The organism is Paraburkholderia sp. BR13444 (assembly GCF_040948755.1).
In the GTDB taxonomy this organism is placed as follows: Bacteria; Pseudomonadota; Gammaproteobacteria; order Burkholderiales; family Burkholderiaceae; genus Paraburkholderia; species Paraburkholderia youngii.
The window spans coordinates 56,894-113,675 of record NZ_JBFPKM010000018.1 but is presented as its reverse complement, the minus strand read 5'-3'; the positions used below and the strand labels follow the sequence as shown (position 1 = coordinate 113,675).

General features: G+C 64.6%; 56 protein-coding genes and 1 tRNA gene (1 of these 57 only partly in view). 23 read left to right on the top strand and 34 right to left on the bottom strand.

The genetic code is table 11. The features are described 5' to 3' along the window. Positions 1-21: 21 nt before the first annotated feature. The 13 genes from nuoF to AB3X95_RS33330 all read right to left on the bottom strand — a co-directional run bounded on the left by nuoF (position 22) and on the right by AB3X95_RS33330 (position 11,879). Positions 22-1,350, bottom strand: coding sequence for an NADH-quinone oxidoreductase subunit NuoF (gene nuoF, locus AB3X95_RS33390; RefSeq protein ID WP_184227625.1), 1,329 nt, complete (start codon positions 1,348-1,350; stop codon positions 22-24). Then, positions 1,347-1,832: an NADH-quinone oxidoreductase subunit NuoE gene (nuoE, locus tag AB3X95_RS33385; protein ID WP_368623510.1), complete on the bottom strand. Its 486-nt coding sequence runs from the start codon at positions 1,830-1,832 to the stop codon at positions 1,347-1,349. The genes nuoF and nuoE overlap by 4 nt, the downstream gene beginning before the upstream one ends. Positions 1,833-1,965: 133 nt before the next feature. Next, the gene (locus AB3X95_RS33380) at positions 1,966-3,219 is read right to left on the bottom strand and encodes an NADH-quinone oxidoreductase subunit D (RefSeq protein WP_176121309.1); all 1,254 of its coding nucleotides are present in this window, start codon (positions 3,217-3,219) and stop codon (positions 1,966-1,968) included. A 9-nt stretch (positions 3,220-3,228) separates the two neighbouring features. Then, the gene (locus AB3X95_RS33375) at positions 3,229-3,831 is read right to left on the bottom strand and encodes an NADH-quinone oxidoreductase subunit C (protein WP_176109125.1); all 603 of its coding nucleotides are present in this window, start codon (positions 3,829-3,831) and stop codon (positions 3,229-3,231) included. Between the two features lie 20 nt (positions 3,832-3,851). Further along, entirely contained in the window at positions 3,852-4,331 is a 480-nt protein-coding gene (locus AB3X95_RS33370) for an NADH-quinone oxidoreductase subunit B family protein (RefSeq protein WP_006052903.1), read from the bottom strand. 62 nt (positions 4,332-4,393) lie between these two features. Continuing rightward, positions 4,394-4,753, bottom strand: coding sequence for an NADH-quinone oxidoreductase subunit A (locus AB3X95_RS33365; protein WP_018420012.1), 360 nt, complete (start codon positions 4,751-4,753; stop codon positions 4,394-4,396). Between the two features lie 158 nt (positions 4,754-4,911). Then, a tRNA-Leu gene (locus tag AB3X95_RS33360) sits at positions 4,912-4,996 on the bottom strand. 112 nt (positions 4,997-5,108) lie between these two features. Beyond that, a complete protein-coding gene (secG, locus tag AB3X95_RS33355; RefSeq protein WP_176109126.1) occupies positions 5,109-5,504 on the bottom strand; it encodes a preprotein translocase subunit SecG in 396 nt (131 codons plus the stop codon). Positions 5,505-5,586: 82 nt separating this feature from the next. Next, a complete protein-coding gene (tpiA, locus tag AB3X95_RS33350; RefSeq protein ID WP_176121308.1) occupies positions 5,587-6,363 on the bottom strand; it encodes a triose-phosphate isomerase in 777 nt (258 codons plus the stop codon). A 97-nt stretch (positions 6,364-6,460) separates the two neighbouring features. Next, positions 6,461-7,477, bottom strand: a complete 1,017-nt coding sequence (locus tag AB3X95_RS33345) for an NAD(P)H-quinone oxidoreductase (RefSeq protein WP_176121307.1) — start codon at positions 7,475-7,477, stop codon at positions 6,461-6,463. 145 nt (positions 7,478-7,622) lie between these two features. Continuing rightward, positions 7,623-9,758 carry a polyribonucleotide nucleotidyltransferase gene (pnp, locus tag AB3X95_RS33340; RefSeq protein ID WP_176109129.1) on the bottom strand — a complete coding sequence of 712 codons (2,136 nt, stop codon included), beginning with the start codon at positions 9,756-9,758 and terminating at the stop codon, positions 7,623-7,625. Positions 9,759-10,104: 346 nt separating this feature from the next. Further along, complete coding sequence (rpsO, locus tag AB3X95_RS33335; RefSeq protein ID WP_008920609.1) at positions 10,105-10,377, bottom strand: 30S ribosomal protein S15; 273 nt, start codon at positions 10,375-10,377, stop codon at positions 10,105-10,107. 194 nt (positions 10,378-10,571) lie between these two features. After that, positions 10,572-11,879, bottom strand: coding sequence for a branched-chain amino acid ABC transporter substrate-binding protein (locus AB3X95_RS33330; protein ID WP_176121354.1), 1,308 nt, complete (start codon positions 11,877-11,879; stop codon positions 10,572-10,574). Between the two features lie 187 nt (positions 11,880-12,066). Between AB3X95_RS33330 and AB3X95_RS33325 the strand changes: the two genes are divergently transcribed. From AB3X95_RS33325 to AB3X95_RS33315, 3 genes are all read left to right on the top strand, one after another. Further along, complete coding sequence (locus AB3X95_RS33325) at positions 12,067-12,618, top strand: hypothetical protein (protein ID WP_176121306.1); 552 nt, start codon at positions 12,067-12,069, stop codon at positions 12,616-12,618. A 229-nt stretch (positions 12,619-12,847) separates the two neighbouring features. Beyond that, a complete protein-coding gene (locus AB3X95_RS33320) occupies positions 12,848-13,483 on the top strand; it encodes a carbonic anhydrase (RefSeq protein WP_176121305.1) in 636 nt (211 codons plus the stop codon). Between the two features lie 109 nt (positions 13,484-13,592). Beyond that, on the top strand, positions 13,593-15,155 hold the full coding sequence (locus tag AB3X95_RS33315) for a SulP family inorganic anion transporter (RefSeq protein ID WP_368623509.1): 1,563 nt from the start codon (positions 13,593-13,595) through the stop codon (positions 15,153-15,155). A gap of 126 nt (positions 15,156-15,281) precedes the next feature. Here AB3X95_RS33315 and AB3X95_RS33310 read toward each other — a convergent pair whose 3' ends face one another. The 6 genes from AB3X95_RS33310 to AB3X95_RS33285 all read right to left on the bottom strand — a co-directional run bounded on the left by AB3X95_RS33310 (position 15,282) and on the right by AB3X95_RS33285 (position 22,364). Further along, positions 15,282-16,829 carry a 2-isopropylmalate synthase gene (locus AB3X95_RS33310; RefSeq protein WP_176121303.1) on the bottom strand — a complete coding sequence of 516 codons (1,548 nt, stop codon included), beginning with the start codon at positions 16,827-16,829 and terminating at the stop codon, positions 15,282-15,284. Between the two features lie 368 nt (positions 16,830-17,197). Further along, positions 17,198-18,067 carry a CDP-diacylglycerol--serine O-phosphatidyltransferase gene (pssA, locus tag AB3X95_RS33305; RefSeq protein ID WP_176109134.1) on the bottom strand — a complete coding sequence of 290 codons (870 nt, stop codon included), beginning with the start codon at positions 18,065-18,067 and terminating at the stop codon, positions 17,198-17,200. Positions 18,068-18,091: 24 nt separating this feature from the next. Beyond that, positions 18,092-18,730 (bottom strand): phosphatidylserine decarboxylase, encoded by a 639-nt coding sequence (locus AB3X95_RS33300; protein ID WP_115102455.1) that lies wholly within the window; start codon positions 18,728-18,730, stop codon positions 18,092-18,094. A 133-nt stretch (positions 18,731-18,863) separates the two neighbouring features. Beyond that, positions 18,864-19,880 (bottom strand): ketol-acid reductoisomerase, encoded by a 1,017-nt coding sequence (gene ilvC / locus AB3X95_RS33295; RefSeq protein WP_008920617.1) that lies wholly within the window; start codon positions 19,878-19,880, stop codon positions 18,864-18,866. Between the two features lie 104 nt (positions 19,881-19,984). Further along, positions 19,985-20,476 carry an acetolactate synthase small subunit gene (ilvN, locus tag AB3X95_RS33290; protein ID WP_008920618.1) on the bottom strand — a complete coding sequence of 164 codons (492 nt, stop codon included), beginning with the start codon at positions 20,474-20,476 and terminating at the stop codon, positions 19,985-19,987. A gap of 124 nt (positions 20,477-20,600) precedes the next feature. Beyond that, positions 20,601-22,364: an acetolactate synthase 3 catalytic subunit gene (locus AB3X95_RS33285; protein ID WP_368623508.1), complete on the bottom strand. Its 1,764-nt coding sequence runs from the start codon at positions 22,362-22,364 to the stop codon at positions 20,601-20,603. A 355-nt stretch (positions 22,365-22,719) separates the two neighbouring features. Between AB3X95_RS33285 and AB3X95_RS33280 the strand changes: the two genes are divergently transcribed. From AB3X95_RS33280 to AB3X95_RS33230, 11 genes are all read left to right on the top strand, one after another. Further along, positions 22,720-23,283 carry an RNA polymerase sigma factor gene (locus tag AB3X95_RS33280; protein WP_008920621.1) on the top strand — a complete coding sequence of 188 codons (564 nt, stop codon included), beginning with the start codon at positions 22,720-22,722 and terminating at the stop codon, positions 23,281-23,283. Further along, positions 23,280-23,702 (top strand): DUF3619 family protein, encoded by a 423-nt coding sequence (locus tag AB3X95_RS33275; RefSeq protein ID WP_368623507.1) that lies wholly within the window; start codon positions 23,280-23,282, stop codon positions 23,700-23,702. Before AB3X95_RS33280 ends, AB3X95_RS33275 begins: the two co-directional genes overlap by 4 nt. A 16-nt stretch (positions 23,703-23,718) precedes the next feature. Beyond that, a complete protein-coding gene (locus tag AB3X95_RS33270; RefSeq protein ID WP_368623506.1) occupies positions 23,719-24,492 on the top strand; it encodes a DUF3106 domain-containing protein in 774 nt (257 codons plus the stop codon). A 21-nt stretch (positions 24,493-24,513) separates the two neighbouring features. After that, positions 24,514-25,038, top strand: a complete 525-nt coding sequence (locus tag AB3X95_RS33265; protein ID WP_176366895.1) for an RDD family protein — start codon at positions 24,514-24,516, stop codon at positions 25,036-25,038. Between the two features lie 729 nt (positions 25,039-25,767). Next, positions 25,768-26,709, top strand: coding sequence for a UDP-2,3-diacylglucosamine diphosphatase (locus AB3X95_RS33260; protein ID WP_176121299.1), 942 nt, complete (start codon positions 25,768-25,770; stop codon positions 26,707-26,709). A 48-nt stretch (positions 26,710-26,757) separates the two neighbouring features. Further along, entirely contained in the window at positions 26,758-27,789 is a 1,032-nt protein-coding gene (locus AB3X95_RS33255) for a glycosyltransferase family 1 protein (RefSeq protein ID WP_176121353.1), read from the top strand. A gap of 20 nt (positions 27,790-27,809) precedes the next feature. After that, positions 27,810-28,493 (top strand): diacylglycerol kinase, encoded by a 684-nt coding sequence (locus AB3X95_RS33250; RefSeq protein ID WP_176121298.1) that lies wholly within the window; start codon positions 27,810-27,812, stop codon positions 28,491-28,493. Between the two features lie 282 nt (positions 28,494-28,775). Further along, on the top strand, positions 28,776-29,501 hold the full coding sequence (locus AB3X95_RS33245; protein WP_013088915.1) for a TetR/AcrR family transcriptional regulator: 726 nt from the start codon (positions 28,776-28,778) through the stop codon (positions 29,499-29,501). Positions 29,502-29,503: 2 nt separating this feature from the next. Next, positions 29,504-30,091 carry a TIGR00730 family Rossman fold protein gene (locus AB3X95_RS33240; RefSeq protein ID WP_176121297.1) on the top strand — a complete coding sequence of 196 codons (588 nt, stop codon included), beginning with the start codon at positions 29,504-29,506 and terminating at the stop codon, positions 30,089-30,091. A 70-nt stretch (positions 30,092-30,161) separates the two neighbouring features. After that, positions 30,162-30,908 (top strand): SDR family oxidoreductase, encoded by a 747-nt coding sequence (locus AB3X95_RS33235; protein ID WP_176366897.1) that lies wholly within the window; start codon positions 30,162-30,164, stop codon positions 30,906-30,908. Between the two features lie 283 nt (positions 30,909-31,191). Further along, positions 31,192-33,243 (top strand): ArnT family glycosyltransferase, encoded by a 2,052-nt coding sequence (locus AB3X95_RS33230; RefSeq protein ID WP_368623505.1) that lies wholly within the window; start codon positions 31,192-31,194, stop codon positions 33,241-33,243. Positions 33,244-33,295: 52 nt separating this feature from the next. Here the strand turns inward: AB3X95_RS33230 and AB3X95_RS33225 are convergent, their stop codons facing one another. The 15 genes from AB3X95_RS33225 to AB3X95_RS33155 all read right to left on the bottom strand — a co-directional run bounded on the left by AB3X95_RS33225 (position 33,296) and on the right by AB3X95_RS33155 (position 49,207). Then, on the bottom strand, positions 33,296-33,940 hold the full coding sequence (locus AB3X95_RS33225; protein ID WP_368623504.1) for a DUF924 family protein: 645 nt from the start codon (positions 33,938-33,940) through the stop codon (positions 33,296-33,298). After that, positions 33,933-34,346, bottom strand: a complete 414-nt coding sequence (locus tag AB3X95_RS33220; protein WP_176109145.1) for a group II truncated hemoglobin — start codon at positions 34,344-34,346, stop codon at positions 33,933-33,935. The genes AB3X95_RS33225 and AB3X95_RS33220 overlap by 8 nt, the downstream gene beginning before the upstream one ends. A 37-nt stretch (positions 34,347-34,383) precedes the next feature. Beyond that, entirely contained in the window at positions 34,384-36,873 is a 2,490-nt protein-coding gene (locus tag AB3X95_RS33215; RefSeq protein WP_368623525.1) for an ABC transporter permease, read from the bottom strand. Positions 36,874-36,974: 101 nt separating this feature from the next. Then, positions 36,975-37,586 carry a DUF4126 domain-containing protein gene (locus AB3X95_RS33210; protein ID WP_176121291.1) on the bottom strand — a complete coding sequence of 204 codons (612 nt, stop codon included), beginning with the start codon at positions 37,584-37,586 and terminating at the stop codon, positions 36,975-36,977. A 230-nt stretch (positions 37,587-37,816) separates the two neighbouring features. After that, complete coding sequence (gene sugE, locus AB3X95_RS33205; RefSeq protein ID WP_176109148.1) at positions 37,817-38,137, bottom strand: quaternary ammonium compound efflux SMR transporter SugE; 321 nt, start codon at positions 38,135-38,137, stop codon at positions 37,817-37,819. Between the two features lie 102 nt (positions 38,138-38,239). Beyond that, complete coding sequence (gene kdpE, locus AB3X95_RS33200) at positions 38,240-38,938, bottom strand: two-component system response regulator KdpE (protein ID WP_176109149.1); 699 nt, start codon at positions 38,936-38,938, stop codon at positions 38,240-38,242. Further along, complete coding sequence (locus tag AB3X95_RS33195) at positions 38,931-41,783, bottom strand: DUF4118 domain-containing protein (RefSeq protein ID WP_368623503.1); 2,853 nt, start codon at positions 41,781-41,783, stop codon at positions 38,931-38,933. The genes kdpE and AB3X95_RS33195 overlap by 8 nt, the downstream gene beginning before the upstream one ends. Positions 41,784-41,934: 151 nt before the next feature. Continuing rightward, complete coding sequence (gene kdpC, locus AB3X95_RS33190; protein ID WP_368598251.1) at positions 41,935-42,513, bottom strand: potassium-transporting ATPase subunit KdpC; 579 nt, start codon at positions 42,511-42,513, stop codon at positions 41,935-41,937. 28 nt (positions 42,514-42,541) lie between these two features. Further along, a complete protein-coding gene (gene kdpB, locus AB3X95_RS33185; RefSeq protein ID WP_176121287.1) occupies positions 42,542-44,653 on the bottom strand; it encodes a potassium-transporting ATPase subunit KdpB in 2,112 nt (703 codons plus the stop codon). A 95-nt stretch (positions 44,654-44,748) separates the two neighbouring features. Then, a complete protein-coding gene (gene kdpA, locus AB3X95_RS33180) occupies positions 44,749-46,554 on the bottom strand; it encodes a potassium-transporting ATPase subunit KdpA (protein WP_368623502.1) in 1,806 nt (601 codons plus the stop codon). Further along, positions 46,551-46,643, bottom strand: coding sequence for a K(+)-transporting ATPase subunit F (kdpF, locus tag AB3X95_RS33175; protein WP_013088901.1), 93 nt, complete (start codon positions 46,641-46,643; stop codon positions 46,551-46,553). Before kdpF ends, kdpA begins: the two co-directional genes overlap by 4 nt. Continuing rightward, positions 46,643-46,753, bottom strand: coding sequence for a potassium ABC transporter ATPase (locus tag AB3X95_RS33170; protein WP_176121285.1), 111 nt, complete (start codon positions 46,751-46,753; stop codon positions 46,643-46,645). Before AB3X95_RS33170 ends, kdpF begins: the two co-directional genes overlap by 1 nt. A 177-nt stretch (positions 46,754-46,930) precedes the next feature. Next, positions 46,931-47,905: a quinone oxidoreductase gene (locus AB3X95_RS33165; RefSeq protein ID WP_368623524.1), complete on the bottom strand. Its 975-nt coding sequence runs from the start codon at positions 47,903-47,905 to the stop codon at positions 46,931-46,933. 46 nt (positions 47,906-47,951) lie between these two features. Then, complete coding sequence (locus AB3X95_RS33160) at positions 47,952-48,341, bottom strand: methylglyoxal synthase (RefSeq protein ID WP_013088898.1); 390 nt, start codon at positions 48,339-48,341, stop codon at positions 47,952-47,954. A gap of 86 nt (positions 48,342-48,427) precedes the next feature. Then, positions 48,428-49,207, bottom strand: coding sequence for an SDR family oxidoreductase (locus AB3X95_RS33155; protein ID WP_368623501.1), 780 nt, complete (start codon positions 49,205-49,207; stop codon positions 48,428-48,430). A gap of 216 nt (positions 49,208-49,423) precedes the next feature. On the opposite strand from AB3X95_RS33155, the gene upp reads away from it, so the two are divergent. The 9 genes from upp to rng form a co-directional block, all read left to right on the top strand. Further along, positions 49,424-50,074, top strand: a complete 651-nt coding sequence (gene upp / locus AB3X95_RS33150; RefSeq protein ID WP_013088896.1) for a uracil phosphoribosyltransferase — start codon at positions 49,424-49,426, stop codon at positions 50,072-50,074. 621 nt (positions 50,075-50,695) lie between these two features. Next, positions 50,696-51,424 carry a YebC/PmpR family DNA-binding transcriptional regulator gene (locus AB3X95_RS33145; RefSeq protein ID WP_176121283.1) on the top strand — a complete coding sequence of 243 codons (729 nt, stop codon included), beginning with the start codon at positions 50,696-50,698 and terminating at the stop codon, positions 51,422-51,424. A gap of 104 nt (positions 51,425-51,528) precedes the next feature. Further along, complete coding sequence (gene purD / locus AB3X95_RS33140; protein WP_176121282.1) at positions 51,529-52,812, top strand: phosphoribosylamine--glycine ligase; 1,284 nt, start codon at positions 51,529-51,531, stop codon at positions 52,810-52,812. 256 nt (positions 52,813-53,068) lie between these two features. Beyond that, on the top strand, positions 53,069-53,992 hold the full coding sequence (gene hemF, locus AB3X95_RS33135; protein ID WP_368623500.1) for an oxygen-dependent coproporphyrinogen oxidase: 924 nt from the start codon (positions 53,069-53,071) through the stop codon (positions 53,990-53,992). Positions 53,993-54,002: 10 nt separating this feature from the next. Continuing rightward, positions 54,003-54,758 (top strand): nicotinate-nucleotide adenylyltransferase, encoded by a 756-nt coding sequence (locus AB3X95_RS33130; protein ID WP_184227646.1) that lies wholly within the window; start codon positions 54,003-54,005, stop codon positions 54,756-54,758. A 4-nt stretch (positions 54,759-54,762) separates the two neighbouring features. Further along, positions 54,763-55,212, top strand: a complete 450-nt coding sequence (gene rsfS, locus AB3X95_RS33125) for a ribosome silencing factor (protein ID WP_176121279.1) — start codon at positions 54,763-54,765, stop codon at positions 55,210-55,212. A 36-nt stretch (positions 55,213-55,248) separates the two neighbouring features. Beyond that, positions 55,249-55,719, top strand: a complete 471-nt coding sequence (gene rlmH / locus AB3X95_RS33120) for a 23S rRNA (pseudouridine(1915)-N(3))-methyltransferase RlmH (protein ID WP_008919684.1) — start codon at positions 55,249-55,251, stop codon at positions 55,717-55,719. Positions 55,720-55,977: 258 nt separating this feature from the next. Next, on the top strand, positions 55,978-56,607 hold the full coding sequence (locus AB3X95_RS33115) for a nucleoside triphosphate pyrophosphatase (RefSeq protein ID WP_368623499.1): 630 nt from the start codon (positions 55,978-55,980) through the stop codon (positions 56,605-56,607). Positions 56,608-56,616: 9 nt separating this feature from the next. Beyond that, on the top strand, positions 56,617-56,782 hold the 5' portion of the coding sequence (gene rng, locus AB3X95_RS33110; RefSeq protein WP_013088887.1) for a ribonuclease G. Its footprint extends 1,304 nt past the window's final position; 166 of the gene's 1,470 nt are visible here — the first part of the coding sequence; the start codon lies at positions 56,617-56,619; the stop codon falls past the right edge of the window.

Here is a 56,782-nt window from a genome sequence, read left to right as displayed (position 1 = left end):
AGCCAAATCTGTCGGCGCGACTCAGGCTGCCACTGTTTCGGGCGCCGCCGCCGTGCCGGCATGGCCGCCGACGAGGCAATGCTTGTGGGCGACGTGATATTCGAATTCGTCCCAGTAGTGCTTGAGCATGCCCCGAACCGGCATGGCTGCCGCGTCGCCGAGCGCGCAGATCGTGCGGCCCATGATGTTTTCCGCGACAGAGTTCAGCAGATCCAGATCTTCCTGGCGGCCGAGACCATGCTCGATACGATGTACGACGCGATACAGCCAGCCTGTGCCTTCACGGCAAGGCGTGCATTGACCGCACGACTCTTCGTAGTAGAAGTACGACAGGCGCAGCAACGAGCGCACCATGCAGCGCGTCTCGTCCATCACGATCACCGCGCCCGAGCCGAGCATCGAGCCAGCCTTCGCGATCGAGTCGTAATCCATGTCGGTCTGCATCATGATGTCGCCCGGAATCACCGGCGCCGACGAACCGCCAGGAATCACGGCCTTGATCTTCTTGCCGCCGCGCATGCCGCCGGCGAGTTCCATCAGCGTCGCGAACGGCGTGCCGAGCGGAATTTCGTAATTACCCGGACGCTCGACGTCGCCCGACACCGAGAAAATCTTCGTGCCGCCGTTGTTCGGCTTGCCGATTTCAAGGTAATTCTGCGGTCCGATGGCGAGCAGGAACGGCACCGCCGCGAAGGTCTCGGTGTTGTTGATCGTGGTGGGCTTGCCGTACACGCCAAAGCTCGCCGGGAACGGCGGTTTGAAGCGCGGTTGCCCCTTCTTGCCCTCGATCGATTCGAGCAGCGCCGTTTCCTCGCCGCAGATATACGCGCCGTAACCATGGTGCGCATGCAGCTGGAACGAGAAGCCCGAGCCCATGATGTTGTCGCCGAGGAACCCGGCGCGGCGAGCTTCTTCCAACGCTTCTTCGAAGCGCTTATAGACTTCCCAGATTTCGCCGTGAATATAGTTGTAGCCGACCGTGATGCCCATCGCGTACGCGCCGATCGCCATACCTTCGATCAACGAATGCGGATTGAAGCGCAGAATGTCGCGGTCCTTGAACGTACCCGGCTCGCCCTCGTCCGAATTACAGACGAGGTACTTCTGGCCCGGGAACTGGCGCGGCATGAAGCTCCACTTCAGACCGGTCGGGAAGCCCGCGCCGCCGCGGCCGCGCAGACCCGACGCCTTGACGTCGGCGATCACCTGCTCGGGCGCGATCTTTTCTTCCAGGATGCGACGCAGCTGGGCATAACCGCCGCGCGCCACGTAGTCTTCGAGATGCCAGTTGTCGCCGTTCAGTCCGGCGAGAATCAGCGGTTTGATGTGACGATCGTGTAAAGCCGTCATTTCGAAAGTTCCTCGAGCAGCTGGTCGATCTTCTCGCGGCTCATGAAGCTGCACATGCGTTGGTTGTTCACCAGCATCACCGGCGCGTCGCCGCACGAACCCATGCACTCACCTTCTTTCAGCGTGAATTTGCCATCGGGCGTGGTTTCGCCGAAGTCGATGCCGAGCTTCTGCTTCAGGTATTCAGCGGCGCTTTCGGAACCGCCGTCAGGGCCGAGCTGGCACGGCAGGTTCGTGCAGAGCGTGATCTTGAACTTACCGACCGGCGCGGTCTCATACATCGTGTAGAAGGTCGCTACCTCCTGCACGGCGATTGCCGGCATGCCGAGATAATCCGCGACGAACTGCATGAGTTCGGGCGACAGCCAACCATGCTCGGTTTGAGCAGTGGCCAACGCCGACATCACGGCGGACTGTTTCTGATCGGCGGGGTACTTTGCGACCGCACGATCGATTTCTTTCAGGCCTTCAGCTGAGATCATTTTCAGACACGACTCTTTCAATTCCTACCGAACGAAAACCTGTCGCTCACGTGATACTGCGACAGACCCGGCGTTCCTTTGCTTGACGCGGGTGGCGGTGCAACGACCGCGGACGCGCGTCGATGAATACGTCCTAGCGATCCACTTCGCCGAACACGATGTCCTGCGTGCCGATGATCGTCACGGCATCGGCGATCATGTGGCCGCGGGCCATTTCGTCAAGCGAGGACAGGTGTGCATAGCCCGGCGCGCGGATCTTCAGACGGTATGGCTTGTTGGCGCCGTCCGAGATCAGATAGATGCCGAACTCGCCCTTCGGATGTTCGACTGCGGCGTACGCCTCGCCTTCGGGCACGTGGAAGCCTTCGGTGAACAGCTTGAAGTGATGGATCAGATCTTCCATGTTCGACTTCATGCCGACGCGCGACGGCGGCGCCACCTTGTGATTGTCCGTCATCACAGGGCCGGGATTTTTACGCAGCCACTCAATGCACTGTTTCGCGATCCGGCACGATTGACGCATTTCTTCGACGCGTACCAGATAGCGGTCGTAGCAATCGCCATTCACGCCGACCGGAATGTCGAAGTCGAGCTTGTCATAAACTTCATACGGTTGCTTCTTGCGCAGGTCCCACTCGACGCCCGAGCCACGCAGCATCGCGCCGGTCATGCCGAGTTGTAGCGCGCGCTCCGGGCTGACCACACCGATGCCGACCAGACGCTGCTTCCAGATCCGGTTGTCGGTGAGCAGCGTTTCGTATTCGTCCACGCACTTCGGGAAACGGGTGAAGAAGTCGTCGATGAAGTCGAGCAGCGAACCCTGACGGTTCTCGTTCATCTTCGACAACGCCTTCGCATTGCGAATCTTCGACGCCTTGTATTGCGGCATTGCGTCAGGCAGATCGCGGTAGACGCCACCCGGACGGTAGTAGGCCGCGTGCATCCGTGCGCCGGACACCGCTTCGTACACGTCCATCAGGTCTTCGCGCTCGCGGAACGCATACAGGAACACCGCCATCGCACCGACGTCGAGCGCGTGCGCGCCGATCCACATCAGGTGATTCAACACGCGCGTGATTTCGTCGAACAGTACGCGAATGTATTGCGCGCGCAGTGGCACGTCGATGCCGAGCAACTTCTCGATGGCAAGCACGTAGCCGTGCTCGTTGGCCATCATCGACACGTAGTCGAGACGGTCCATGTACGGCACCGACTGGATAAACGTCTTGCTTTCGGCGAGCTTTTCAGTTGCGCGATGCAGCAGACCGATGTGCGGATCGGCGCGCTGAATCACTTCGCCGTCGAGTTCGAGCACGAGGCGCAACACACCGTGCGCTGCCGGGTGCTGCGGACCGAAGTTGAGCGTGTAGTTCTTGATCTCTGCCATGACGTTCTCTTAGTGTTTCAGACCGCCATAGCGATCCTCGCGGATCACGCGCGGCGTGATTTCCCGCGGCTCGATCGTCACCGGCTGATAGACGACGCGCTTCTCTTCCGGGTCGTAGCGCATCTCGACGTAGCCGGAGACAGGGAAATCCTTGCGGAACGGATGACCGATAAAACCGTAGTCGGTCAAAATGCGGCGCAGGTCTGGGTGACCTTCGAAGACGATGCCGTACAGGTCGAACGCTTCGCGCTCGTACCAGTTGACCGAATTCCAGATATCGACGACGGACGGCAAGATCGGCATGTCGTCGTCCGGCGCGAATACGCGCAGACGCAGACGCCAGTTGTTCTGCACCGACAGCAGATGCAGCACTGCTGCAAAACGCGGGCCGTCGTAAGCGCCTTCAGCATAGGTCTGGTAATCGACGCCGCACAGGTCGACACACTGCTCGAAACCGAGCGAGCGGTCGTCGCGCAGGCGCTTTGCCACGTTGAGGTAGTCGCCAGCCTTGACGACGATCGTCAATTCACCGACCGACTCGGTCACGCTCGTCAGGAGGCCGCCAAAGGCCGCCTCGAGGTTCGCTTTCAGGGTCTCGAGTTTGCTTGCCATATTGTGGGGAGGCTTTGGCCTTATTGACGGGCGATGGTGTTGGTGCGGCGAATCTTGGCTTGCAGCTGGATCACGCCGTACACCAGCGCTTCCGCGGTGGGCGGACAACCCGGCACGTACACATCGACCGGGACAATCCGGTCGCAGCCGCGCACCACCGAGTACGAGTAGTGGTAATAGCCGCCACCGTTCGCGCACGAGCCCATCGAGATTACCCAGCGCGGCTCCGCCATCTGGTCGTAGACCTTGCGCAGAGCGGGCGCCATCTTGTTGCACAGCGTACCGGCGACGATCATCACGTCCGACTGACGCGGACTCGGACGGAACACGACACCGAAACGGTCGAGGTCATAACGGGCGGCGCCCGCATGCATCATCTCGACCGCGCAGCATGCGAGACCGAACGTCATCGGCCACAGCGAGCCGGTGCGCGTCCAGTTGATCAGTTTGTCTGCCGTAGTGGTGACAAACCCTTCTTTCAAGACCCCTTCGATACTCATTTGCTTTCCACTCCAGACGGGGCGGCAAGCCTGGCCACCCACGCAAACCGGCGATTAATCCATCATTCCCAGTCGAGGCCGCCCTTCTTCCAGATGTAGGCAAAACCAAGCAGGAACTCGAGCAGGAAAATCATCATTGCTGTGAACCCGGCCCAGCCGATGTCGCGCAATGCCACGCCCCACGGGAACAGGAACGCGGTTTCAAGATCGAAAATGATGAAGAGAATGGCGACGAGGTAGTAACGCACATCGAACTTCATGCGCGCATCTTCGAATGCTTCGAAGCCGCACTCGTACGGTGCGTTTTTTTCGGTGTCGGGTTTGTTGGGACCGAGGAGCTTGCCGATACTGACCAGTGCTACGCCTAAACCGGTGCCCACAATAAGGAACAACAAAACGGGGAAATAGGCTGCGAGGTTCAAGACAATCCTCAATCGGTTGGTTCTGAGTGCCGTCAGGAGCATAGCACCCCTGACGCGAAATCACTTCCTCAACACGCATGACGTAAGCCCTACAGCCATACGCCAGAAGTGAAAATGCCAGCCGAAGCGAAGCAAGCGGCTGGCATTTAGATAACATTTGGTGCCGACGGCGAGACTCGAACTCGCACAGCTTTCGCCACTACCCCCTCAAGATAGCGTGTCTACCAATTTCACCACGTCGGCACTATATGCAATCCGGGAAAACAACTTGTAAAACCCGCGAATCGCTTCAAGACTTGAATTGTAACTTGTTTAAACAGATTGTTCAACGCACAAGAGCACGCCTACAGAAAATTTATTTCGGCACACCCGTTGCCGGAACCGACGCGGGCGATGCCGGCACTGCGGGCGATGCCGCCACCGGAGCCGAGCCTGCAGCCGGTGCGGAAGCAGGCGAAGCCGCGATCGGTGCAGTAGCCGCCGCGCCCAGCACGCCTGCCGACGGCTTCACGTGATACGCACCAAGGTAAGTGAGCGCCAAGGTCGTGGCAAAGAACAGCGCTGCGAGCACCGCCGTGGTACGCGACAGGAAGTTCGCCGAGCCCGTCGCACCGAACAAGCTACCCGATGCGCCGCTGCCGAAAGCTGCGCCCATGTCGGCACCCTTGCCGTGCTGCAGCAACACGAGGCCGATGACCCCGAGCGCCGACAACAACTGAACGACGATAATCAATGTTTTCAAATACAGCATCACACTCACCTGAGTCTTTATTTAACCGCGCCGCACATTGTGTGTGGCGCGAAAAGGAGTCATCCTCGTCGAGACGCCCTGCTTAACCCGCCACGCTGGTCGCAGCGGCCGCCTTGCAGATCGCCAGGAAATCCTGATCTTTCAACGACGCCCCGCCGATCAGACCGCCGTCGATATCGTTCTGACGGAACAGTTCTTCCGCGTTGTCCGGTTTCACGCTGCCCCCGTACAGCAAGGGTACGTCCGCCGCACCCTTTGCCGCGAGACGAGCACGCAGGAACGCATGCACGGCCTGCGCCTGTGCCGCCGATGCGCTCTTGCCGGTGCCAATTGCCCACACTGGCTCATACGCGACGACGAGGCGAGCCGCGTCCTGAGACGACAGCTTCGCGAGCACTTCGTCGAGCTGACCGCCGACGACCTGCTCGGTCGAACCAGCCTCGCGTTCTTCGAGCGTTTCGCCGACGCACACGATCGGCGTCAAACCCGCCTCGAGCACACGCTGCGCTTTCACCGCGACCAGCTCGGCGCTTTCGCGGTGATACGCACGACGCTCCGAATGCCCGACGATCGCAAACGTGGCACCGAAGTCCGTCACCATCGGCGCAGCCACTTCGCCGGTATAGGCGCCATGCGTGAACGCGGACACGTCCTGCACGCCCCACACGACCGGGCTGCCTTCGAGCAGCGACTGCGCCTGCGCGACATAGAGGCTCGGCACGCAGACACCGACGCGCACGTCGGCCGGCAATTCATTGGCGCCTTGCACCACTGCCTGCAACAACGCGGCGTTCGCGGCGAGCCGCCCATGCATCTTCCAGTTACCGACTACCAGTTTGGCTCGTTGTTGATTCGACATCGTCTCGTATTGTCCTGTCTTGCCAGTCCGACCTGCTCCGGCGCGCGCAAAACGCGCAATTTTACTGCGTGGGGTGGATCGGGTCAAACCGATGGTGTCAAGCCTCCTGACCCCACGTCAACACGATCTTGCCGACGTGGGTGCTGCTTTCCATCAGCGTATGCGCGTCGGCAGCCTGGGTGGCCGGAAACACGCGATGCACGACCGGCTTGATGCGCCCGGCTTCGAGATGCGGCCATACGCGCTCTTTCAATTGCGCGGCGATCTGTGCCTTGAACTCGATCGGCCGTGGCCGCAGCGTCGAACCGGTAACGGTCAGACGGCGACGCAGCACTTCGTTCAGGTTCAGCTCCGCCTTCGCGCCGCCGAGCAGCGCAATCAGCACGATGCGGCCACCGTCGGCGAGCGCCGACAGTTCGCGCGGCACGTAGCTGCCCGCGACCATGTCGAGGATCACGTCGACGCCACGATCGTTGGTCAGCGACTTGATGACTTCGACGAAATCTTCAGTCCTGTAGTTGATCGCCCGTTCGGCGCCGAGCGCTTCGCACGCGCGGCACTTGTCGTCCGAGCCTGCGGTGGCGAACACACGGAAGCCGAGCGCGTGCGCAATCTGGATCGCCGTCACGCCGATGCCGCTCGATCCGCCCTGCACGAGCAGCGTTTCGTTCGCGCCGCCCTCACCCTGGCCGAGCTGCGCGCGATTGAACACGTTGCTCCACACCGTGAAGAAAGTCTCGGGCAGCGAAGCCGCTTCGACGTCCGACAATCCCGCCGGCACGGGCAGGCATTGCAGAAGCGGCGCCGCCGCATACTCGGCATAGCCGCCGCCCGCGAGCAGCGCGCAAACGCGGTCGCCAATCTTCAGACCGAACGGATTGTTCTTCGCTTCGATCGTGCCGCCGACTATCTCGCCCGCCACCTCCAGCCCCGGCAGATCCGACGCTCCCGGCGGCGGCGCATAGCCGCCCTTGCGCTGAAACACGTCCGGACGATTGATGCCGGATGCCGCCACCTTGATCAGCACCTCGCCAGCCTTGAGCTGCGGCGTCGGACGCTCTGCCAGCTTGAGGACTTCCGGGGCACCGAATTCAGTGATTTCGATCGCTTTCATCTGCGTCAACTCCAAGATTGGATTGCGTTGCCTACCCGTTGCTGCCGTCCGCCGTAGCGCTGCGATTCGAATATGCAACGCAATCCATCCTGCATGAAAAACGGCCGGCGTGCATGACACGGCCGGCCGTTTGTCCGCTAACGCCTTACTGCGGCGTCGGTTCGCCTTGCGGCGCGTCGTTCAGCAATGCCTTCGCCGACAGACGCACACGACCCTTCTCGTCCGTCTGGATGACCTTGACCTTCACCTGCTGGCCATCCTTCAGATAGTCGTTGATGTCCTTGATGCGCTCGTTCGCGATCTCGGAAATATGCAGCAGACCGTCCTTACCCGGCAGGATGTTCACGATCGCGCCGAAGTCGAGCAGCTTGAGCACGGTACCTTCGTACACCTGGCCCACTTCGACTTCCATCGTGATCGCTTCGATACGACGCTTCGCTTCGGCCATGCCTTCGCTGTTCGTGCTCGCGATCGTGACGACGCCGTCGTCTGAAATGTCGATCGTCGTGCCGGTTTCTTCGGTCAGCGCACGGATCACCGAGCCGCCCTTGCCGATCACGTCGCGGATCTTTTCCGGGTTGATCTTGATCGTGATCATGCGCGGTGCGAACTCCGACAGCTGCGTGTTCGCGCCTGCCACGGCCGAGGTCATCTTGCCGAGAATGTGCATGCGGCCTTCCTTAGCCTGCGCGAGCGCGACCTGCATGATTTCCTTCGTGATGCCCTGGATCTTGATGTCCATCTGCAGCGCGGTCACGCCTTGTTCCGTACCCGCGACCTTGAAGTCCATGTCGCCGAGGTGATCTTCGTCGCCGAGGATGTCGGTCAACACCGCGAAGCGGTTGCCTTCGAGAATCAGGCCCATCGCGATACCGGCGACGTGAGCCTTCATCGGCACGCCGGCGTCCATCAGCGCGAGGCAGCCGCCGCACACCGAAGCCATCGACGACGAACCGTTCGACTCGGTGATTTCCGAGACGACACGGATCGAGTAGCCGAATTCGTCGGCGCTCGGCAGGCACGCGACGAGCGCGCGCTTGGCGAGACGGCCGTGACCGATTTCACGGCGCTTCGGCGAACCGACGCGGCCCGTTTCGCCGGTCGCGAACGGAGGCATGTTGTAGTGGAGCATGAAGCGTTCGCGGTACTCGCCTTCCAGCGCGTCGATGCTCTGCTCGTCGCCCTTCGTGCCGAGCGTCGCAACCACCAGCGCCTGCGTCTCGCCGCGCGTGAACAGCGCCGAGCCGTGGGTACGCGGCAGCACGCCGGTGCGGATTTCGATCGGGCGCACGGTGCGCGTGTCACGGCCGTCGATACGCGGCTCGCCGTTCAGGATCTGGGTACGGACGATCTTCGCTTCGATGTCGAACAGCACGTTGCCGACCGACGCTTTGTCGGCCGCCACGGTACCGGCTGCCGCCGCTTCTTCTTCGAGCTTCGCCGAGGTCGCCGCGTAGACTTCCTTCAGCTTGGTCGAGCGAGCCTGCTTGTCGCGGATCTGGTAAGCGGCGAGCAGATCGGCTTGCGCGAGTTCCGTGACGCGCGCGATCAGCGCTTCGTTCTTCGCGGCCGGCTGCCAGTCCCACTCGGGCTTGCCGCCTTCGCGGACCAGTTCGTGGATCGCGTCGATCGCGGTCTGCATCTGCTCATGACCGAACACGACGGCGCCGAGCATCACCTCTTCGCTCAGCTGCTGCGCTTCCGATTCGACCATCAGCACCGCGCGTTCCGTACCGGCGACGACGAGGTCGAGCGCCGATTCCTTCATCTGCGGACGCGTCGGATTCAGCACGTATTCGTTGTTGATGTAGGCCACGCGTGCCGCGCCGACCGGTCCGTTGAACGGCAGGCCGGACACCGCTAGCGCCGCCGATGCGCCGATCAGCGCCGGGATGTCGGCGGGGATTTCCGGATTCAGCGACAGCACGTGAATCACGACCTGCACTTCGTTGTAGAAGCCTTCCGGAAAGAGCGGGCGCAGCGGACGGTCGATCAGTCGCGAGATCAGCGTCTCGCCCTCCGACGGACGGCCTTCGCGGCGGAAGAAGCCACCCGGGATCTTGCCGGCGGCGTAGGTCTTTTCGATGTAATCGACGGTGAGAGGGAAGAAGTCCTGACCCGGCTTCGCGGTCTTCGCGCCGACCACGGTGGCGAGCACCACGGTGTCTTCGACGTCGACGATCACCGCGCCGCTCGCCTGGCGAGCGATTTCACCGGTTTCGAGGCGAACGTTGTGCTGCCCCCACTTAAACTCTTTGACGATCTTATTGAACATAGTCATTGCTTTTCCTCATCGTAATGCCGCGCGGACCGGAAGCGGCGCGGCAACGCCGGGGCCGGCGCCGCATGGGAAGAGTCGTGCTATGCCATTCCAGAGAGTCACGTGCTGCACGCGCGCGCGAACCGCTGGAATGACACAAAACTCTGCCCTGAAGCCCGGCCTTGTTTCCTGTTACTGCTTTTCTACTGCTGCTCTGCTACTGCTACTACGCTTGCCCGTGGACGCCGCGCGAACCGGCATACGCCGCGGATCACGGGCGGTGCGCGTTACACGAAGCGCGCCTTGCAAAAACAAAATGCCTGTATCAGCGAAACTGACACAGGCATCTTGCTGAACGACTGGCCGATTACTTACGCAGACCCAGCTTCTCGATCAGGCTGCGGTAACGATCCGCGTCCTTACCCTTCAGGTAGTCGAGCAGCTTGCGACGGCGGCTCACCATGCGCAGCAGACCGCGGCGGCTGTGGTGATCCTTCGTGTGCTCCTTGAAGTGGGAGGTCAGTTCGTTGATACGCGTCGTGAGCAGCGCGACCTGAACTTCGGGGGAGCCGGTGTCGTTAGCTGCGCGTGCGAATTGCGCGACGACTTCGGACTTCTTGCTTGCTTCAACTGCGGACATGTCAATTTCCTTGATAACTGGACAGGCGGTCACGGAAGAAAGGCCGTGCCGTGGGATACCCGTTTCACAATTTACTGAGCCCCGTTCGTGGCTGAATTAGCTGAATGAGAACCCAGCCGAACAACGGGACGCGTATTGTAGCACAGCCGACTTCTGCCGCGAAGCCCGCGCTAGCAAGGGGAATCGCGCATCGCTCAGGGGCGCCGCATCCGACAGACCGTCGGCAATACCGTACGCTCGGCTGATAGCGCCAGCACCGTGCGAAAGCCGTAGCCGGAACCTTCGTTATCGAAATGCACGCCGGGTGTGCCGGCTTTGTCCATCTGCATCACGTAAAGGGGCTGGATCAGCTGATGGTCGTCGGCGCGCATCCAGGATGCGTGAAAACCGTTGTCGAAGCGGATTGCCTCGAGCGCTTTCGCGACCGCCGTCGGATCGGCGCTGCCGGCGCGGTTCATCGCGGCAGCAAGTGTGTCGAGCAGCAGTGGCATACGCAGCACCGGATAGTCGTCCTGCGCGGCCGGATAGCGCGCGCGGAACGCTGCGTACCATGCATCGGAGGCCGCGCCGCCGACGTTCGGATGCCACTCGGCCACGGCGATCACGTGACCCACGCCCGCGTCGCCGAGGGCGGCCGGCGCGCCGAGGCTGTTGCCGTAGAACGTGTAGAACTTCGTGTCGAGGCCCTGCTCGCGCGCCGCCTTCACCAGCAACGTCAGGTCGTTGCCCCAGTTGCCGGTGATCACGGCGTCCGCGCCGCTCGCGCGGATCTTCGCGATGTACGGCGCAAAGTCCTTCACTCGGCCGATCGGGTGAAATTCGTCGCCGACCACCGCGATGTCGGGGCGCTTCGCCGTGAGCGTCGAGCGCGCGAGGCTGCTCACGTCGTGGCCGAAGCTGTAGTCCTGGTTCAGCAGGTAGACCTTTTTCACCGTCTTGTCGCGCTCGATCACCTCGGCGAGCGCGGCCATCCGCATGCCCGCGTGCGCGTCGAAGCGGAAGTGCCAGAAGCTGCAGTTCGCGTTGGTGAGCGCGGGGTCGTCGGCCGAGTAGTTCAGGAACAGTTCGCGGTTGTCCGGCTCGCGGCTGTTCTGCTTGTCGATCGCGCCGATGAGCGCCGCGGCGACCGCCGAGCTATTGCCCTGCAGGATGTAGCCGATATGGCGATCCGCGGCTGCGCGCATTTGCGTGAGCGCTTCTTCCGCGCTGCCCTTGCTGTCGAGCACGACGAGTTCGAACGGATGCGCGCCGTCCACGAGCTTCACGCCGCCGCGCGCGTTGACCTGCTCGACGCCGAAGCGCAGATTGCGCTCGACCGCCGCGCCCGCGTTCGCGAACGGGCCGGACATGCCTTCGATCAGCGCGAGCCGGATCGGGGCGCCCGTGGGTTTGCCGGTCGGATTCACCCCCGAACTCGTCGCCTGAGCCACGCCAACGCCCACCGCCGAAATTGAGATCGCCGTCAGCGCAATCGCCGCCGCCCGTTGCCACACCGCCGTCATGGTCGTCCTGCCTGAATCTTCGAAGCGCGGATCATAGAACCACGCGCACGGAATAGGCAAGCCGGCGCATCCGGTCTCCTTTGGAGGCGACCCACGTTCGGGCAGCGCCATTCTTTCGCCACGGCGCGTGTCAAAATGGTGGGTCTCGATGATAAGAACCGCTATTCAAACGCCATCGGAGGAATACATGTCGAACCGCCATCACCGCACGGCGGCCTCTATCACAACCCCGGCCGGCGCGAGTCTGCGGCGCGCCGCGTTCGTTTGCCTGAGCGTGCTCGCGCTCGCCGGCTGCGCCCAGCCGTGGCAGCAGTATCAACAGGGAGCGGATGCATCGACGGTGATCGCGCGGCTCGGACCGCCGCGCGAAATCTACGACCTGCCCGACGGCGGCAAGCGCCTGATGTGGCCCACTCAACCGATGGGCGAAACCACCACCGCCGCCGACATCGACGCGGCCGGCAAGATCGTCAACATGCGCCAGGTGTTGCAACCCACCGAGTTCTACCGTGCCGAGATCGGCAAATGGACGCGCAGCGACGTACTGGTGAACTTCGGCCGTCCGGTCGAAACGTCGTACTTCCCGATGATGAGGCGCGAAGTCTGGACCTATCGCTATCTCGAGGACAACGTCTGGTACATGCTGTACAGCTTCTACTTCGATGACCAGGGCATCTTGCGCCTCACGCAGAAGACCCCCGACCCGCTGCACGAGCCCGACCGCCGCAGCCTGTTCTGAGTCCTGAGCGCGATCTTCGAACGAAGAGCGTTATCTCAAAAAAGCTGCCTTCCGTAGGCAGCTTTTTTATTCTCTAAGCATAAAGAAGAATTTTATCCTGTTCACGTCAAACAACTTCGCAAAAGAAAGGTTATTGTAAACACCGTTCGTGCACCGGCTGACGATCGACCGCGCAACTGCGGTTCCGGTCCGGTGCCAGGTCAATTGCCTCTGTTACGGAGCTGCTACGATGAACCGCCCCAAACACCTGCTGGTCGCCAACGTCGCGTGGGCCCATGAAACCGCGACGCGCAATCCGGCATTCTTTCGCGATCTCATGCGCGGACAGAATCCACACATTCTGTGGATAGGCTGTGCGGACAGCCGAGTGCCCGCCGAAACGATCACGCATTGCGAGCCCGGCGATCTGTTCGTCCATCGCAACATCGCCAACCTGTTTGATCCCGGCGACGACAACGTCGCGAGCGTCCTCGAATACGCGGTGCGAGTGCTCAAGGTCGGCCATGTGATCGTCTGCGGCCACTATGGCTGCGGCGGCGTGCGCGCCGCGCTGCTGCCGCCCGACCCCGCGCTGCCCCATGTAAACCGGCGTATCGCGCCGCTCTGCACGCTCGCGAAAACGCATCGCCCGGAACTGGACGGCGCGGCGACTGAATCGGATCGCGTCAACCGCCTCGCCGAGCTGAACGTGCTCGAACAGGTGCGGCAGCTACGTGCGAGCCCGATCGTGCACGAGGCTGATCCGGCGCCGCTCGTGCACGGCTGGATCTTTGCGCTCGACGACGGGCGCCTCAAGGTTCTCACCTCCGGTTACAGCGCCGACGACGCGATGACCTGCCCGACCGCCGCGCACAGCGCAGCCTAGCGAAGCGCGTCGCACCCGCCATTCGAACCGCGGACGGAGCCGACAGCGGAATCCTCATCGAGCCACCCCTGTTCGTCGCCCGCCGCCCCACCTCTCGCTTCTGGACTCCATGGATACTCAAACCCCCTTCTCCGCGCTCCAGCGCGACGTGCTCGCCGGAACGGCCGTTTTTCTGGTGGCGCTGCCGCTTTGCCTCGGCATTGCTCACGCGTCGGGCGTCGACCCATTTGCCGGACTGGTGTCGGGCATCATTGGCGGGCTGGTGGTTGCCGCGCTGAGCGGCTCGCGCCTGAGCGTGAGCGGCCCGGCCGCGGGCCTCGTCGTGATCGTCGTCGACGGCATCGCGCGGCTTGGCGGCTTTTCCGCTTTCCTGCTGGCTGTGCTGCTGTCGGGCGTCATCCAGTTCGGCTTCGGCATGCTCAGGGCTGGCCGGTTCGCCGCCTACGTGCCGTCGCCGGTGATCAAGGGGATGCTCGCGGCCATCGGCGTGCTGTTGATCCTCAAGCAGTTTCCCGTAGCGCTGGGGCTGTCCGGCACCGCTCATTCCGCCCACTCGGCGGCGGCGCTCGCAACGCCGCTCGGCCCAATCTCGCTGACCGCCGTGCTGATCACGCTGCTGTCGCTTGCGATCCTCGCCGGCTGGGAAACCCGCGCGCTGCGCCGCTTCGCTGTCGTGCGCATCATGCCGGCGCCGCTCGCGGTGGTGCTGCTCGGCATCGGCGCGACGCTCGCTCTCGATCTCGTCGCGCCATCGCTGGCACCGCCCGCCGAACGGCGGGTCGCGTTGCCGTCGCTCGAATCGTTCGCGGCGCTGCAAGCCGTGCTCGCGTCGGCCGACTTCGGACCACGGTTCGCCCAGCTCATCAATCCAGACATATGGCGCGTTGCGATTACGATCGCCATCCTCGCAAGTCTCGAAACGCTACTGAGCCTCGAAGCGGTCGAACAGATCGATCCGGAACGCCGCCGCGCACCGCCCGATCGCGAACTGAAGGCGCAGGGCGTGGGCAATCTGATCGCGGGTGCGATCGGTGGCCTGCCGATCACCGCGGTGATCGTGCGTAGCTCCGCGAACGTGCATGCCGGCGCAAAAAGCCGGCTCTCAGCGATCGTTCATGGCGTGTTGCTTCTCGTCAGCGTGTTCGCGCTCACCAGCGTGATCAACCTGATCCCGCTCGCCTGCCTTGCCGCGATCCTGATCTTCACTGGGTTCAAACTCGCCAAGCCGTCGTTGTTCGCCGGGCTTGCGCGACAGGGATTCGCGCCGTTCGCACCGTTTCTCGTCACGGTCGTCGGTGTGCTCGTCACCGATCTGCTGATCGGTATCGTGCTCGGCATACTGTGCAGCATGCTGTTCGCGCTGTACGCAAACCTGCGCGGCCCGATCGTGCTCGCGCAGCATGGCGATCACTACCTGCTGTCGTTTCGCAAGGACGTATCGTTTCTCGGCAAGGTGCCGCTCAAGCACTATCTGCAGCAGATTCCGGATGGCGCCACCGTCATCGTCGACGCGACACGCGCCGATTTCGTCGATCACGACGTGCGCGAACTGCTGGATGCGTTCGTCGCGGATGCGCCCCGCCGCGGAATCACCGTCGACCTCAGATATCAGGTCCGCGAGCAGGCGCGCGCAAGGAGCGGCTGGTCGCTGCGGCGCACGACAGCGGAGTAGTCCCCGCGTATCGGCTCATCGCGCCCGCGCGATGACCGCGAAAAAAAGCCCCGCGTGCCAGGCATCGCGGGGCTTCTCCTTCGATTCACCGTCGAGATTGCGCGCTACCGGCGCGCCATGTTCGCGTTACTCCGAGCGCTGCGGATTCAACTTGTCCGCATTCGAATAGAGTTTGTTGAGCGCCGAGAAATACGCCTTCGCGGACGCCGCGACGATATCCGGATCGGTGCCGGTGCCGTTGACGATGCGTCCGCTCTTCGACAACCGCACGGTCACTTCGCCTTGTGCCTGCGTGCCGGTCGTGATCGCGTTGACCGAGTACAGCAGCAGCTCGGAGCCGCTGCCCACTTCCGTTTCGATCGCGTTGAGCGTGGCGTCGACCGGGCCGTTGCCGCGTGCTTCGCCGGTGATCTCTTTGCCCTCTACCGAGAACACGACCTTCGCGTGCGGCTGCTCGCCGGTTTCCGAATGCTGCGACATCGACAGGAATTTGTAGTGCTCCTTCTCGTGCGCTTCGGCCGATTCCTCGTTGACGATCGCGATGATGTCTTCGTCGAAAATCTCCGCCTTGCGATCTGCAAGTTCCTTGAAACGCGCGAACGCGGTATTCAGTTCGGCTTCACTGTCGAGCGCGATGCCGAGCTCCTGCAGACGCTGTTTGAACGCATTGCGGCCCGACAGCTTGCCGAGCACGATCTTGTTCGCGGTCCAACCCACGTCTTCCGCACGCATGATTTCGTAGGTGTCGCGCGCCTTCAGCACGCCGTCCTGATGGATGCCCGACGCGTGCGCGAATGCGTTCGCGCCGACCACGGCCTTGTTCGGCTGAACGACGAAACCAGTGATCTGCGACACCAGCTTCGAGGCCGGCACGATTTGAGTCGTATCGAGACCGACGTCGAGTCCGAAGTAATCCTTGCGGGTCTTCACCGCCATCACGATTTCTTCGAGCGACGTATTGCCCGCGCGCTCGCCCAGACCGTTGATCGTGCATTCGACCTGGCGCGCGCCGCCGATCTGCACGCCGGCGAGCGAATTCGCGACCGCCATGCCGAGGTCGTTGTGGCAATGCACGGAGAACACCGCCTTGTGCGAGTTCGGAATGCGCTCGCGCAGCGTCTTCACGAGCTGGCCATAGAGCTCCGGCACGCCGTAGCCGACCGTGTCCGCAATGTTGATCGTGGTCGCGCCTTCGGCGATCACCGCTTCCAGCACACGGCACAGGAAGTCCATATCCGAGCGGCTGCCGTCTTCCGGCGAGAATTCGACGTCGTCGGTGAACTTGCGCGCGAAACGCACCGCGAGCCTGGCCTGCTCGAAGACCTGCTCGGGCGTCATGCGCAGCTTCTTTTCCATGTGAAGCGGCGACGTCGCGATGAACGTGTGGATGCGGAAATGATCGGCCGGTTTCAGTGCGTCGGCGGCCTTCTGAATGTCCTTGTCGTTCGCGCGCGCAAGCGAGCAGATCGTGCTGTCCTTCACCAGACCGGCGATCGTATGGATCGCGTCGAAGTCGCCGTTCGAGCTGGCCGCGAAACCCGCTTCGATCACGTCGACTTTCATCCGTTCGAGTTGCTTGGCGATGCGGATCTTCTCTTCCTTCGTCATCGATGCGCCGGGCGATTGCTCGCCGTCACGCAGCGTGGTGTCGAAAATGATCAGTTTGTCGGACATGTCGGGCCTCCTCGGGAGTCGTTCAGATGTGGGACTTGGTTTTGGAATAGGACGATGGGCGCCACCGCTGGCAAGGTAGGGCGATCGCGATGATCGCGGCCGGCGCGGACGGAACGCAAAAACGCATAAGGACGAGAACCAAGCATGATGGCGCGGCGCAGCGAACGGTCTCGCCGACCCGGCAAAATCGGCCACGCCAACGCACTGATCCGACGACTATAGCGGCATTCCAGCCACCACGCAATGCACGCCTGGACGGCCTGCGGCGCGCTCCGAAGCGGGCTCGTAACAGCATCAGCCAACGAAAAACGGCAGCACGTGGGCTGCCGTTTTTGGTATGTCGCTGCGATGCAGCGAAGTTCGAATCGTCACCGGTCGTGCGACATCGAACGCGCCGGATTGGCCCGGCCGCGCATCGCCTGATACGCCCAGAACACGTAGCCGGACAGACCGTACAGCACGAACAGACCGAACAGCATCAGCGGCGGGTCGGACGACACCAGCACGAACGCGACCACCACCAGCAGGATCACGCCGAACGGTACGCGATGCCGCACGTCGAGCGCCTTGCCGCTGTAGAACGGTGCGTTCGACACCATCGTCACGCCCGCATAGATGGTCAGCACGAACGCGACCCACGGCAGCCAAACGAGCTTCAGCGGCACGCGGTTGTCGGTGGCGAGCCACACGAAACCGGCGATCAGCGCCGCCGCGGCCGGGCTCGGCATGCCCTGAAAAAAACGCTTGTCGACCACGCCGATGTTCGTATTGAAACGCGCGAGCCGCAGCGCCGCGCCGGAGCAATAGACGAACGCCGCGAGCCAGCCCCACCGGCCGAGGTCTTTCAGTATCCACTCGTACATCACGAGCGCGGGCGCAACCCCGAACGACACCATGTCCGACAGGCTGTCGAACTGCTCGCCGAACGCGCTTTGCGTATGCGTCATGCGCGCGACGCGGCCGTCCATGCCATCGAGCACCATAGCGACGAAGATCGCGATCGCCGCGATCTCGAAGCGCACGTTCATCGCCTGCACGACGGCGAAGAAACCGCAGAACAGCGCGGCCGTGGTGAACGCGTTCGGCAGCAGGTAGATGCCGCGCTTTCTGAGGAATTGCTGACGCTGCGCGCGCCGGCTGTCGACGGCGGGCGACTCCGTGACCACCGGCTTGTTGCGACGAAACGGACGCGGCAGCGGTCCGCTGCTGCGAGGTCGACGCGGTTTGAATGCGGCCATTCGGACAACCTCCTGTATGCCGCTTTACAGCTCGGCGAGGATCGTGGACGACGCCGACACCTTCTCGCCGATCGATACGCGCGGGCGGCTGCCCACCGGCAGATACACGTCGACGCGCGAACCGAAGCGGATGAATCCGTAGCGCTGCCCGCGGGTCAGCGGCTCGCCGGCACGGACGTAGCAAAGAATGCGCCGTGCAATCAACCCGGCGATCTGCACCGACGTGACCGTTTGGCCGCCGGCCATCTCGATCACGACCGCGTTGCGTTCGTTTTCGAGCGAGGCTTTATCGACCGCGGCGTTCAGATACGCGCCGGGAAAGTATTCGACCTTCGAGATCGCGCCGTCGACCGGCGAGCGCTGCGAGTGCACGTTGAACACGTTCATGAAGACGCTGATCTTCAGCGCTTCACGATTCGCATAGGGGTCATGGGCGGTTTCTACCGCGACGATGCGACCGTCGGCGGGACACAGCACCGCGTTGGCCTGCGTCGGAATCGGACGCGCCGGGTCGCGGAAGAACTGCACGACGAAGATCAGGATCAGCCAGAAGAGCCACGCAAAGCCGAACCCCGCGAAGGCGTGAACCAGTAGTGCAACGACGGCCGCGATGGCGATGAACGGCCAGCCTTCTCGCGCGATGATCGGATGAGGGTAATTCATGGATGGCTTCTGTGTTTTTGTAAAACCGTAGGATAGCAAAAGCCGCCCAGGGTTCAGCACCCTTGGACGGCTTTTTGACTGGTCCGGCCGCCGCGCTGAAGGCGCCGCGCCGGACCTCGTGACGTCGAGACGCTTAGTTCTTCGACTGGTCGACGAGCTTGTTCTTCGCGATCCACGGCATCATTGCGCGCAGCTTCGAGCCAACCTGCTCGATCTGGTGCTCGGCCGTCAGACGGCGACGCGATTGCAGCGTCGGTGCGCCAGCCTTGTTTTCGATGATGAAGCTCTTCGCGTATTCGCCGGTCTGGATGTCGGTCAGCACGGCCTTCATCGCCTTCTTCGTTTCAGCGGTCACGATGCGCGGACCCGTCACGTACTCGCCGTACTCGGCGTTGTTCGAGATCGAGTAGTTCATGTTCGCGATGCCGCCTTCGTAGATCAGGTCGACGATCAGCTTCAGTTCGTGCAGGCACTCGAAGTACGCCATTTCCGGCGCGTAGCCCGCTTCGACCAGCGTTTCGAAGCCAGCCTTGATCAGGTCGACGGTACCGCCGCACAGCACAGCCTGCTCGCCGAACAAGTCGGTTTCGGTTTCTTCGCGGAAGTTCGTTTCGATGATGCCCGCACGGCCGCCGCCGTTAGCCGCTGCGTACGACAAAGCGATGTCGCGCGCCGCGCCCGATTTGTCTTGCGCAACCGCGATCAGGTGCGGCACGCCGCCACCTTGCGAATAGGTGCCGCGAACCGTGTGGCCCGGCGCCTTCGGCGCGATCATGATCACGTCGAGGTCGGCACGGGGGATCACCTGGCCGTAGTGCACGTTGAAGCCGTGCGCGAACGCGAGCGCTGCGCCCTGCTTGATGTTCGCGTGGACTTCCTTCGCGTACACGTCGGCGATCTGCTCGTCCGGCAGCAGCATCATCACGACGTCCGCGCCCTTCACCGCTTCCGCGACTTCCTTGACTTGCAGGCCGGCGTTTTCAGCCTTGCTCCACGATGCGCCGCCCTTACGCAGACCGACCGTGATGTTCACGCCGCTTTCCTTCAGGTTCAGCGCGTGCGCATGGCCTTGCGAGCCATAGCCGATGATGGTGACCTGCTTGCCCTTGATGAGAGAGAGATCGGCGTCCTTGTCGTAGAAAACTTTCATGTCGGTTCCTTGGCTAGATTCAATGATTCAGAAAATTCAGGTACTGCGAATGTTGTTATTACAGCCGGGTGATGCGGCGTTGCCCGCCCTTGCGAAACGCGACGTCAGACCTTCAGAATGCGCTCGCCGCGACCGATGCCCGAGCTGCCCGTGCGGACCGTCTCGAGAATCGCCGTGGAGTCGAGCCCCTCGATGAAGGCGTCGAGCTTGTCGCTCGCCCCCGTCAGTTCGATCGTGTAGGTCTTTTCGGTGACGTCGATGATGCGGCCGCGGAAAATGTCCGACATCCGCTTCATCTCCTCACGTTCCTTGCCGACCGCCCTCACCTTGATCAGCATCAGCTCGCGTTCGATGTGAGCGCCCTCGGTAAGGTCGACCACTTTCACCACCTCGATCAGGCGGTTCAGATGCTTCGTGATCTGTTCGATCACGTCGTCGGAGCCAACGGAGACGATGGTCATGCGCGACAGCGAACGATCTTCGGTCGGAGCCACCGTCAAGGTTTCAATGTTGTAGCCGCGTGCCGAGAACAGACCCACCACGCGCGACAATGCGCCCGGTTCGTTTTCCAGCAGGACGGAAATGATGTGTCTCATGTTTCGCTTCTTCCAGATGTAGTGTCGATGTCTGCGAGCGGAGCGGCGCCGCTTCGTCTGCTTTCGCCTTTTGTGAAGGCGCGCATCACGAAGCAGGCGCTGGAGTTACCCGTGCGCCCCGTCGTTAAAGATCTTCCGAACCCAGGAGCATCTCGGTGATGCCCTTGCCGGCCTGAACCATCGGCCAGACGTTTTCGGTCGGATCAGTCTGGAAGTCGAGAAACACCGTGCGATCCTTCAGGCGCAGCGCTTCCTTCAGCGCCGGTTCAACATCGGCCGTGCGCTCGATGCGCATGCCCACGTGACCGTACGCTTCGGCGAGCTTCACGAAGTCCGGCAGCGCATCCATGTACGAATGCGAATAGCGCTTGCTGTACTCGATCTGCTGCCACTGGCGCACCATGCCCAGATAGCGGTTGTTCAGCGAAATAATCTTGATCGGCAGGTCGTACTGCTTGCAGGTCGACAGCTCCTGGATGCACATCTGGATCGAGCCTTCGCCCGTGACGCACAGCACGTCGTCGTCCGGATGGGCCATCTTCACGCCCATCGCGGCGGGCAAGCCGAAGCCCATCGTGCCGAGGCCACCGGAGTTGATCCAGCGACGCGGCTTGTTGAACTTGTAGAACTGCGCGGCCCACATCTGGTGCTGGCCGACGTCGGAGCACACGAACGCGTTGCCGTCGGTCAGCTCCCACGCCTTTTCGACCACGTACTGCGGCTTGATGATGTCGCTCTTGCGGTCGAACCTCAGGCAGTCTTTCGCGCGCCAGCCTTCGATGTCCTTCCACCAGTCGGCGAGCGCCGCGGTGTCGGGGCCATGCTCGGCCGTCTGCAACTGCTCGATCAGTTCCTTCAGCACTTCCTTCACGTCGCCGACGATCGGGATGTCGACCTTGACGCGCTTGGAAATGGAAGAAGGATCGATATCGATATGGATGATCTTGCGCGGCCGCGACGCGAAGTGATTCGGATCGCCGATCACGCGGTCGTCGAAACGCGCGCCGATGGCGATCAGCACGTCGCAGTGCTGCATCGCCATGTTGGCTTCGTACGTACCGTGCATGCCGAGCATGCCGAGGAATTTCTTGTCGCTCGAGCGGTAGCCGCCCAGGCCCATCAGCGTATTGGTGACCGGATAGCCGAGCAGATCGGCAAACTGGTTCAATTCACGAGATGCATCCGCGAGCACGATGCCGCCGCCGGTATATATATACGGGCGCTTCGCCGACAGCAGCAGCGAAACCGCCTTGCGGATCTGACCGGAGTGGCCCTTCGTGACCGGGTTGTACGAGCGCAGCGACACGCTCTTGATCGGCTCGTACTGGCACGGCGCCTTCGACACGTCCTTCGGAATGTCGATCAGCACAGGGCCGGGACGGCCGGTACGGGCGATGTAGAAAGCTTTCTTGACGGTGGCGGCGAGATCGCGCACGTCCTTCACGAGGAAGTTGTGCTTCACGCAGGGACGCGTGATGCCGACCGTGTCGCATTCCTGGAATGCGTCCTGACCGATCGCGGCAGTCGGCACCTGGCCGCTGATCACGACCATCGGGATCGAATCCATATAGGCGGTGGCGATGCCGGTCACGGCATTGGTGACACCGGGGCCGGAGGTCACGAGACAAACGCCGACCTTGCCGGTGGAGCGGGCATAGGCGTCGGCAGCATGCACGGCGGCCTGCTCGTGGCGCACCAGCACGTGCTGGAACTTGTCCTGCTTGTACAGCTCGTCGTAAATGTAGAGTACCGAGCCGCCGGGATAGCCCCAGATGAATTCGACGTCTTCGTCGGCCAGTGCCTTCATGAGCACGGTGGCGCCGATAGAGTCTGCTTCGTGAGGGGGGGTCGTATCCGACGTGGAGAATTCCGCGCTGGGCATATTCATTGATTCACCTTTCGAATTTTCGGCAAAAAATTGATCGGGTGCTCTCTGCCGGGCTTGTGGCTCGGGTTCAAGCGGCGCGTCCAGTTGACAGGCGGGCTTCTTGGGCCACACCTCAATTGAGACAACTCACTTATGTTGCGAACCAGCGACGATAGCTGTTGGCGCGCTCGCGGTCAAGAAAATATTGCCGTTAGGACACGCGCAGGAGCGGGTGATCGGACGGAATGTGATTGTCATGCAATTGCAAGGTTCGGCAGGTTTCACCCCAATCTGAGCAAAAATTTGTTAGCATCCGCGAGTTTTACGACATTTTTCGACCGATTACGCGCACGCTTGCTGCGCCGACCCCACACGGATGGCATCAGACAAGGAACTCGCCGATTTTCTGGCGGGCGTCGAAAGACGCGCGTTCAAGCAGACGGTCTACGCCGTGCGGGACGACGATGCGTCCCTCGACATCGTGCAGGACGCGATGATCAAGCTCGCCGAGAAATACGGCGACCGCCCGGCGGCCGAACTGCCCCTCCTGTTTCAGCGTATTCTGCAGAATGCGACACACGACTACTTCCGTCGTGCCAAAGTACGCAATACCTGGGTTAGTCTGTTCTCGTCGCTCGGCAACGCCGACGACGACGAATTCGACCCGCTGGAAACCTTCGAGGCCGAGGCGGGTTCGGCTGGCGCCGAGAGCAACGAGCAGAAGCTCGAGCGCGAGCAGGTCCTGCAGTTGATCGACGACGAGATCCAGAAATTACCGGCACGTCAACGGGAGGCGTTTCTCATGCGTTATTGGGAGGATATGGATGTCGCCGAGACTGCCGCCGCAATGGGCTGCTCCGAAGGCAGTGTGAAAACGCACTGCTCCCGGGCCACCCACACGCTGGCGCAAGCGCTCAAGGCGAAAGGAATCACGCTATGAGCTCCCTCGAAAACACAGAACTCGAGTTTGCGCGTCGACTGCGCCGCGCGCTCGACGAAAACACCGCCAGCCTCCCTCCTGCCACCGTCGACCGGCTTGCCGCCGCGCGTCGCGCCGCGTTGGCGCGCAAGAAGCCCGAAGCTGTCAGCGCGCCGGTATTCGTGCCTGCGTTCGCCGGCACGCCGGCCGGGTTGCCGCAGAGAGGCTTCGAGCCGCGCCGCCGCTGGTCGCTGCGCCGCTTCGCGCTCGCGTGGCCGCTCGCCGCGCTGGTGGTGAGCCTGATCGGCATCGCGTACTGGGAAGACCAGCAGCGCACCGCCGAACTCGCCGATATCGATGCCGCCATGCTTAGCGACGACCTGCCGCTCAATGCCTATCTCGACCACGGCTTCAACGCGTATCTTTCACGCGCCCACTGAGCGGGAGATTCCTCGGGTGAGTTACAAGCGCGGCCTGGCCGTTGTTTTCGGATGCACGATCGCAGCACTGGTGTCGTTCGTTGCGACCTATCCGCGCTTTCATCCGAGCCCGTCCCCGGCGGGCCATCCGTCGCCCGGCGTCAACGTCGCCGCGCCCGCGCCCGCCCCCGCACTTTCCGTCGACTTGCCTGGCCTGCCCGGCAGCAACAGCCCGCTCGCGTGGTCGCGTCTAAGCGCCGCTGAGCATGTCGCTCTCGCACCATTCGCATCGCAGTGGGATTCGTACAGCGACGAACGCAAGCGGAAGTGGATCAAGATCGCGTCGCGATACGCAAAGATGTCGCCGGATGCGCAAAAGCGTCTGCATGAGCGCATGAGCGAATGGGTGCGCATGACGCCCGATCAGCGCCGCGTCGCGCGAGAGAACTACCAGGTTTCGAAGGAATTGCCGCGCGAAGCGCGCCAGAACGCGTGGAAGGCGTACCAACAACTGCCCGAAGAAACGAAGGAGCGGCTCGCCGCCAGTGAGCGCAAGCGTCGCCCCAGCGTCGTCAGCGCGCCGCCGTCGGCTCGCAATGAGATCAAGGGCATCGACCGGTTCGTGAACGCGCGCGAGCACGGCGCGGGCGCCAGCGCTGCCGCGGCGGCGAGCGCCGCACCGGGCGCCTCGGCACCGGCCGCGGCCTCGCTGCCGGCCAGCCCCGCGATTCCGGCGCCCGGCAGCTTCGTGCCGGCGACGCCGGTGCCCGTGTCGCCGGCCGAAGCGCCGGCGATCTTCCACGGCTCCTGATTCCGATCCCGAGCCCATTACGTGTCCCAGTCGCTCGTCACTCCCAGCCTGCCCGCGGCCGCGCCCGGCGGCACGGCGCCCACCGTCCGGCGACGGCTGGCGGCGCTGCTCTACGAGGCGGTCATTCTGTTCGGCGTGGTGTTTCTCGCCGGCTATCTGTTCAGCACGCTGACGCAGCAGCGTAACGGGCTCGCGCATCACAACCTGCTCGCCTGCTGGATTGGCTTCGTGGTTGGCGTGTATTTCGTCTGGTTCTGGACGCATGGCGGCCAGACGCTGCCGATGAAAACCTGGCGGTTACGGGTTGTTGGCGCTGATGGCGGGCCGGTTTCCGTTGGACGGGCGATTGCGCGGTATGTGCTCGCCTGGTTGTGGTTTTTGCCGCCGTTGGCGGTGCATCCGCTTCTTGGCTTGCGGGTGCCGCAGACGCTTGTTTTTGCGGGCGTCTGGTTCGTGGTCTGGGCCGCGAGTGGGCGGTTCGATCCGCAGCGGCAGTTTTTGCATGATCGGCTCGCGGGGACGCGGGTGGTCCAGGTTGTGCGCTAGCGCGCGTGCTCAATGCGTTGCGGGGTTGGGCGGGGTGAGGCTTTTTTGTCTTTGTTCTTTGCGGTGTTGGCCTTTCCTTGCTGGCTTGTCGGTCTATTAGCGTTGCCCCTGTGCGGGGCGGCACCTACTTTCTTTGCTGCTGCAAAGAAAGTAGGCAAAGAAGACAGCTCAAACCGCTAACTCTTAAGCGGGTCCCTCGGTCCGCGTGAGGTAGTGGTGCATCTGGAATCCGTGCTCCCGCACATTCCGCGTTCGTGACACGGCAGTCATTCTTCCGGCGGCGCTCCGCGCGCCGAATCCCCGCTCCAAAACCACTCGTTGTTTCGGCGCCTCGCCGAGGCAACCCGCCGGTTTCCCCGGCTGACCCGTCCGCGACGCACGCAGTGCGGAGTGGGATGAATGACGGCTTTGTCACTGCCGTCGAATGTGCGGGGGCACGGATTCCAGATGCACCACTACCCCTGCCAAGCCAGGGGACCCGCTTATGAGCTGGCGGTTTGAGCCGTCTTCTTTGCCTACTTTCTTTGCACCAGCAAAGAAAGTAGGTGCCGCCCCGCACAGGGGCAACGCTAATAGACCGACAAGCCAGCAAGCAAAGGCCAAAAAAGCCAGAACAACGAAAAAACAGGCCCCGCCAAGGCTGCTCCGTAATAAGAACTTCTCGTGACTGTCACGGCAGAGTCACTCGCGCCTGGCCCAATACGGGCACCGCCACTCGACGCGTGAGCCATGGACCCCAATACGTCCGCGACTTCCCTGTTTCGTCAAACCGGTCCGAGCGTCGACCCCGTCGCGTTCCGGCCCGCCCCAGGTTCTACTCATCACGGCCTGCCGCTGCCGGCGACGCCATCACTCGACGCCCACGCCGATCATCCCGATGACGGCCACGACGATCCACATCGCTATCGCACGATCTGGCTCTCGGATATCCATCTCGGCTCGAGCGGCTGCCAGGCCGGTTATCTGCTCGACTTCCTGCGCCACAACGAATCGGAGTACCTGTACCTGGTCGGCGACATCATCGACGGCTGGCAGTTGAAGAAAGGCTGGTACTGGCCGCAGGCCCACAACGACGTCGTGCAGAAAGTGCTGCGCAAAGCGCGCAAAGGCACCCAGGTCATCTACGTGCCCGGCAATCACGACGAAGCCGCGCGCCAGTTCTGCGACCTCGCGTTCGGCGACATCCACGTGCGCGGCGAAGCGTTCCACACGACGCTCGCCGGCAAGCGGCTGTGGATCGTGCACGGCGATTTGTTCGACGGCGTGATCCAGCATGCGAAATGGCTCGCCTATCTCGGCGACACGCTGTACACGATGATCCTCGTGCTGAACCGCTGGTTCAACCGCATTCGCAGCAAGCTCGGCTTCCCGTACTGGTCGCTGTCGCAATACCTGAAGCATCAGGTCAAGAACGCGGTCAACTTCATCTCGTCGTTCGAAACCGTGATGACCGACGAAGCGCGTCGCCGCGGCTGTGACGGCGTCGTCTGTGGGCACATCCACAAGGCCGAAATGCGCGAGATCGACGGTGTGCTCTATTGCAACGATGGCGATTGGGTCGAGAGTCTGTCGGCTCTCGTCGAGACCTATGAAGGCGAACTCAAGGTGATCTTCTGGACCGCGCTGCGCGCGCCCCAGAAGGGCACGCAAAAAGCCCGCGCCACTGCCTGAGCAGTTCCACTCTCCAATTCCACAGGGCCCGCAGCGATGAACAACGCGATGAAGATCATGATCGTCACCGACGCATGGGAGCCGCAGGTCAACGGCGTCGTGCGCACGCTGAAGAACACCCGGCGCGAACTCACCGCGCTCGGCCATCAGGTCGATCTGCTGACACCGCTCGAATTCCGCACCATCCCGTGCCCGACTTATCCGGAGATACGCCTGTCGCTGCTGCCGCGCCGCCGGCTGCGCGAGCGCATCGACCGTTTCGCGCCCGATGCGTTGCACATTGCGACCGAAGGTCCGCTCGGCATGGCCGCGCGCGCATATGCGATCGAGCACAAGCTGCCGTTTACGACCGCGTATCACACGCGCTTTCCCGAGTACGTGCAGGCGCGCTTTCGCATCCCGCTCGCGGTGACCTACAAGTTTCTGCACTGGTTCCACGAGCCGTCGCTCGCGGTGATGGCGCCCACGCCCGTCGTCAAGCAGGACCTCGAAAAGTTCGGCTTCACCAATGTCGTGCTGTGGACGCGCGGCGTCGATCTCGAGATCTTCCGTCCGATGGACTCGAAGGTGCTCAACACCGCGCGGCCGATCTTCCTGTACGTGGGACGCGTGGCGGTCGAGAAGAACGTCGAGGCTTTCTTGCAGCTCGATCTGCCCGGCTCGAAGTGGGTCGCGGGCGAAGGTCCGGCGCTCGCCGAACTGAAGTCGCGCTACCCGCAGGTCAACTATCTGGGCGTGCTGTCGCAGGCCGAACTCGCGAAGGTCTACGCGGCCGCCGACGTCTTCGTGTTTCCGAGCCGCACCGACACGTTCGGGCTCGTGCTGCTCGAAGCGCTCGCATGCGGTACGCCGGTGGCCGCGTATCCGGTCACCGGCCCGATCGACGTGCTCGGCGACGGCGGCGCCGGTGCGATGCATGAGGATCTGCGCGAGGCCTGTCTCGAGGCGCTGAAGATCGAGCGATCGCATGCGCGCGCATGGGCCGAGCGCTTTTCGTGGGCAGCGGCGTCCGCACAATTCGCCGCGCATTTGAAGCCACTGCGCGGCACGGCGTATCGTGAGGAAAGCGCCGCTGCGTGATGCGGCGAGCGGAGCTATCCATGCGAAGCAGTCGATCCAGCGCCGAAGGCGCGTCGAACGGCGCACTGCGCGCCGTCGAGTCCAGCCGCGACACCACGAGCATTGAACCGTTCGACGATGTCCGCGAGCCGGGTGTGAGCGGGCATGCGGATACCGTGCATCGGGTGAACGGCGCGAGGTCCGGGAACGGCGGCGCCAGCGGCTCGGGCGGTGTGCAACACGACGCCAGCCACGACACGACCCGCGACTCGAGCCACGACGCCCCCCACGAACCGCTCAGTCCCGACGATCCGCTCGCCCCGCTGCCCTTCAACCCCTACAAAGGCAACCGCGGCCTCACGCGCGCATGGCACGCGATGAAAAACTCGCTGGCCGGTTTTCGCGTCGCAATTCGCGAGGAAAGCGCGTTTCGTCAGGAACTCACGCTGGCCGCGATCCTGATTCCGTGCGGCCTCGTGGTGCCCGTCGATCCCGTGTCGCGCGTGCTGCTGCTCGGCTCGGTGCTGCTCGTGCTGATCGTCGAGCTGCTCAATTCGAGCGTCGAAGCGGCCATCGACCGGATCTCGCTCGAACGTCACGAGCTGTCGCGGCGCGCGAAGGATCTCGGCAGCGCGGCCGTGATGGTCGCGCTCGGCATGTGTGTGATGACGTGGGGGGTGATCGTCGGGCCGCTGGCGGTCGGCTGGGTTCGCGCGTGGCTTTGAGTCTCGACGCGGGTTGAAGCGCACGCTTGGGCCATGTCCAACAGGTTGAATATCCGCGCAGGCGGTTGGGTATTAGAACGCTCGGTTTATAATCGTTTGACGGTCTCACAGGAAAGCGCTCGCGCAAACGTATCCGCGCATCGCCTCATCCTGCCCTTTCGGGGGGCCTGCCGCGTGTCGGCGGGTTCGGGAGAGCTCAATATACCAACCGCATCCGGGTGGAACACGCAGCAGCGGCACGCCGCCATGCGCCCCAGCCCGGCATAACCAGGGCCGGACGACATGGAAGCCAAACCTCCCCGCCGCACGCGCGAACGGATTCTCGAACTGTCGTTGAAGCTGTTCAACGAAATCGGTGAGCCGAACGTCACGACGACGACGATCGCCGAGGAAATGGAAATCAGCCCAGGCAACCTGTACTACCACTTCCGCAACAAAGACGACATCATCAACAGCATCTTCAGCCAGTTCGAGCAGGAGATCGAGAAGCGTCTGCGTTTCCCCGACGACCATCGTGCGACCATCGACGAAATGTGGTCGTATCTGCAATACATGGTCGATTTCACTTGGCGCTACCGCTTCCTGTACCGCGACCTGAACGACCTGCTCGCGCGCAACCGCACGCTCGAGACGCATTTCAAGCAGATCATCAGCCACAAGGTGCGCTTCGCGAGCCAGTTCTGCGAGCAACTCGTCGCCGACGGCGAAATGGTCGCGACGCCGCAGGAAATGCAAGTGATCGCGACCAACGTCGGCGTGATCGGCACCTACTGGCTGTCATATCAGTTCGTGATGAATCCGCGCAAATACAACGAGCAGGAAGCGATCCGCGAGGAGCTGCATCAGGTCAGCGTGCAGATCGTCTCGCTGATGGCACCCTACCTGCGCGGCCGCTCGCGGCAGCTGTTCGACGACCTCGTATCGGGCACGCTGCCCAAGCGCGAGTTCTACGACTACTTGCCGCCGCGTGAAGGCGCCGCGCCTCGCAACGAATCGAAGGAAAGTTGAGCATGAAGTCGGTGTGTGTCTATTGCGGCTCTTCTATGGGAGCCAAGCCGTTGTATGCGCAGGCGGCGCGCGCGTTCGGCCGCGCCCTCGTCGAGGCCGATCTCGCGCTCGTGTTTGGGGGCGGCAAGGTCGGACTGATGGGCGTGATCGCCGATACCGTGATGGCCGAAGGCGGCCGCGCGATCGGCGTGATCCCCGAGCTGCTCGTCAGCAAGGAGGTGGGTCATAACGGCCTGACTGAGCTGCACGTGGTGCCCGACATGCATCATCGCAAGAAGATGATGGCCGAACTATCCGATGCGTTCGTCGCGATGCCGGGCGGCGCGGGCACGCTCGAGGAGCTGTTCGAGGTCTTCACGTGGGCGCAGCTCGGCTATCACGGCAAGCCGGTCGCGCTGCTGAACACCGGCGGCTTCTACGAGCCGCTGATCCGCCTGCTTCAGCACACGGTCGACGAAGGCTTCTTGCGCAAGACCTATCTCGACATGCTGCAAATCGACGCCGATCCGCTCGCGTTGATTGGCAAGCTGCAACGTTACGCGCCGCCCGCACGCGACAAATGGGCGGCAGTGCAAAGCGACGCGATCTGAATCCCGTTCCGCCGAACTCGAACTCGACGGCGGACCGCCGCGCACGCATCACCCCAACGACGAGGTTGCGATGACGAAAGCTGTTCTGATCACCGGCGGCAGCCGCGGCATTGGCCGAGCCACCGCGCGTCTGCTCGGCGCGCGCGGCTGGTGCATCGGCGTGAACTACGTGCGTGACCTCGCCGCCGCGCAGCAGACGGTCGCCGAGGTCGAACACGCGGGCGGCCGCGCGCTGCCAATCGCCGGCGATGTCGCGAACGAAGCCGACGTGACCGGCATGTTCGATACGCTGCAGCAATCCTTCGGCCGCATCGATGCGCTCGTCAACAATGCCGGCATCGTCGCGCCGTCGAGCCAGCTCGCCGATATGGACTTCGCGCGTCTGAAACGCGTGTTCGACGTGAACGTGCTCGGCGCCTATCTGTGCGCACGCGAAGCGGCGCGGCGCATGTCGACCCAGCGCGGCGGCGCGGGTGGGGCAATCGTCAATGTTTCGTCGGCGGCGGCGCGGCTGGGTTCGCCGAACGAATACGTCGACTACGCGGGATCGAAAGGCGCCATCGACACGATGACCATCGGCCTCGCAAAAGAACTCGGCCCGCAGGGCGTGCGCGTGAACGCGGTGCGTCCGGGTCTGATCGACACCGAGATCCATGCGAGCGGCGGCAAGCCGGAACGCGCCGCACAACTGGGCGCGACCACGCCGCTCGGCCGCCCCGGCCGCGCCGACGAAGTCGCCGAGGCCATCGTATGGCTGCTCAGCGATGCGTCGTCGTACGTGACGGGCGCGTTGTTCGACGTTGCCGGCGGCCGGTGAGCGAACGTGGCGTGCAAGTGGACACGCAAGCCTTGAACGCAGAGCGCGGTCCGCTACGGCCGCGCCTTGTTCCGCGCTCCACACCTCCTCTCGTTCCACGTATCCCCGTCGATTTGTCGTGAAACCGACACAAGCGCTCATCGAATGCGAGCGCCTCCCCGCAACTGTAATCTTCCGTAATAATGCAGCGATACAATCGACCGGATCGAATGCATTTGCAGGCGACGTAAGCAAAACATAGGTACGAGGCCAACGCCGACGCGTACGCTGACCAGAGACATCCATGCAAGACAAGCAGTCCACGCGCTGGCGCGCGCACAATGCCAGCGCGACGGCCGCGACCTCGGCCGCTCCAGCTGGCCGTGCGCAAGAGGCCGCGCTTACCGCCAGCACCGCGCACCCGTTTGCCGGCGCGCAGGTCCAGCCCGCCATCGGAGACACCGCAGATTCGGCGCTCGCGATCCATAGCGTCGACACCGCGCACGCATCGGGCTCAGCGGTTTCCGCCGACCGCGCCACGCGTGGCCTGCAGCGTTGGCGCGCGCTCGCGGCGATCCGTCCGCTGCTGTGGTTCGTCGCGCTGGCGATCCTCTGCGCGTGGCTCGTCCCCGGCATTCTCGGCCACGAGCCATGGAAGCAGGACGAAACCTACACATTCGGCATCGTCCAGCACATGCTCGATACCGGCGATTTGGTCGTGCCGACTAATGCCGGCCAGCCCTTCGTCGAAAAGCCGCCCATCTACGACTGGGTCGCCACCGGCTTCGCGTGGATGTTCGGCCGCTATCTGCCGCTGCACGATGCGGCACGGCTCGCGAGCGCGCTGTTCGCGGGCCTCACGGTGTACTACACCGCGCGGGTCGCGCGTCGCGCGGTCGCTGCGTCGAGCTGGTTCGACCTGCGCGTGATCGGCACGCTCGCGCTGTTCGGCGGCACGCTCGTCGTCGTCAAGCACGTGCACGACATGATGACCGACGTCGCACTGATGGCCGGCGCCGCGCTCGGCTTTTGCGGATTGTTCGAACTCGTTCTCGTGCATCTGCGTGACGACCCGGGCGCGGCCTCGTATTTCCCGATGCATGCTCAGGCCGCCCGGCAGATCAGACCGCTCGATGCCCGCACGCGGCGTCACGCTATCCTCAGCGGCGCGGCGATGTTCGGCGCGGGTGTCGGCGTGTCGCTGCTTGCCAAGGGGCTGTTCGTGCCGCTCGTGTTCGGCGCCACTACCTGCGCGGCGCTGCTGCTCTATCCGGCATGCCGCAGCCGCGGCTTCGCGGGCGCGCTGTGCCTCGCCGCGCTCGTCTGCGCGCCGTTCGCGCTGATCTGGCCAATCTGCTTCTACCTGCGCTCCGAGGCGCTCTTCAAGGTATGGCTGTGGGATAACAACGTCGGGCGCTTCTTCGGTTTTTCGGTCGCCGAGCTCGGCTCCGAAAACGAGAGCCACCTGTTCGTGCTGCGCACCGTGCTGAGCGTCGGTTTTCCGGTCGTGCCGCTCGCGCTGGCCGCGCTCGCCGGTGGCGCATGGCGGCGCTGGCGCGATCCGCGCGTGGCGTTGCCGATGCTGTTAGCGGGCACCGGTTTCGCGGTGCTGCAAACTTCGGCGACGGTCCGCGAGCTCTACATCCTGCCGTTCATCGCGCCGCTCGCGCTGGTCGCGATGCAGGGCGTCGAACGCTTGCCGGCGCGCCTGCATACCGGCTGGGACATGACGAGCCGCGTGCTGTTCGGCAGCGCGGCCGCACTCGTGTGGATGGTCTGGTCCACCATGACGAACCCGGCGAGCAACCATGCGTCGCTGCATCTGCTCGGCCGCTGGCTACCGCTCGACTGGGTGCTGCCGATTTCGCCCGCGCTCATCATCGGCGCGCTGGCGCTGACGATCGGCTGGCTGTGGCTGCTGCCGTCGTTCAAGTACGCGGGCAAATGGCGCGGCGCGCTCAGCTGGTGCGCGGGCGCGATGCTCGTCTGGGGGCTCGTCAGCACGCTGCTGCTCCCGTGGCTCGATTACGCGAAAAGCTACCGCTCGGTGTTCCGCGACCTCGGCGCGAAGATGGATATCGAATGGAACGACGGCGACTGCATGGCGAGCTCCGGACTCGGCGAATCCGAAGCGCCGATGCTCTTCTACTACACGGGCATCGTGCATCAGCCGAGCGAAGATCCGCGCACGACCGCCTGCACGTGGCTGATCGAGCAAAGCCGCCGCGACAACGCGCGGCCGCCGGCCGGCGAATGGCGGCTGTTCTGGTCCGGCGCGCGGCCGGGTGATTCGGATGAGCTATTGCGCGTGTTCGTGCGTACGCCGGTGGCGGGCAAGATACACGGCGACGAGTAAAGCCGCGCAACGCGTCGCGCCGGCCGAGTGCCTCGCGCGCGTCCGCGTTGATTCAAAACGACGAACCGGGCTCGCGCAGAAACGCGATCTCCTCGTCGCTCGATTCACGTCCGAGCAACGCGTTGCGATGCGGAAAGCGGCCGAACCGCTCGATCACTTTCGCGTGGCGCAGCGCGTATTGATAGTAGCCTTCACCGCCCGGCTCCTGCGCAAGCTGTTTGAAGAGCCGCAGCGACTCCTGCTGGCTAGCGCGCGATTCATCGTGCTCGAACGGCAGATACGCGAACGCGCGATGCTGCACGCCTGGCAACAGCCGATCGGCGCCGCTCGCGACCATTCGTTGCGCGGTTTGCAGCGCCTTGCTGTCGGTCGCGAAAGCGCGCGGCGTCCCACGATGGCAGTTGCGGGAAAACTGGTCCAGCACGATCACGAGCGCCAACGCGCCCAACGGCGTGGCCTGCCATGCGTCGAGCTCACCCGCGTTGGCCGAATCGATCAGGTTACCGAAACGTTCGCGCAGCATCGCATCCACGGCGTCATTGCGCTTGAACCAGAGCTTGCGCTCCGTGCCGTGCTCCGGGGTGCCCGGCGCGCCGAACCAGCAGTCGAGAATCTCGCGCGCACGCGGCTCGAGCGCCGCATAGTCGGCTTCGACCGAGTACGGTGCCGAGGCGGCGTGCGGCGGCGTGTCAGCCATTGCGGTTGCGCATCCAGTCGGCGGTTTCGAAGAACGAACCGAGCAGGCGCTCGCGCAGCGGCTCCGGCAAGCCGATGTCCTCCATCGCCCACGCCATGCACCTCAACCACTGGTCGCGCTCGCTCGACGCGATCGCAAACGGCAGATGCCGCGCGCGCAAACGGGGATGGCCAAAGCGGCTGATGTAATGATCGGGACCGCCGAGCCAGCCGCACAAAAACCAGAACAGCTTGTCGCGCGAACCCTCGAGCGATGCCGGATGCAGCGCGCGAATCCCGGCGAAATCCGCCTCGAGATCCATCAGGTCGTAAAACCGGTCGACCAGTTCGCGCACACGCGCCTCGCCGCCCACCAGTTCGAAGGCCGTCGGCTTGTCCGAGGACACTTCGTCGTTCAAATCGCTCATACCCTGCTCAACAGCAAATAAACATCACAAAGAAAACTCACGCGTCGCGCAGCGATTGCAGCGCCGGCCGCGCCAACACATGCCGCAGACTCAGCCACCCGCCGACGCCCGCACACGCGATACCGGCGCCAATGCCCGCCGGCAGCAGCCACGGATCGAAGTCCAGATAAAACTCGAACACGTGCGTGGCCAGCAGCGAGCCGAAGATCTGCGCGCCGGCCGCCGCCATCAGGCCGGCCAGCGCACCGACCGCGACGAACTCGGCCACCTGCACCGCCCGCACCTGACGATGCGATGCGCCCAGCGCGCGCAGCAGCGCGGATTCTCGCATACGCTCGTCGCGCGTGCCGGCAAGCGCCGCGTACAGCACCAGCACGCCGGCCGCGAGCGTGAACGCGAACAGGAACTGCACCGCGCCGATCACCTGCTGCAACACGCGCTGCACCTGCGCGAGGATCGGGCCGGTGTCGATCGCGGTCAGATTGGGATACGCGGCGATCAGGCCGTCGATCGTCGACTGCTTATCCGCGGGCAGATGGAAGCTCGTGATGAACGTCGCCGGGAAGTCCTGCAACGAGACGGGCGGCATCAGCACGAAGAAGTTGACCTTGAACGTCCCCCAATCGAGCTTGCGCACGCTCGTCACCGGCGCCTCGACAGTCAGGCCCGTCACGTCGAAGCGCAGCACATCGCCGGGCTTCACGTTGATCAGCTTCGCGAGACCCTGCTCGATCGAAATCTGCGGCTTCGTCGTATCGCCGAACCAGTTGCCCGCGGCGATCCGGTTGTCGTCGGGCAGTTGCGTCGTGTACGACAGGTTGAACTCGCGGTCCACCAGATGCCGCGCGTCCGCGCCCTTGAACGAGTCCGGGTTGACTGCCTTGCCGTTGATCGCGACGAGCCGCCCACGCACCATCGGCGACAAGTCCACACCAGCGATGCCGTGCGCGTCCAGATACTGCGTGACCGCGTCGCGCTGATCGGGCTGGATGTCGATGATGAACTCGTTGGATGCATCGGGCGGCGTCGATTTACGCCACCCCTGCACGAGGTCGTTGCGCGTCATCGCGATCAGCAACAGGCACATCAGGCCGATGCCGAGCGCGGTGATCTGCAGCGCGCTCGTGCTGCTGCGCCGCTCGAGCGACGCAAGCGCATAGCGCCAGCCGATGCCCGCATTGACGCGCTCGCTGCGCACCACGCGCGCCGCGCCCCACAATGCGAGCCGTGCGATGCCGGCGAACACCAGCAACCCGCCCGCGAATCCACCCGCGACGATGCCGCCGAGCTTCAATTCGCCGGCGGCGAGGATCAGCAGCCCCGCGAACAGCACGATACCGAACGCGTAGGCGGCCCACGCGGTGCGGCCCTCCTCGCCCCATTCACGCCGCAGCACGCGCACCGGCGGCACGCGCGTGAGCGGCAACAGCGGCGGCAGCGCGAAGCCGAGCAGCAGCACGAGGCCGGCCGCGACGCCTTCGAGCCCGGGCCACAGCGTCGGTTGCGGCAGCACCACGTCGATCAGGCCGCCGAGCCACGTCAGCAGCGCGAGATGCCCCAGATAGCCGAGCGCCACGCCGAGCGCCCCGCCGATCACGCCGAGCCCGACGAATTCGAGCGTGAACAACGCCCGTAGCACAGAGTGGCTCACGCCCAGACAGCGCATCGCCGCGCAGCCGTCGAGATGCCGGCGCATGAAGCGGTGCGCGGCCATCGCGATCGCGACCGCCGCGAGCAGCGCGGTCAACAGCGACACGAGCGTCAGGAAATGGCCCGCGCGATCGAGCGTCTGACGCACCTGCGGCTGGCCGTCCTGCAGCGACTCGAGCGCGACGCCGCGCATCTTGCCGGCGTCGACGTGCTCATGCGCAAACTGCGCGAAGCGCGCGACCGCGTCGTCGGACCCGGCGACCAGCAACCGGTACGTGACCCGGCTGCCGTACGTGATCAGGCCGGTCGATTGCACTTCGTCGGCGCGCAGCATCAGGCGCGGCGAAAAATTGACGAACGAGAAGCCGCGATCGAGCTCGCGCGTGATCAGCGCGCCGACCGTGAAGTTGCGATTGCCGACCTTCACCGCATCGCCGACCTTCAGCTTCAGTGCGTCGAGCAATTCCTGGTCGGCCCACACGGTGCCCGGCGCCGGAATCGACGTCGCCGGATGATCGGCCGCACCCGGCGCCGCCGCGATGCGCAGCGCGCCGCGCAACGGATAGCCCGGCGACACCGCCTTGACGGCGGCGAGCCGCGACGCCGGCTGCGCGCCGGTCGAGTTGATCATGCTGGGAAAGATCGCCGTGGTGGCGGTGCGCAGGCCCAGGGCGTGCGCCTCGGCCGCGAATTGCGGATCGACAGGATGATCGGCGCGCACGATGAAGTCGGCGGCGATCATGCGCCGCGCATCGCGCTCGAGCCCCTGATGCAGCCGGTCGCCCAGAAACCCGACGCTCGACAACGCCGCGACCGCCAGCACGAGCGCGAGCAGCAACATCGTCAGTTCGCCCGCGCGCCAGTCGCGCGCCGTCATCCGCATGGCCTGGCGCAACAGATCGATGCCGCCGAGCCGGCGCGCCGGTCTCGTATCGGCGCGCGTTCTTGAACCCGCCTTAGATCCTGGTAGTGCTTCGCTCAATCGTGCCTGCTCCTCGCCAATCGCGACACCATGTGCGTGGCCATGCCGCGAAAACCGCCCTGCACCCCACGCCACAATCGCGGCAATGCCCACGCCGCGAGTAGCAGAAAGCCTACCATCAAGACCAGAAACGCGAGCGGCACGAACAGCGCAAGCAGTACCCCGCCGACCGCGAGGCCGTCCTCGGCGGTCGACGTGACGACGTTCGACAGCGGTTCGGGCGACAGATTGATCAGCGCGCGGGTGCCCGCCTTCGCAAGATGCGCAGTGCCGGCGAGCGTGCCGCCCGCGAGCGCGGCGACGGTCAGCAGCGTCGGATCGGCGTGGCCGAGCGCGCCGGCGGCCAGCACGGCGCCGGCCGGAATGCGGATGAAAGTGTGGATCGCGTCCCACAGCGAGTCGAACGCGGGGATCTTGTCGGCGAGGAATTCGGCCAGCGTCAGCACGGCCGCCGCGCCGATCACCCATGGTGATGACAGCGCGGACAATGTGTTCGGCAAGTGAATCAGGCCAAGACGTTCTAATACGCCGGCCAAAAGGACCGTCAGATAGAGGCGCAGACCGCTGCCCCATGAAAGGCCCGCTGCAAGCGAAAGTGATTCAAGCATGGCCGCCTCCACGCGCTTTGTGCTTGCCGGACGCCGCGACGGGAACCAGCGGGGGTTCCGCGCCGAAGCCGTCAGGCTTGCCAAGCCGGCCGCGCCAGCCAGGCCGCGGGCAATCTCAACGTCGTTGCTGTCTCATTATAGCTACGATGATTCGCAGAACGTAGCGCGGCGAGGCCGCGCTGTGGCTTACAGGCAATGGCGGCCGCGCGCCGGGCGGACGTAGCCGAGGGTCAGTGCCCCGACGACAGCTTCAGCCCGACGAGGCCGATCACGATCAGCGACGCACTGGCGACGCGCGCGAGCGTCAGCGCCTCGCCCATCATCACGACGCCGAAAATGAACGCGCCGACCGCGCCAATTCCTGTCCACACCGCATAGGCCGTGCCGAGCGGCAGTTGCCGCATCGCGAGCGCGAGCAGCGCGAAGCTGCCGAGCGCGGTCACGACCGTGAAGACGGACGGCCAGAAACGGGTGAAACTTTCGGAAGTTTTGAGACCGGCCGCCCACGCGACTTCGAGCAACCCGGCGATCAACAGAAGAAACCAGGACATCGAAACAGCTCCATGAAAAATGGGGCCGTCCCCGATGATTGAGAGAAGCGTAAGGTCGTCCTTACGTCGGGAGATTATAACGGAGCGGCTTCGCGGACGAACTCACACCGCGCCCACCAGCCGATACCCGACGCCCGTCTCCGTGACGATATGCTCCGGCTGCGCGGGATCGCGCTCGAGCTTGCCGCGCAGATGCGCCATGTAGATGCGCAAATAGTGGTGACTCTCGACATGCGACGGCCCCCACACGTCGCGCAGCAGCTGCCGGTGCGTGAGCACGCGGCCGGCGTGGCGCACGAGCGTCGCGAGCAGCCGGTATTCGATCGGCGTCAGATGGACCGCGGCGCCGTCGCGCGTGACCTGGCGCAGCGCGAGATCGACGGTGACCGCGCCGAAGCGCACCTGCGGCGATTCGTTCGCGCCGCCGTGATTGCGCCGCCGCAGATGCGCGCGGATGCGCGCGAGCAACTCGGACACGCCGAACGGCTTGGTCAGGTAGTCGTCGGCGCCGGCGTCGAGCGCGGCGACCTTTTCGCTTTCCTGGGTGCGCGCCGATAGCACAATTACCGGCAGCTCGCTCCAGCCGCGCAGCTCCCGGATCACGTCGAGGCCATCGGTGTCGGGCAGGCCCAGATCGACGATCACGAGATCGGGCTTGCGCGTCGCCGCTTCGACGAGCCCTTGCTTGCCGGTCTCGGCGTCGTACACGGCGATGCCCTCGCCTTCGAGCGCCGTGCGCACGAAGCGGCGTATCTGCTTTTCGTCTTCGATCAGAACGACGGTGATGCTCAGGTCACTCATGGGCGGGTCGGGTGAGCGGGTTGAGGTCGGCGGCGGCGGGGGCGCCTTCGTCTTCGAGCGTATCGAACGTCTCGGGCGCGTCGGGCGGCGTCTTGACCGGCAGCGTGAACCAGAAGCGCGCGCCCTCGATGTGGCCATCCGCGGCGGCCGTCCGGTTGAGCGCGCCGATTGTACCGCCGTGCGCCTCGACGATCGCGCGGCAGATCGCGAGGCCAAGGCCGATGCCCGGTTTCGCCGATTCCTTCTCGCCGCGCGTGAACTTCTCGAACACGCGCGCTTCCATGCCGGCGGGCAGGCCGGGGCCGTTGTCGTCGATCGTCACGCGCACGAACGGCGCGCCATCCGCGTCGATCTGCTGCGCGCCGATCATGAGCGGCGTGCCGGACGCCGTGTATTTGGCCGCGTTCTCGAACAGGTTCGAGAACAGCCGCTCCATCAGCACCGCGTCGAGATGCAGCAGCGGCAGATCGGCGGGCAGCGTGACCTGCACCGGATGATCGGCGAGCACGCGCTTGCACGCGCGCAGCGCGGCGCCGACGGTCTCCTCGAGCAGCGTCCATTGCTGGTTCAGCTGCAAGCTGCCGGCCTGCAGGCGCGCCATGTCGAGCAGATTCGTGACGATGTCGGTCATGCGCAGCGCTTCTTCGTGAATTGCATCGACGAGTTCGTCGTTACGACGCGCGGCGGATTGCGGGTCGGTCGGCCCCTGCCCTCGCTGCCCCTGAGCGAGCATCGATGAAAACCCGACGATCGTCGTCAGCGGCGTGCGCAGATCGTGCGATATCGCCGACAGCAGCGAATTGCGAAGCCGTTCCGACTCCATGTTGACGAGCGCATCGCGCGCGATATCGACGTAATGCACGCGTTCGAGCGCGAGCGCGATCTGCGCGGCGAACGCATCGAGCATGCGCCGCTGTTCCGGCACGGTCAGCTCGCGCTCGTCACGCACGACGACCGCGAGCACGCCGCGCGTGCGCATCGGCGCCTTTAGCGGCAGATACAGCGCCGCGGCGGCCGGCAGCGTGTCGGTGCCGTGGCCGGCCGGCTTCTGCTGATCGTAGACCCACTGGCCGACGTCGAGGTCGAGCGCGTCGCCTTCGAGCGTGATCGCCGGGTCGGGGTCCTCGATTTTCTGTTTGACCTGATCGGCGCTGTCGGGCAGCAGAATCGCGGCACGCGCGCCGAACACCTCGCTCACGTGCCGCGTGCCGATGCCGACGATCTGCTCGGTCGCAAGCGCCGCGGCGAGCTCGCGCGCCATCTCGTACATCGCGCCGGTGCGCTGCTCGCGGCGTCGCGCGACGCTCGCCTCGCGGCGCAGGCTCGAAGTCAGATGGCTGATCACGAGCGATGTCAGCAGCATGCCGAAGAACGTCAGCAGGTACTGCGTATCGGACACCGACAGTGACATGCGCGGCGGCACGAAGAAGAAATCGAACGCGGCGACGCTCGCGAACGACAGCACGACACCCGGCCCGCGCCCGAGCTTCACCGCGGTGAAGATCACGCCGAGCAGATACAGCATCACAAGGTTGGTCAGATCGATGCGGTCGATCAGCTGGCTCGACAGCAGCGTGATCGCCGCGCCGATCGCGAGCGCGAACGCATACGCGCGCGGCGGCGAGCGACGCTCGCGCGCCGCGCTCAATGCCTCGCGCCACGCGTTCGCGGTCGTGTTCAACAGATGGCGCTGTTCGCCGCCGTCGCGCTCCGACGACACGCGAATCAGCGTGAGATCGAGATCGCCGCTCTTCTCGGCGATGCGCTCGCCGAGCGGCCGGCGCAGCCAGCGGCTCACGCCCATGCGCGACGATGCGCCCGCCACCAGCTTCGATACGTTGCGCGCCTGCGCGTAACCGATCAGCGCGTCGAGCGCATCGGGGGCGGCGAGCGTCGCGGTTTCGGCGCCGAGTTCGGCGGCGAGCTTCAGCGCGTTCAGCGTGCGTGCGCGGCGCGCGTCGGGCAGACGCTGCAACGCGGGCGTTTCGACATAGACCGCGAGCCAGTCGGCCTTCAGGCTCGCGGCGAGGCGCGCCGCCGAGCGCACCAACGCCGGCGCTTCGGGACCAGGACCCACGCACACCAGCAGCCGCTCGCGCGCCTGCCAGATGCGCTGGATCGAACGATCGGCGCGGTACTCGCGCATCTGCGCATCGACGCGATCGGCGGTGCGGCGCAGTGCCAGTTCGCGCAGCGCGATCAGGTTGCCCTTGCGAAAGAAGTTGCGCACCGCGCGCTCGGCCTGCTGCGCCATGTACACCTTGCCGTCGCGCATGCGGTCGAGCAGTTCCTCGGCCGGCAGATCGACGAGCGTGACTTCGTCGGCATGATCGAACACGCGATCGGGCACGGTCTCCCACACGCGGATGCCGGTGATCTGGCCGACCACGTCGTTCAGGCTCTCCAGGTGCTGCACGTTGACGGTCGTATAGACGTCGATGCCGGCGTCGAGCAGTTCGTAGACGTCCTGCCAGCGCTTCAGATGGCGCGCGCCCTGCACGTTCGAATGCGCGAGTTCGTCGACGAGGATCAGTTGCGGCTTGCGCGCGAGCGCGGCGTCGAGATCGAACTCGCCGAGCTTGCGGCCGCGATACTCGATATGCGCGAGCGGCAGCACGTCGAGCCCCGCGAGCAGCGCGGCGGTTTCGCCGCGCCCGTGCGTTTCGGCGATGCCGACCAGCACGTCGACACCCTCTTCCTTGCGGCGGCGCGCGGCCTGCAGCATCGCGTAGGTTTTGCCGACTCCTGCCGACGCGCCGAAGAAAATTTTCAGCCTGCCGCGCAGGCGCTTTTCTTCGTCGCGCTGCAGCTTGTCGAGCAGTTCGTCAGGATCGGGGCGGTTCATGCTCAGTGATTGTCATAGTCGTGCGAGCGGCGGTGCCTGCATGTTGGCACGGCCCGCGCCGGCCCGCAAATGGCGCAGCGGCGCCACGCGGACGCCGCTGTTTTGTCGATGAACCGCAAGCGCGGCTGATGCGTTGCCGTTGCGTTTCGCGTCAACCGCGCTTCATTTCATCGAGCGCGAGATTGAGCTTCAGCACGTTCACGCGCGGCTCGCCGAGCACGCCGAACTGGCGCCCCGTCGTGTAGCGCTCGACGAGCGCCTGCACGTCGCTCGGCGCGAGGTGGCGCGCCTGCGCGACCCGCTCGAGCTGGTACGCGGCCGCGGCCGGACTGATCTCCGGATCGAGCCCGCTGCCCGACGACGTGACCAGATCGACCGGCACCGGCTTCGACATGTCGGTGCCCGCGTCCTTAAGCGCCGCGAGCCGGCCCTTGATCTCGTCGAGCAGCGCCGGGTTGTTCGGCCCGAGGTTCGAGCCGCCGGAGTTCTGCGGGTTGTACGGCATCGGGCTCGTCGCCGACAGCCGGCCCCAGAAATACTGCGGCGCGTCGAACTGCTGGCCGATCAGCTGCGAGCCGACCACCTTGCCGTTCTGCTCGATCAGGCTGCCGTTGGCCTTGTCGTGGAACGCCGCCTGGCCGAACGCGGTCATCACCGCGGGATAAGCGAGTCCGGTGACCACGGTCAGCACCGCGAAGATCACGATCAGCGGACGGAACAGATTTTTCATGATGAGTCTCTTTCCCTTTTCATCCATCTCAAACCCAGCCGAACGCGGCCAGCACCATATCGATCAGCTTGATGCCGATGAACGGCACGATGATCCCCCCGAGTCCGTAGATCAGCAGATTGCGGCGCAGCAGGATCGCAGCGCCTAGCGCGCGGTAGCGCACGCCCTTAAGCGCAAGAGGAATCAGCAGCACGATGATCAGCGCGTTGAAGATCACCGCCGACATGATCGCCGAGGTCGGTGTCGCGAGATGCATCACGTTCAGCGCATTCAGCGCCGGATACGTCGATGCGAACGCGGCCGGGATGATCGCGAAGTACTTGGCGACGTCGTTGGCGATCGAGAACGTGGTTAGCGAACCGCGCGTCATCAGCATCTGTTTGCCGATCTCGACGATCTCGATCAGCTTGGTCGGATTCGAATCGAGGTCGACCATGTTGCCGGCTTCCTTGGCTGCCTGGGTGCCGGTGTTCATCGCGACCGCGACGTCGGCCTGCGCGAGCGCGGGCGCGTCGTTGGTGCCGTCGCCGGTCATCGCGACCAGACGCCCTTCGGCCTGGTGCCCGCGGATCGTCGCGAGCTTCGTCTCTGGTGTCGCTTCGGCGAGGAAGTCGTCGACGCCTGCTTCGGCCGCGATCGCGGCGGCGGTCAGACGGTTGTCGCCCGTCACCATCACGGTCTTGATGCCCATCTTGCGCAGCTCCGCGAAGCGCTCCTTGATGCCGCCCTTGACGACGTCCTTCAGCTCGATCACGCCGAGCACGCGCGCGCCCTGCTCGCCCTTCTCGGCGACCACGAGCGGTGTGCTGCCGCGTCGCGCGACCTCGGCGACCACATTGCTGACTTCGTTCGGGAAACGGCCGCCGTTCGCTTCGACGTAGTGCTTGACCGCATCGGCCGCGCCTTTGCGGATCTCACGACCGTGGGTTCCGGCGGGCGTTCCTTGCGGCGACAGATCGACCCCGCTCATGCGGGTCTGAGCGGTGAACGCGAGAAACACCGCGTGCAGCGAGGCCATGTCGCGCTGACGGATATTGAAGCGCTGCTTCGCGAGCACGACGATGCTGCGGCCTTCCGGCGTTTCGTCGGCCAGCGACGACAACTGCGCGGCATCGGCAAGCGCTTCTTCGCTCAGACCCGGCGCGGGCAGAAACTGCGACGCCTGGCGGTTGCCGAGCGTGATGGTGCCGGTCTTGTCGAGCAGCAGCACGTCGACGTCGCCGGCCGCTTCGACGGCGCGGCCCGAGGTTGCGATCACGTTCGCCTGCATCATGCGGCTCATGCCGGCCACGCCGATCGCCGACAGCAGGCCGCCGATCGTCGTCGGAATCAGACACACGAGCAGCGCGACGAGCGCGGTGATCGTCACCACGTGGCCCGCCTTGGCGGCCTCGACGGAAAACATCGAGAACGGCAGCAGCGTCGCGGTGGCGAGCAGCATCACGATCGTCAGCGCGACGAGCAGGATGGTCAGCGCGATTTCGTTCGGCGTCTTCTGACGCTTCGCGCCTTCGACCATCGCGATCATGCGGTCGAGAAACGCCTCGCCCGGGTTCGCCGTGACGCGCACGACGATCCAGTCCGACAGCACGCGCGTGCCGCCCGTCACCGACGAAAAGTCGCCGCCCGACTCGCGGATCACCGGCGCCGATTCACCGGTGATCGCCGATTCGTCGACCGACGCGACACCGTCGATCACTTCGCCGTCGGCCGGAATCACGTCGCCGGTTTCGACCAGCACGACGTCGCCTTTGCGCAGATCGGTCGCGGTCGTGATGCGAATCGGCGACTTCGGATGCGGCTCGTTGAGCTTCTTGGCCATCACGTCTTTCTTCGCGCTGCGCAGCGACGCGGCCTGCGCTTTCGAGCGGCCTTCGGCGAGCGCTTCCGCGAAATTCGCGAACAGCACCGTGAACCACAGCCATAGCGTGACCGCGAGAATGAAGCCGGCGGGCGCCTCCGCCTGACCGCCGAGCGCGGCGATCCACAGAATGGTGGTCAGAATGCTGCCGACGTACACGCAGAACATCACCGGGTTGCGAAACTGCGTGCGCGGCGTGAGCTTTTTAAAGGAGTCCACGATCGCCGGGCGCAGCAGCGCCGGGTCGAACATGGACCGCGTAGCGTTATGTTCAGTCATTGAATCCTCGAATATCCGGGTGCGCTTGCAGGCTTGCCGCGCGCGAGCGCCTGTTCGGTCGTTGGGCTTCGTTGATCGAGGCCCCTCATCACTCGTCACTGCACGCCGATCATCATCAGATGCTCGACGCCGGGACCGAGCGCGAGCGCCGGGACGTAGGTCAGCGCGCCGACCAGCAGCACCGTGCCGAGCAGCAGCACGACGAACAACGGGCCGTGCGTCGGCAGCGTGCCGCCGGTAACGCCGATGCGCTTCTTCGCGGCGAGCGAGCCGGCGATCGCGAGCACCGGCACGATCGTGCCGAAGCGGCCGAACCACATCGCGATCGCGGTGAGCCAGTTGTAGAACGGCGTATTCACCGTGAGCCCCGCGAACGCGCTGCCGTTGTTGTTCGCGGCCGAGCTGAACGCGTAGAGGATTTCGGAGAAGCCATGCGCGCCGGGGTTCGCGATGCCGGCCTTGCCCGCGTCGGTCAGCACCGCGATCGAGGTGCCCACCAGCACGAGCAGCGGCGTGAGCAGCACCACGATCGACACCATCTTCATCTCGTAGGCCTCGATCTTCTTGCCGACATATTCAGGAGTACGCCCGATCATCAGCCCCGCCACGAAGACCGCGAGCAGCGCGAACACGAGCATCCCGTACATGCCGGAACCGACACCGCCGAAGATCACTTCACCTAGCTGCATCAACAGCATCGGGTACAGGCCGCCGATCGGCGTCAACGAATCGTGCGTATTGGCGACCGCGCCGCACGAAGCCGCCGTGGTCGCGACCGTGAAGATGCCCGACTGCGCGATACCAAAGCGCGTTTCCTTGCCTTCGGCATTGCCGCCCGCCTGCAGCGCGTTCGCCGACTGATCGACCTTGAGCGCCGTGAACGCGGGATTGCCGCTTTGCTCGGCGCTGATCTCGCCGAACACGCAGACGCCGAACGCGATCGTCATCGCCGCAAGCACCGCGACACCCTGGCGGCGGTCGCCGATCACGCGGCCGAACACGAGCACGAGCGCCGCCGGAATGATCAGCATCGAGAAGATCTGCACGAAGTTCGAGAACGGCGTCGGGTTTTCGTACGGATGCGCGGAGTTGCCGTTGAAGAAGCCGCCGCCGTTGGTGCCGAGCATCTTGATCGCTTCCTGCGACGCGACCGGGCCCATCGCGATGGTCTGCGTCTTCACGGGCGTGTCGACCGTCACGGGATTGCCCTTCGCGTCCTTCACCGGATTGCCTTGCGCGTCGAGCTTCGGCGCGGCGTAGGTTGTGGTCTGCAGCGTCGGCACGTCCTGATACGCCTTGAAGTTCTGGATCACACCCTGGCTCATCAGCAGTGCCGCGACGATGGCCGCCATCGGCAGCAGCACGTACATCGTCACCCGTGTGATATCGACCCAGAAGTTGCCGATGGTCTGCGCGGTATGCCGCGCGAAGCCGCGAATCAGCGCGATCACGACGACGATGCCGGTCGCCGCCGACAGGAAGTTCTGCACGGTCAGGCCGAGCATCTGCGTCAGATAGCTGACCGTTTGCTCGGGCGTGTAGTCCTGCCAGTTGGTGTTCGACACGAAGCTGACCGCGGTGTTGAACGCGCTGTCGACCGACATCGCGCCGAACTGCTGCGGATTGCCGGGCAGCCACCCTTGCACGCGCAGCAGCACGTACAGGAACGCCACGCCGAGCACGTTGAACGCGACCGCGGCGATCGCGTAGTGCTTCCAGCCCATTTCCGCCGCTGGATCGACGCCCGCGATACGGTAAAGCAGCCGTTCGAGCGGCGCGCCGAAGCGCACCACGCGTGAGCTGCCGTCCATCACGGCGCCCAGATAGCTCGCCACCGGCACCGCGGCGGCCAGTAGCACGACGATAAAAAGACTCGCCTGCAGGACATCATTCGTGTTCATTCAATGTCCTCCGCGCGCAGCAGCGCATACACGAGATAAACGAACAGCAGCGCGGTGGACGCGCCGGCCAGCCACAGCATCCAGGTCATCAGCGTGCTCCCTGTCCGCGACGGAACTGCATCAGCTTCTCGCAGCCGCCAATCAGCGCAAAGGTCAGCACGGCAAACAGCGCCAGGCCACCGACATACAACACATCCATTTGTGTTCCCCATTTACGGATTTTGGATAGGTAGAACGGTATGCCGATCCGCCTAAAGGGCTGGTCAAAGATTGCGCGGTGCGCGTAAAAATCGCGTAAACGGACAAGGCCGTTTCATCTCGCGATGAAACGGCCTTGGTGGAGGTCGGGTAGCGCAGCCGGAGGCCGCGAAGTTTTTTACGGAAGCAGGATCGTCGAGCCCGTCGTGCGGCGCGCTTCGAGCTCCGCATGCGCCTGGCCGACGTCCGGCAGCGCATAGCGCTGATTGATGCTCGTCTTCACCTTGCCCGAGCTCAGCACGTCGAACAACTCGGCCGACATCGCCTCGTAATCGGCGCGTTTCGCGATATAGGTGAAAAGCGTCGGGCGCGTAAAGAACAGCGAACCGCGTCCCGCGAATTCCGACGAGTCGATCAGCGGCAGCGGACCCGACGCGTTGCCGAAGCTCACGAACAGGCCGAGCGGCGCGAGACAGTCGAGCGACTTTTCGAAGGTGTCCTTGCCGATCGAATCGTAGACGACCGGCACGCCCGCGCCGTTGGTGATCTCGCGTACGCGCTTCGTGAAGTTTTCGCGCGTGTAGACGATCGCGTGATCGCAGCCGTGCGCTTTCGCGATCTCGGCTTTCTCGTCGGAACCGACCGTGCCGATCACCGTCGCGCCGAGCGCCTTCGCCCACTGGCACACGAGCAGCCCGACGCCGCCCGCCGCGGCCTGAATCAGGATCGTGTCGCCGGCCTTCACCCGATACGTGCGGCGCAGCAGATACTGCGCGGTCAAGCCTTGCAGCATCACCGACGCGGCCTGCTCGTCGCTGACCGCATCAGGCAGCTTGACGACCTGCGCGGCCGGCAGCACGCGCTCCTGCGCGTACGCGCCGGGCGGCCGCGCGACATACGCGACGCGGTCGCCCACCTTCAGACCGCTCACGCCCGAGCCGAGCGCGCTGACCTCGCCGGCTGCCTCCATGCCGAGCCCGCCCGGCAGCGGCAGCGGATACAGACCGGTGCGGAAATACACGTCGATGTAATTGAGGCCGACCGCCGTCTGGCGAATGCGGATCTCGCCCGCGCCGGGCTCGCCCACCTCGACATCGACCCATTTCATTACTTCGGGGCCGCCGGTTTTGTCGAATCGGATTGCCTTGGCCATCATGTCTCCTTGATCTGTAGAAATGTGGGTGCGGCCACGCGCGCGCTCACGCCTCGCCGGACAGGCGCAGCGTCAGCACGTCGAGCACCATGCGCGCGGTCGAAATATTCGTCGCGCACGGAATGTTGTGCACGTCGCACGCGCGCACCAGCGCGTTGATGTCGGGCTCGTGCGGCTGCGGCGTCATCGGGTCGCGCAGGAAAATCACCATGTCGACGCGCCCTTCGGCGAGCTGCGCGCCGATCTGCAGATCGCCGCCGTGCGGGCCCGACAACATGCGCTCGACCGTGAGGCCGTGCGCGTCGCTGATGCGTCCGCCGGTCGTGCCGGTCGCCACGATCTCGCAGCGCGCGAGCGTGTCGACGTATTCGCCGGCCAGTTTGACGATGTCGTCCTTCTTGTGATCGTGTGCGATCAGCGCAATGCGGGTGCTCATGACTTGAGACTCCTCAAACCGTTGTGAATATCGTTGTTGTGATGTGACGGGTGACGTCGGTACGTGCGTGCTCGGTACGTACCAGCTCAGTACGTACCGGGATAAGCGCCGCCGTCGATCAGCCAGTTCTGCCCGGTGATGTAGCCGGCATGCGTGCTGCACAGGAACGCGCAGGCCCGGCCGAATTCTTCGCGATTGCCGAAGCGCCCGGCGGGGATCGTCTTCATGCGCTGCTTGCGCGCTTCGTCGATGGAAATGTTGTGCGTCTTCGCCTGCGCCTCGATCGTGACCGCGATGCGGTCGGTATCGAACAGACCCGGCAGCAGGTTGTTGATCGTCACGCCGGTCGGCGCGACCTTGCGCGCGAGACCCGCGACGAAACCGGTCAGCCCCGAGCGCGCGCCATTCGACAGGCCGAGCACGTCGATCGGCGCCTTCACCGCCGAGCTCGTGATGTTGACGATGCGCCCGAAGCCGCGCGCGCTCATCGTGTCGATGGTCTGACGGATCAGCTCGATCGGGGTCAGCATGTTGGCTTCGAGCGCGCGGATCCAGTCGTCGTGCGTGAAGTCGCGGAAATCGCCCGGCGGCGGGCCGCCCGCGTTGTTGACGAGAATGTCCGGCTGCGGGCAGGCGGCGAGCGCGGCGGCGCGCCCTTCGGGCGTGGTGATGTCGCATGCGACCGCCTTCACCTCGACGCCGCTCTGCTTGCGGATCGCCTCGGCGGTCGCTTCGAGCGTTTGGGCGGTGCGCGCGACGATCGTCAGGTTGACGCCCTCGGCGGCGAGCGCTTCCGCGCAGCCGCGTCCCAGACCTTTGCTCGCCGCGCAAACCAGCGCGGTACGTCCTGCGATTCCCAAGTCCATGTGGATGCCCTCATAGCGAAGTTTCCCCAGATTTTAGAAGAATCGGTGCCGGACTGTGCCGCGTCGCTTCAATCTCAGGTATCGCCGGGCGGTACTCTTTCGGTAAACTTGCGCGGTGGCGTGCATTTCCTCCGTTCGTCCGAGCTTCGGGCGCTGGCGAAACCAACGGATGGGCGCGCCGAACCGATCCACCTTGCCGCCACGCGCGAGCCCGCCATGACCCAGGACAGCCGTTTCCCCAATCTCTTCATCCTCGATCACCCGCTGATCCAGCACAAGCTGTCGCACATGCGCGACCGGGACACGTCGACGCGCACGTTCCGCGAATTGCTGCGCGAAATCACGCTGCTGATGGGCTACGAAATCACTCGCAACCTGCCGATGACGACGCGCCGCATCACCACGCCGCTCGTCGAGATCGACGCGCCTGTGATCGCCGGCAAGAAGCTCGCGATCGTGCCGGTGCTGCGCGCGGGCGTCGGCATGTCGGACGGCCTGCTCGAGCTGGTACCGTCGGCGCGGGTCGGCCACATTGGCGTGTATCGCGCGGAGGATCATCGGCCGGTCGAATACCTGGTGCGGCTGCCGGACCTCGAAGACCGCGTGTTCATCCTCTGCGATCCGATGGTCGCGACCGGCTACTCGGCCGTGCACGCGGTCGATGTGCTCAAGCGCCGCAACGTGGCCGCCGAGAACATCCTGTTCCTCGCGCTCGTCGCCGCGCCCGAAGGCGTGCAGGTGTTCCAGGACGCGCACCCGGACGTCAAGCTGTTCGTCGCGTCGCTCGATTCGCATCTGAACGAGCATGCGTACATCGTGCCGGGTCTGGGCGACGCGGGCGACCGGTTGTTCGGTACGAAGAACTGATGCGCAGGAGCCGGCGGGGTGGCTCGGCAGTGTCCCTGCCCTAAAGCCGCCCCCGCTTGCGACGGCATCCGGCCGTCCCGGTGACACATCCGCGCCGCCTCCATTCATTTTCGCTTCGATTTCATTGCATTTGCGGCCGGTTTCGCGCCGCGGCCCCCTCTGCCGCACCCTCGCGGCGTGATAAAATTCGAATCCGCTCGATGAGCGGCTCGACTCGCACGATCACACGCACCACCGTCTGCAATTTCGACCGGCGCCCCGCGCCTTCGCATCAGGTCATGCGGCGCCTGGCCGCGCAAGCTGCCCCGCTTCCATCGCGCTGCCGCCCCGCGGCCCCGCTTGGGCCGCGGCTCATGCATGAACCGGCTCGAACGCCTGCCGGCGAGCAAGCGTGGAACGACGCGCGGGAACGGCCAGGCTGAGATTGGCGGCTGGAGTGGCCGCGCCGACGGGCCAAGCCGAGCAACAAGCGCGAGCAACGAGCACGAGCGGCCGGCAGCCTTTCACCTGACGGTTTGGGATCGGGACACGACACGCGAGGCGCAACCCGCGAGGCGCCCGACATCGCAACGACAATTGCACTATGCGTGCGCCCCGCTGGCGCGCGCGACGGAGAAAAGTATGGCGGGTCATTCGAAATGGGCCAACATCAAGCATAAGAAAGCAGCGGCCGATGCCAAGCGCGGCAAGGTCTGGACGCGGCTCATCAAGGAAATCCAGGTCGCGGCGCGTATGGGCGGCGGCGAAATCGACTCGAACCCGCGTCTGCGGCTCGCGGTCGACAAGGCGTACGACGCCAACATGCCGAAGGACAACATCAACCGCGCGATCCAGCGCGGTGTCGGCGGCGCGGAAGGCGCGAACTACGAGGAAATCCGCTACGAAGGCTACGGCATCGGCGGCGCGGCGGTGATTGTCGACACGATGACCGACAACCGCACCCGCACGGTCGCGGAAGTGCGTCACGCGTTCTCGAAGAACGGCGGCAACATGGGCACGGACGGCTCGGTGTCGTTCATGTTCGATCACGTCGGCCAGTTCCTGTTCGCGCCCGGTACCGCCGAAGACTCGCTGATGGAAGCCGCGCTAGAGGCGGGCGCCGACGACGTCGTGACGAACGAGGACGGCAGTATCGAAGTGCTGTGCCCGCCGAACGATTTTTCGAAGGTGAAGACAGCGCTCGAAACGGCGGGCTTCAAGGCCGAACTGGCCGAAGTCACGATGAAGCCGCAGACCGAAGTCGAATTCACCGGCGACGACGCCGTGAAAATGCAGAAGCTGCTCGACGCGCTGGAAAATCTGGACGACGTGCAGGAAGTCTATACAAACGCGTCGATCGCCGGCGAGTAATGGCGCGCCGGGCTTTCGCATCGTTTGCCCTTGCTGTCGATGGTTTATTGCACGGCCGAGCACAGCGCTCGGCCGTTTATGGTTTTTAAGTCTCGGGGATTCACATGAAGTTACTCGTCGTCGGTTCCGGCGGTCGCGAACATGCGCTGGCATGGAAGCTCGCGCAATCGCCGCGGGTTCAGCTCGTCTACGTCGCGCCCGGCAACGGCGGCACCGCTCAGGATGAGCGTCTGCTCAACGTCGACATCACCGATCCGGCCGCGCTCGCCGATTTCGTCGAAAAAGAACAGATCGCGTTCACGCTGGTCGGGCCGGAAGCGCCGCTCGCGGCAGGCATCGTCAACCTGTTCCGCTCGCGCGGTCTGAAGATCTTCGGGCCGACCAAAGAAGCCGCTCAGCTCGAAAGCTCGAAAGATTTCGCCAAGGCGTTCATGAAGCGCCACGGCATCCCGACCGCCGAATACGAAACCTTCGCCGACGTCGCCGCCGCGCACGCGTATCTGGACGCCAAGGGCGCGCCGATCGTGATCAAGGCCGACGGCCTCGCCGCCGGCAAGGGCGTGGTGGTCGCGCAAACGCTGGAAGAAGCGCACGCCGCGGTCGACATGATGCTGTCGGACAACAAGCTCGGCGACGCCGGTGCGCGCGTCGTGATCGAGGAGTTCCTCGCGGGCGAGGAAGCGAGCTTCATCGTGATGGTCGATGGCAAGCACGTGCTCGCACTCGCTTCGAGCCAGGATCACAAGCGTCTGCTCGACGGCGACCAGGGCCCGAACACGGGCGGCATGGGCGCCTACTCGCCCGCGCCGATCGTCACGCCGCAGCTGCATGCGCGCGTGATGCGCGAAATCATCCTGCCGACGGTGCGCGGCATGGAGAAGGAAGGCATCCGCTACACCGGCTTCCTGTACGCCGGCCTGATGATCGACGCGCAAGGCAACCCGAAGACGCTCGAATTCAACTGCCGGATGGGCGACCCCGAAACGCAGCCGATCATGGCGCGTCTGAAGGGCGACTATTCGAAAGTGGTCGAACACGCGATCGCCGGCACGCTCGACACCGTCGAGCTCGAATGGGACCGCCGTACCGCGCTCGGCGTCGTGCTCGCCGCGCACAACTATCCGGACACGCCGAGGAAGGGCGACCGCATCAACGGCATTCCCGCCGAAACCGCGGATTCGGTCACGTTCCACGCCGGCACCACGCTGACGGACGGCAAGCTGACTACCTCGGGCGGGCGCGTGCTGTGCGTCGTCGGTCTGGCGGATTCGGTGCGCACCGCGCAGGCGGCCGCCTATCACACGATCAACCAGATCGCCTTCGACGGCATGCAGTACCGCCGCGACATCGGCTATCGCGCGCTCAATCGCAAGCACGACGGCAAATAAGCGGTACTGCCGGGCGCCGTGCGAGCGGCGCCCACGCGCGACAGCGCGCCGCGGGCGCGCGGCACGACGCGCGCTACACTGCATTTTTCGCGCTCGTCGCGACAGACGGGCACGGAGCCCGCGGATCGACCGAAGCGGCAAGCCGCTTTCTCCATCCGTCTACTGCGTCCGTGCCATCCGAATGCGCGGTCCGAGCGTCCCGGCAGCCAACCCGGCGCGAACGCGGCCGTCGCCCTCTTTCGAAGAACCTGCATTCATGAGCAATTCGAGCTACGACGCACAAGCCGTGCGCAACTGGCTGCAAGGCCTGCAATCGCATATCGCCGACACGCTGGGCGCCTTCGACGGCACCGCATTCGCGACCGACGCATGGCAGCGCGGACCCGGCGAGAAGCTGCGCGGCGGCGGCGTCACGCGGATTCTCGAAGGCGGCAAGTTTTTCGAGCGCGCCGGCATCGGCTTCTCGGACGTCGCCGGCGACGCGCTGCCGGGCTCGGCGAGCGCCGCGCGGCCGCAACTGGCCGGGCGCGGTTTCGAGGCGATGGGCGTGTCGCTCGTGCTGCACCCGCACAATCCGCACTGCCCGACCGTGCACATGAACGTGCGCCTGCTCATTGCGACCAGGGAAGGCGAAGAGCCGGTGTTCTGGTTCGGCGGCGGCATGGATCTGACGCCCTACTACGGCTACGAAGAGGACGCGCGGCATTTCCATCAGGTGTGCCGCGACGCGCTCGCGCCATATGGCCCGGACCTGTACCCGAGCTTCAAGCGCTGGTGCGACGAGTATTTCTTCCTGAAGCACCGCAACGAGGCGCGCGGCATCGGCGGGATTTTCTTCGACGATTTCTCGGCGCCCGGCTTCGAGCAATCGTTCGCGATGCTCAAAAGCGTCGGCGAAGGTTTTCTCAAGGCGTACCTGCCGATCATCGAGCGGCGCCGCAATACGCCCTACGGCGAAGCCGAACGCGCGTTCCAGGCCTACCGGCGCGGGCGCTACGTCGAGTTCAATCTGGTCTTCGACCGTGGCACACTATTTGGGCTGCAGAGCGGCGGACGCACCGAATCGATCCTGATGTCGATGCCGCCCGTGGCGAACTGGCGCTACAACTGGCACCCCGAGCCGGGCACGCCGGAAGCTCGCTTGTACAGCGATTTCCTCGTGCCGCGCGAGTGGGTGTGACGCGCCACCCGTGTCGCTTACGGTCACGACAAAGGATCCTCACCTGAAGCCGAACGCTCACCCTGTCGCGCTGCCCCGCCGGATCGGTCTTCTGGGCGGCACTTTCGATCCGATCCACGACGGTCACCTGGCGCTCGCACGGCGGTTCGCCGACGTGCTGCGGCTGACCGAACTGGTGCTGCTGCCGGCCGGCCAGCCGTGGCAGAAAGCCGACGTATCGCCCGCCGAACATCGACTCGCAATGACGCGCGCGGCGGCCGCGTCGCTCGCGATCCCCGGCGTGACGGTGCGCGTCGCGACCGACGAAATCGAGCACGAAGGCGCGACCTACACGGTCGACACGCTGCAACGCTGGCGGGAGCGCGAAGGCGACGACGCATCGATCACACTGCTGATCGGCGCGGATCAACTGGTGCATCTCGACACGTGGCGCGACTGGCGGCGCCTGTTCGAACTCGCGCATATCGGCGCGGCCACGCGGCCCGGCTTCGACCTCGCGTCGGTCGCCCCCGCGGTGGCGAGGGAAATCACCGCGCGCCGCGCGAAAGCCGAGGTGCTGCAGGCCACGCCCTGCGGCCATCTGCTGATCGACACGACGCTCGCGTTCAACGTTTCGGCCACCGACATTCGCGCGCATCTGCGCGAGCAGGTCAACCAGCGGCTGGTTCACGCGGGTGCGAGCGACACCGCCCAGGATCAGGCCACGAGTCACGTCCCCGCCGCGGTGTGGGACTATATTCTTCAACATCATCTGTACGACCGGTAACTCCATGGATATTCGCAAACTGCAGCGCGTAATCGTCGACGCTCTCGAAGACGTCAAGGCGCAAGACATCAAAGTGTTCAACACCAGCCACCTGACCTCGCTGTTCGATCGCGTGATCGTCGCGAGTGGCACGTCGAACCGGCAAACCAAGGCGCTCGCGTCGAGCGTGCGCGAAGGCGTGAAGGAAGCCGGCGGCGCGATCGTCAGCACCGAGGGCGAGGACATCGGCGAATGGGTGCTGGTCGATTGCGGCGACGCGATCGTCCACATCCTGCAGCCGGCGCTGCGCCAGTATTACAACCTCGAGGAAATCTGGGGCGACAAGCCGGTGCGCATCAAGCTGTCTACGCCGAGTCCGTTCGGCGGCGCGCGTGCAAGCGAGCCCGACGACGAGGAAGACGAGGATTTGCCTGCCGCGAAGCCCGCGCGCAAGACCGGCGCGCGCCGCAAGTAAGCGGGCCGTGTCGGCCACACCGCTACTTTCGTCGCAATGAAACTGCATATCCTCGCCGTCGGCCACAAGATGCCGGACTGGATCGCGACCGGCTTCGACGAATACGCGAAGCGCATGCCGCCCGAGCTGCGCATCGAGCTGCGCGAGATCAAACCGGAGCAGCGCTCGTCGGGCCGTTCGGCCGAAAGCGTGATGGCCGCCGAGCGGCAGAAGATCGAAGCCGCGTTGCCGAAGAACGCGCGCATCGTCGCGCTCGACGAACGCGGCAAGGACTGGACCACGATGCAGCTCGCGGGCGCGTTGCCGGGCTGGCAGCAGGACGGCCGCGACGTGGCCTTTCTGATCGGCGGCGCGGACGGTCTCGACCCCGAGCTGAAAGCACGCGCCGATATGATGCTGCGCGTGTCGAGCCTCACGCTGCCGCACGCAATGGTGCGCGTGCTGCTGGCCGAACAGCTTTACCGTGCGTGGACCATCACGCAAAATCACCCGTATCATCGCGCGTGAGTGCCGGAGCCAGCGCGGCGACGCCTGGCAACCGTTCGTTGTTGATGGCACGTCGCGGGTGCTCTGGTCGATACGCTTCTTGAACGCATTGCCGCCACTTCATGCGATGATGCGCCCGACGCGCCGCGCATCGATGCCATGAATGGATTCGGCGCAACGATCGCGTCGCCGAATCAAGCTCGCCCCGCCCGCTCTTCCACGCCCATCCGCGTTCACCGCCGCCACGCCATCCGTTCCCCGCTCCATCGAGACCCGTTCATGCCCACGCCCTCTGCTTCGCTGCATCCGTTCGTCTACCTCGCCTCGCAAAGCCCGCGCCGCCAGGAGTTGCTGCAACAGCTCGGCGTGCGTTTCGAATTGCTGCTGCCGCGCCCCGATGAAGACGCCGAAGCGCTCGAAGCCGAACGGCCCGGCGAACACGCGCGCGATTACGTGCGGCGCGTATGCATTGCGAAAGCGCATGCGGCGCGCGCGCGTCTCGTGGCCGCTGGTCACGCGGTGCGGCCGATCCTCGTCGCCGACACCACCGTCACGATCGACGACGCGATTCTCGGCAAGCCCATCGACGCCGACGATGCGGTCGCGATGCTCACGCGCCTCGCGGGCCGCACGCACGAAGTGCTGACCGCGCTCGCCGTGGTCGATGCCGACGGCGCGCTGCTGCCGGCGGCGTTGTCGGTATCGAAAGTGCGTTTTGCTGCAGTGCACGCAGACGCGTTGCGTCGCTATGCGGCGAGCGGAGAGCCGCTCGGCAAGGCGGGTGCCTATGGCGTGCAGGGACGCGCGGCGGAGTTTATCGAGCATATAGACGGGTCCTATTCGGGTATCATGGGTTTGCCGCTTTTTGAAACCGCTGCCCTCCTGCGTGCAGCGCGCATCGACTTCTAGAACAACACCATGAATGAAGAAATCCTGATCAATGTCACGCCGCAGGAAACGCGCGTCGCGCTCGTTCAACAGGGCGCCGTCCAGGAACTTCATGTCGAACGAACGCTGTCGCGCGGGCGCGTCGGCAATGTCTATCTCGGCAAGGTCGTGCGCGTGCTGCCTGGCATGCAATCGG

Coding starts and splice junctions, on each gene's coding strand:
- AB3X95_RS33155 (WP_368623501.1), bottom strand. CDS start 49,207: ATGGACTTGGGAATCGCAGGACGTACCGCGCTGGTTTGCGCGGCGAGC.
- AB3X95_RS33275 (WP_368623507.1), top strand. CDS start 23,280: ATGAGCTCCCTCGAAAACACAGAACTCGAGTTTGCGCGTCGACTGCGC.
- AB3X95_RS33160 (WP_013088898.1), bottom strand. CDS start 48,341: ATGAGCACCCGCATTGCGCTGATCGCACACGATCACAAGAAGGACGAC.
- AB3X95_RS33255 (WP_176121353.1), top strand. CDS start 26,758: ATGAAGATCATGATCGTCACCGACGCATGGGAGCCGCAGGTCAACGGC.
- AB3X95_RS33280 (WP_008920621.1), top strand. CDS start 22,720: ATGGCATCAGACAAGGAACTCGCCGATTTTCTGGCGGGCGTCGAAAGA.
- AB3X95_RS33345 (WP_176121307.1), bottom strand. CDS start 7,477: ATGAAAGCGATCGAAATCACTGAATTCGGTGCCCCGGAAGTCCTCAAG.
- purD (WP_176121282.1), top strand. CDS start 51,529: ATGAAGTTACTCGTCGTCGGTTCCGGCGGTCGCGAACATGCGCTGGCA.
- rsfS (WP_176121279.1), top strand. CDS start 54,763: ATGGATATTCGCAAACTGCAGCGCGTAATCGTCGACGCTCTCGAAGAC.
- AB3X95_RS33330 (WP_176121354.1), bottom strand. CDS start 11,879: ATGACGGCGGTGTGGCAACGGGCGGCGGCGATTGCGCTGACGGCGATC.
- nuoF (WP_184227625.1), bottom strand. CDS start 1,350: ATGACGGCTTTACACGATCGTCACATCAAACCGCTGATTCTCGCCGGA.
- sugE (WP_176109148.1), bottom strand. CDS start 38,137: ATGTCCTGGTTTCTTCTGTTGATCGCCGGGTTGCTCGAAGTCGCGTGG.
- kdpB (WP_176121287.1), bottom strand. CDS start 44,653: ATGACTGAACATAACGCTACGCGGTCCATGTTCGACCCGGCGCTGCTG.
- AB3X95_RS33230 (WP_368623505.1), top strand. CDS start 31,192: ATGCAAGACAAGCAGTCCACGCGCTGGCGCGCGCACAATGCCAGCGCG.
- nuoE (WP_368623510.1), bottom strand. CDS start 1,832: ATGATCTCAGCTGAAGGCCTGAAAGAAATCGATCGTGCGGTCGCAAAG.
- AB3X95_RS33310 (WP_176121303.1), bottom strand. CDS start 16,829: ATGTCCGACAAACTGATCATTTTCGACACCACGCTGCGTGACGGCGAG.
- AB3X95_RS33250 (WP_176121298.1), top strand. CDS start 27,810: ATGCGAAGCAGTCGATCCAGCGCCGAAGGCGCGTCGAACGGCGCACTG.
- kdpE (WP_176109149.1), bottom strand. CDS start 38,938: ATGAGTGACCTGAGCATCACCGTCGTTCTGATCGAAGACGAAAAGCAG.
- AB3X95_RS33325 (WP_176121306.1), top strand. CDS start 12,067: ATGTCGAACCGCCATCACCGCACGGCGGCCTCTATCACAACCCCGGCC.
- kdpC (WP_368598251.1), bottom strand. CDS start 42,513: ATGAAAAATCTGTTCCGTCCGCTGATCGTGATCTTCGCGGTGCTGACC.
- pssA (WP_176109134.1), bottom strand. CDS start 18,067: ATGGCCGCATTCAAACCGCGTCGACCTCGCAGCAGCGGACCGCTGCCG.
- AB3X95_RS33240 (WP_176121297.1), top strand. CDS start 29,504: ATGAAGTCGGTGTGTGTCTATTGCGGCTCTTCTATGGGAGCCAAGCCG.
- AB3X95_RS33285 (WP_368623508.1), bottom strand. CDS start 22,364: ATGAATATGCCCAGCGCGGAATTCTCCACGTCGGATACGACCCCCCCT.
- upp (WP_013088896.1), top strand. CDS start 49,424: ATGACCCAGGACAGCCGTTTCCCCAATCTCTTCATCCTCGATCACCCG.
- tpiA (WP_176121308.1), bottom strand. CDS start 6,363: ATGTCGAATCAACAACGAGCCAAACTGGTAGTCGGTAACTGGAAGATG.
- AB3X95_RS33210 (WP_176121291.1), bottom strand. CDS start 37,586: ATGCTTGAATCACTTTCGCTTGCAGCGGGCCTTTCATGGGGCAGCGGT.
- secG (WP_176109126.1), bottom strand. CDS start 5,504: ATGCTGTATTTGAAAACATTGATTATCGTCGTTCAGTTGTTGTCGGCG.
- AB3X95_RS33375 (WP_176109125.1), bottom strand. CDS start 3,831: ATGGCAAGCAAACTCGAGACCCTGAAAGCGAACCTCGAGGCGGCCTTT.
- AB3X95_RS33260 (WP_176121299.1), top strand. CDS start 25,768: ATGGACCCCAATACGTCCGCGACTTCCCTGTTTCGTCAAACCGGTCCG.
- AB3X95_RS33195 (WP_368623503.1), bottom strand. CDS start 41,783: ATGAACCGCCCCGATCCTGACGAACTGCTCGACAAGCTGCAGCGCGAC.
- AB3X95_RS33245 (WP_013088915.1), top strand. CDS start 28,776: ATGGAAGCCAAACCTCCCCGCCGCACGCGCGAACGGATTCTCGAACTG.
- ilvN (WP_008920618.1), bottom strand. CDS start 20,476: ATGAGACACATCATTTCCGTCCTGCTGGAAAACGAACCGGGCGCATTG.
- rpsO (WP_008920609.1), bottom strand. CDS start 10,377: ATGTCCGCAGTTGAAGCAAGCAAGAAGTCCGAAGTCGTCGCGCAATTC.
- ilvC (WP_008920617.1), bottom strand. CDS start 19,880: ATGAAAGTTTTCTACGACAAGGACGCCGATCTCTCTCTCATCAAGGGC.
- kdpA (WP_368623502.1), bottom strand. CDS start 46,554: ATGAACACGAATGATGTCCTGCAGGCGAGTCTTTTTATCGTCGTGCTA.
- AB3X95_RS33220 (WP_176109145.1), bottom strand. CDS start 34,346: ATGAGCGATTTGAACGACGAAGTGTCCTCGGACAAGCCGACGGCCTTC.
- AB3X95_RS33320 (WP_176121305.1), top strand. CDS start 12,848: ATGAACCGCCCCAAACACCTGCTGGTCGCCAACGTCGCGTGGGCCCAT.
- AB3X95_RS33165 (WP_368623524.1), bottom strand. CDS start 47,905: ATGGCCAAGGCAATCCGATTCGACAAAACCGGCGGCCCCGAAGTAATG.
- AB3X95_RS33300 (WP_115102455.1), bottom strand. CDS start 18,730: ATGAATTACCCTCATCCGATCATCGCGCGAGAAGGCTGGCCGTTCATC.
- pnp (WP_176109129.1), bottom strand. CDS start 9,758: ATGACTATGTTCAATAAGATCGTCAAAGAGTTTAAGTGGGGGCAGCAC.
- kdpF (WP_013088901.1), bottom strand. CDS start 46,643: ATGACCTGGATGCTGTGGCTGGCCGGCGCGTCCACCGCGCTGCTGTTC.
- AB3X95_RS33115 (WP_368623499.1), top strand. CDS start 55,978: ATGCCCACGCCCTCTGCTTCGCTGCATCCGTTCGTCTACCTCGCCTCG.
- AB3X95_RS33235 (WP_176366897.1), top strand. CDS start 30,162: ATGACGAAAGCTGTTCTGATCACCGGCGGCAGCCGCGGCATTGGCCGA.
- AB3X95_RS33380 (WP_176121309.1), bottom strand. CDS start 3,219: ATGGCAGAGATCAAGAACTACACGCTCAACTTCGGTCCGCAGCACCCG.
- AB3X95_RS33370 (WP_006052903.1), bottom strand. CDS start 4,331: ATGAGTATCGAAGGGGTCTTGAAAGAAGGGTTTGTCACCACTACGGCA.
- AB3X95_RS33225 (WP_368623504.1), bottom strand. CDS start 33,940: ATGGCTGACACGCCGCCGCACGCCGCCTCGGCACCGTACTCGGTCGAA.
- hemF (WP_368623500.1), top strand. CDS start 53,069: ATGAGCAATTCGAGCTACGACGCACAAGCCGTGCGCAACTGGCTGCAA.
- AB3X95_RS33170 (WP_176121285.1), bottom strand. CDS start 46,753: ATGGATGTGTTGTATGTCGGTGGCCTGGCGCTGTTTGCCGTGCTGACC.
- AB3X95_RS33215 (WP_368623525.1), bottom strand. CDS start 36,873: ATGACGGCGCGCGACTGGCGCGCGGGCGAACTGACGATGTTGCTGCTC.
- rlmH (WP_008919684.1), top strand. CDS start 55,249: ATGAAACTGCATATCCTCGCCGTCGGCCACAAGATGCCGGACTGGATC.
- AB3X95_RS33145 (WP_176121283.1), top strand. CDS start 50,696: ATGGCGGGTCATTCGAAATGGGCCAACATCAAGCATAAGAAAGCAGCG.
- AB3X95_RS33315 (WP_368623509.1), top strand. CDS start 13,593: ATGGATACTCAAACCCCCTTCTCCGCGCTCCAGCGCGACGTGCTCGCC.